The 45,291-nt window shown below is 70.1% G+C and carries 40 protein-coding genes and 2 pseudogenes; 19 read left to right on the forward strand and 23 right to left on the reverse strand.

Annotated elements, in window-relative coordinates; translation table 11 throughout:
- Positions 1-120 precede the first annotated feature (120 nt).
- The 4 genes from ABD346_RS30505 to ABD346_RS30520 all read left to right on the forward strand — a co-directional run bounded on the left by ABD346_RS30505 (position 121) and on the right by ABD346_RS30520 (position 4,532).
- On the forward strand, positions 121-414 hold the full coding sequence (locus ABD346_RS30505; RefSeq protein WP_344379269.1) for a hypothetical protein: 294 nt from the start codon (positions 121-123) through the stop codon (positions 412-414).
- A 148-nt stretch (positions 415-562) separates the two neighbouring features.
- The gene (locus tag ABD346_RS30510; protein ID WP_344379271.1) at positions 563-1,747 is read left to right on the forward strand and encodes a thiolase family protein; all 1,185 of its coding nucleotides are present in this window, start codon (positions 563-565) and stop codon (positions 1,745-1,747) included.
- A 203-nt stretch (positions 1,748-1,950) separates the two neighbouring features.
- Positions 1,951-3,387, forward strand: a complete 1,437-nt coding sequence (locus ABD346_RS30515; RefSeq protein WP_344379272.1) for a benzaldehyde dehydrogenase — start codon at positions 1,951-1,953, stop codon at positions 3,385-3,387.
- A gap of 245 nt (positions 3,388-3,632) precedes the next feature.
- On the forward strand, positions 3,633-4,532 hold the full coding sequence (locus ABD346_RS30520) for an AEC family transporter (RefSeq protein WP_344379273.1): 900 nt from the start codon (positions 3,633-3,635) through the stop codon (positions 4,530-4,532).
- 4 nt (positions 4,533-4,536) lie between these two features.
- Here the strand turns inward: ABD346_RS30520 and ABD346_RS30525 are convergent, their stop codons facing one another.
- The 10 genes from ABD346_RS30525 to trxA form a co-directional block, all read right to left on the reverse strand.
- Positions 4,537-5,460, reverse strand: coding sequence for an endo alpha-1,4 polygalactosaminidase (locus ABD346_RS30525; RefSeq protein ID WP_344379274.1), 924 nt, complete (start codon positions 5,458-5,460; stop codon positions 4,537-4,539).
- Positions 5,457-6,119, reverse strand: a complete 663-nt coding sequence (locus ABD346_RS30530; protein WP_344379320.1) for a spherulation-specific family 4 protein — start codon at positions 6,117-6,119, stop codon at positions 5,457-5,459. Before ABD346_RS30530 ends, ABD346_RS30525 begins: the two co-directional genes overlap by 4 nt.
- Positions 6,116-7,024 carry an NAD-dependent epimerase/dehydratase family protein gene (locus ABD346_RS30535; RefSeq protein WP_344379275.1) on the reverse strand — a complete coding sequence of 303 codons (909 nt, stop codon included), beginning with the start codon at positions 7,022-7,024 and terminating at the stop codon, positions 6,116-6,118. Before ABD346_RS30535 ends, ABD346_RS30530 begins: the two co-directional genes overlap by 4 nt.
- 7 nt (positions 7,025-7,031) lie before the next feature.
- Complete coding sequence (locus ABD346_RS30540) at positions 7,032-7,745, reverse strand: nucleotidyltransferase family protein (protein WP_344379277.1); 714 nt, start codon at positions 7,743-7,745, stop codon at positions 7,032-7,034.
- A 31-nt stretch (positions 7,746-7,776) separates the two neighbouring features.
- Positions 7,777-8,778: an SDR family NAD(P)-dependent oxidoreductase gene (locus ABD346_RS30545; RefSeq protein WP_344379278.1), complete on the reverse strand. Its 1,002-nt coding sequence runs from the start codon at positions 8,776-8,778 to the stop codon at positions 7,777-7,779.
- Positions 8,779-8,878: 100 nt separating this feature from the next.
- Positions 8,879-10,267, reverse strand: a complete 1,389-nt coding sequence (locus ABD346_RS30550; RefSeq protein WP_344379279.1) for a hypothetical protein — start codon at positions 10,265-10,267, stop codon at positions 8,879-8,881.
- Positions 10,264-11,802: a GT4 family glycosyltransferase PelF gene (pelF, locus tag ABD346_RS30555; RefSeq protein WP_344379280.1), complete on the reverse strand. Its 1,539-nt coding sequence runs from the start codon at positions 11,800-11,802 to the stop codon at positions 10,264-10,266. Before pelF ends, ABD346_RS30550 begins: the two co-directional genes overlap by 4 nt.
- A gap of 100 nt (positions 11,803-11,902) precedes the next feature.
- Complete coding sequence (locus ABD346_RS30560; protein WP_344379281.1) at positions 11,903-14,080, reverse strand: hypothetical protein; 2,178 nt, start codon at positions 14,078-14,080, stop codon at positions 11,903-11,905.
- Positions 14,081-14,579: 499 nt separating this feature from the next.
- Positions 14,580-15,110 (reverse strand): hypothetical protein, encoded by a 531-nt coding sequence (locus ABD346_RS30565; protein WP_344379282.1) that lies wholly within the window; start codon positions 15,108-15,110, stop codon positions 14,580-14,582.
- Between the two features lie 291 nt (positions 15,111-15,401).
- A complete protein-coding gene (gene trxA, locus ABD346_RS30570) occupies positions 15,402-15,767 on the reverse strand; it encodes a thioredoxin (protein ID WP_053725340.1) in 366 nt (121 codons plus the stop codon).
- Between the two features lie 125 nt (positions 15,768-15,892).
- On the opposite strand from trxA, the gene ABD346_RS30575 reads away from it, so the two are divergent.
- Positions 15,893-17,332 (forward strand): dihydrolipoyl dehydrogenase family protein, encoded by a 1,440-nt coding sequence (locus tag ABD346_RS30575; RefSeq protein WP_344379283.1) that lies wholly within the window; start codon positions 15,893-15,895, stop codon positions 17,330-17,332.
- Between the two features lie 8 nt (positions 17,333-17,340).
- Here the strand turns inward: ABD346_RS30575 and ABD346_RS30580 are convergent, their stop codons facing one another.
- The 3 genes from ABD346_RS30580 to ABD346_RS30590 form a co-directional block, all read right to left on the reverse strand.
- On the reverse strand, positions 17,341-18,351 hold the full coding sequence (locus tag ABD346_RS30580; protein WP_344379284.1) for an SDR family NAD(P)-dependent oxidoreductase: 1,011 nt from the start codon (positions 18,349-18,351) through the stop codon (positions 17,341-17,343).
- 65 nt (positions 18,352-18,416) lie between these two features.
- The gene (locus ABD346_RS30585) at positions 18,417-19,088 is read right to left on the reverse strand and encodes a hypothetical protein (RefSeq protein ID WP_344379285.1); all 672 of its coding nucleotides are present in this window, start codon (positions 19,086-19,088) and stop codon (positions 18,417-18,419) included.
- Between the two features lie 118 nt (positions 19,089-19,206).
- Positions 19,207-20,424, reverse strand: coding sequence for an MFS transporter (locus ABD346_RS30590; RefSeq protein WP_344379286.1), 1,218 nt, complete (start codon positions 20,422-20,424; stop codon positions 19,207-19,209).
- Between the two features lie 60 nt (positions 20,425-20,484).
- Here ABD346_RS30590 and ABD346_RS30595 point away from each other — a divergent pair, with 60 nt between their 5' ends.
- From ABD346_RS30595 to ABD346_RS30610, 4 genes are all read left to right on the forward strand, one after another.
- The gene (locus tag ABD346_RS30595) at positions 20,485-21,459 is read left to right on the forward strand and encodes an ArsR/SmtB family transcription factor (RefSeq protein ID WP_344379287.1); all 975 of its coding nucleotides are present in this window, start codon (positions 20,485-20,487) and stop codon (positions 21,457-21,459) included.
- A 31-nt stretch (positions 21,460-21,490) separates the two neighbouring features.
- Positions 21,491-21,964, forward strand: a complete 474-nt coding sequence (locus ABD346_RS30600) for a GNAT family N-acetyltransferase (protein WP_344379288.1) — start codon at positions 21,491-21,493, stop codon at positions 21,962-21,964.
- A gap of 290 nt (positions 21,965-22,254) precedes the next feature.
- Complete coding sequence (locus ABD346_RS30605; protein ID WP_344379289.1) at positions 22,255-23,493, forward strand: phosphodiester glycosidase family protein; 1,239 nt, start codon at positions 22,255-22,257, stop codon at positions 23,491-23,493.
- A 225-nt stretch (positions 23,494-23,718) separates the two neighbouring features.
- Entirely contained in the window at positions 23,719-24,276 is a 558-nt protein-coding gene (locus tag ABD346_RS30610; RefSeq protein WP_381227236.1) for an MgtC/SapB family protein, read from the forward strand.
- Here ABD346_RS30610 and ABD346_RS30615 read toward each other — a convergent pair.
- Together ABD346_RS30615 and ABD346_RS30620 are read right to left on the reverse strand one after the other, a co-directional pair.
- On the reverse strand, positions 24,239-25,285 hold the full coding sequence (locus tag ABD346_RS30615) for a M4 family metallopeptidase (RefSeq protein ID WP_344379290.1): 1,047 nt from the start codon (positions 25,283-25,285) through the stop codon (positions 24,239-24,241). The genes ABD346_RS30610 and ABD346_RS30615 overlap by 38 nt on opposite strands.
- Before the next feature lie 141 nt (positions 25,286-25,426).
- Entirely contained in the window at positions 25,427-26,254 is an 828-nt protein-coding gene (locus ABD346_RS30620) for a COG4705 family protein (RefSeq protein WP_344379291.1), read from the reverse strand.
- 344 nt (positions 26,255-26,598) lie between these two features.
- Between ABD346_RS30620 and efeU the strand changes: the two genes are divergently transcribed.
- The 5 genes and pseudogenes from efeU (at position 26,599) to ABD346_RS30650 (ending at position 35,336) form a co-directional block, all read left to right on the forward strand.
- On the forward strand, positions 26,599-28,725 hold the full coding sequence (efeU, locus tag ABD346_RS30625; protein WP_344379293.1) for an iron uptake transporter permease EfeU: 2,127 nt from the start codon (positions 26,599-26,601) through the stop codon (positions 28,723-28,725).
- 44 nt (positions 28,726-28,769) lie between these two features.
- Complete coding sequence (efeB, locus tag ABD346_RS30630; protein WP_344379295.1) at positions 28,770-30,041, forward strand: iron uptake transporter deferrochelatase/peroxidase subunit; 1,272 nt, start codon at positions 28,770-28,772, stop codon at positions 30,039-30,041.
- Positions 30,042-32,332: 2,291 nt separating this feature from the next.
- Positions 32,333-33,134: pseudogene (locus ABD346_RS38675) on the forward strand (helix-turn-helix domain-containing protein); the annotation flags it as partial.
- Between the two features lie 433 nt (positions 33,135-33,567).
- The gene (locus ABD346_RS30645) at positions 33,568-34,323 is read left to right on the forward strand and encodes a hypothetical protein (RefSeq protein ID WP_344379298.1); all 756 of its coding nucleotides are present in this window, start codon (positions 33,568-33,570) and stop codon (positions 34,321-34,323) included.
- Positions 34,324-34,589: 266 nt separating this feature from the next.
- Positions 34,590-35,336 (forward strand): phosphotransferase family protein, encoded by a 747-nt coding sequence (locus tag ABD346_RS30650; protein WP_344379299.1) that lies wholly within the window; start codon positions 34,590-34,592, stop codon positions 35,334-35,336.
- Between the two features lie 81 nt (positions 35,337-35,417).
- Here the strand turns inward: ABD346_RS30650 and ABD346_RS30655 are convergent.
- A protein-coding gene (locus ABD346_RS30655; protein WP_344379322.1) for an IS5 family transposase occupies positions 35,418-36,211 on the reverse strand; the annotation gives its coding sequence in 2 pieces (ribosomal slippage) (positions 35,418-36,136 and positions 36,136-36,211; 795 coding nt in all).
- A gap of 263 nt (positions 36,212-36,474) precedes the next feature.
- Positions 36,475-37,053, reverse strand: a complete 579-nt coding sequence (locus ABD346_RS30660) for a hypothetical protein (protein WP_344379300.1) — start codon at positions 37,051-37,053, stop codon at positions 36,475-36,477.
- 256 nt (positions 37,054-37,309) lie between these two features.
- Between ABD346_RS30660 and ABD346_RS30665 the strand changes: the two genes are divergently transcribed.
- The gene (locus ABD346_RS30665; RefSeq protein ID WP_344379301.1) at positions 37,310-38,326 is read left to right on the forward strand and encodes an LAETG motif-containing sortase-dependent surface protein; all 1,017 of its coding nucleotides are present in this window, start codon (positions 37,310-37,312) and stop codon (positions 38,324-38,326) included.
- A 410-nt stretch (positions 38,327-38,736) separates the two neighbouring features.
- Here the strand turns inward: ABD346_RS30665 and ABD346_RS30670 are convergent, their stop codons facing one another.
- Both ABD346_RS30670 and ABD346_RS30675 read right to left on the reverse strand, forming a co-directional pair.
- Positions 38,737-39,240, reverse strand: coding sequence for a hypothetical protein (locus ABD346_RS30670; RefSeq protein WP_344379302.1), 504 nt, complete (start codon positions 39,238-39,240; stop codon positions 38,737-38,739).
- Between the two features lie 104 nt (positions 39,241-39,344).
- Positions 39,345-39,503, reverse strand: a pseudogene (locus ABD346_RS30675) (IS5 family transposase); the annotation flags it as partial.
- 410 nt (positions 39,504-39,913) lie between these two features.
- Here ABD346_RS30675 and ABD346_RS30680 point away from each other — a divergent pair.
- Both ABD346_RS30680 and ABD346_RS30685 read left to right on the forward strand, forming a co-directional pair.
- Complete coding sequence (locus ABD346_RS30680) at positions 39,914-41,425, forward strand: RICIN domain-containing protein (RefSeq protein WP_344379303.1); 1,512 nt, start codon at positions 39,914-39,916, stop codon at positions 41,423-41,425.
- A 508-nt stretch (positions 41,426-41,933) separates the two neighbouring features.
- Positions 41,934-42,206, forward strand: coding sequence for a hypothetical protein (locus ABD346_RS30685; protein WP_344379304.1), 273 nt, complete (start codon positions 41,934-41,936; stop codon positions 42,204-42,206).
- Between the two features lie 207 nt (positions 42,207-42,413).
- Here the strand turns inward: ABD346_RS30685 and ABD346_RS30690 are convergent, their stop codons facing one another.
- From ABD346_RS30690 to ABD346_RS30705, 4 genes are all read right to left on the reverse strand, one after another.
- Positions 42,414-43,085, reverse strand: coding sequence for a hypothetical protein (locus ABD346_RS30690; protein ID WP_344379305.1), 672 nt, complete (start codon positions 43,083-43,085; stop codon positions 42,414-42,416).
- A gap of 111 nt (positions 43,086-43,196) precedes the next feature.
- A complete protein-coding gene (locus ABD346_RS30695) occupies positions 43,197-43,772 on the reverse strand; it encodes a transposase (protein WP_344379307.1) in 576 nt (191 codons plus the stop codon).
- Positions 43,773-43,811: 39 nt separating this feature from the next.
- Positions 43,812-44,030: a hypothetical protein gene (locus ABD346_RS30700; RefSeq protein WP_344379308.1), complete on the reverse strand. Its 219-nt coding sequence runs from the start codon at positions 44,028-44,030 to the stop codon at positions 43,812-43,814.
- A gap of 102 nt (positions 44,031-44,132) precedes the next feature.
- Positions 44,133-44,570 (reverse strand): VOC family protein, encoded by a 438-nt coding sequence (locus tag ABD346_RS30705; protein WP_344379310.1) that lies wholly within the window; start codon positions 44,568-44,570, stop codon positions 44,133-44,135.
- A gap of 195 nt (positions 44,571-44,765) precedes the next feature.
- Here ABD346_RS30705 and ABD346_RS30710 point away from each other — a divergent pair, with 195 nt between their 5' ends.
- Positions 44,766-45,074, forward strand: coding sequence for a transposase (locus tag ABD346_RS30710; RefSeq protein ID WP_344379312.1), 309 nt, complete (start codon positions 44,766-44,768; stop codon positions 45,072-45,074).
- Positions 45,071-45,291 (forward strand): IS3 family transposase (locus ABD346_RS30715; RefSeq protein WP_344379314.1); only part of this gene is annotated, 221 nt, incomplete at its 3' end. The genes ABD346_RS30710 and ABD346_RS30715, both read left to right, overlap by 4 nt.

The raw sequence follows: 45,291 nt of genomic DNA on the forward strand, positions 1-45,291 counted from the left end.
TGTGGCTGGTTCGTGACGACTTGGCGGTATCTATGTGACTTGATCGTGTCGGGTGGGACTTGTGAGGAGTGTGGGGCGGGACGGCGTGCGGTCCGGCCGTCAGGTGTTTAGCGTCGGAGCATGAGCAACCAACCGCGGCCCCCGAGCCGGCACCCCCAGCGTTTCGAGATCCTGCTCGTTCCTGAGCACGTCGAGGACCGGGGCGGTGCCTCGGTGGCGGACACCGCTGTGCGGTCCGCCGTCGTCGAGGCCACCGGTGAGTGGGGGGTATCGGGCTATCCGCGCTATGCCGGGCACGGCATCGAGGCCGAGATCGACTCGGCCGGCCGCGCGGTCGAGGCGGTGCTCGTCGACGGGTCCGAACTCGACATCGGTCTCGGCGTGGTGGTCAGGGAGGTCCCGCCCCGGCCGTGACGTGTGATCGCGTTGTGGCCTGGGCCCGTTGACAGCGGACGGCGGCGGGCAGAGACTCGGGCGCAGCCATTCATGAACATCACTTCACTGGGCGAACGGGCGATCGTGGCGGCCCCGAACCGGTGAAGAGATCCGTGGGAGAGACCCGATGAGCATCCGCGACGTGTACATCGTCGACGCCGTCCGCACCCCGATCGGCAAGTTCGGGGGTGCGCTCGCCGCGGTGCGGCCCGACGACCTCGCCGCACACGTGGTCCGGTCGCTCGTGGACCGTACCCCGGAGCTCGACCCGGCCCGCATCGACGACGTGTACTTCGGCGATGCCAACGGCGCGGGGGAGGACAACCGCGATGTGGCCCGCATGGCCGTGCTGCTCGCCGGGCTTCCCGTCTCGGTCCCCGGTGTCACCGTCAACCGCCTCTGCGGCTCCGGCCTCGAAGCCGTGATCCAGGCGGCCCGCGCCATCGCCGTCGGCGACGCCTCGATCGCCGTCGCGGGCGGCGTCGAGTCGATGTCCCGCGCCCCCTGGGTCGTGCAGAAGCCCGAGCGGGCCTTCCCCGCCGGCCACCAGCAGATGTACTCGACCACCCTCGGCTGGCGCATGACCAACCCGAAGATGCCCGCCGAGTGGACGGTCGCCCTCGGCGAGGGCGCCGAACTCGTCGCCGACCGGCACGGCATCACCCGCGAACAGCAGGACGCCTTCGCCCTCGACAGCCACCGCAAGGCCGCCGAGGCATGGGCCAAGGGCCTCTACGACGGCGAGGTCGTCCCGTACGGCGGGGTCGATCTGCTCCGCGACGAGTGCATCCGGGAGTCCTCCACCATGGAGGCGCTCGCCCGGCTCAAGCCCGCCTTCCGCGCGGACGGTTCGGTGACCGCGGGCAACGCATCGCCGCTCAACGACGGCGCCGCCGCCCTGCTCCTCGTCGACGAGGAGGGGCTGCGCGCCACCGGCCGCGAGCCGCTCGCCCGCATCCGCAGCTCCGCCGTCACCGGCATCGAGCCCCAGCTCTTCGGACTCGGCCCGGTGGAAGCCGTCCGCAAGGCGCTCGCCAAGGCGGGCAAGGACTTCGGCGACCTCACCACGTTCGAGCTGAACGAGGCGTTCGCCGCGCAGTCGCTCGGCTGCCTCGCCGAGTGGCCCGGACTCGACCCCGCCGTGGTCAACCCGCGCGGCGGCGCCATCGCCATCGGCCACCCGCTCGGCGCGTCGGGTGCCCGGCTCGCCGGAGCCGTCGCCCACCAGCTGGCCGCCGCCGGCTCGGGCACGGGCCTCGCGGCCCTCTGCATCGGCGTGGGCCAGGGGCTTGCGCTGGTGCTGGAACGCTAACAGCCGGGCTGCGTAAGGGAGTTGAGAATCCAGGAGTGGACTGCCCCGGGTTTCGTTGAGCGGTAAATCATCTTACGATGGCCGTTCGCACACCCCGACTGCCTTGTCCTGCAAGGGTGTCTGCACTGCCTTGATCTCAACCGGCCCGGCTCGTAAGCCGCTACGCGACTCCCCTCGGGCGACACACTGACTGGAGAGGCCTCATGACCCTGCTCGACCCCAAGACGTGGCAGCCCAGAACGCTCGCCGGGGGTGAGTACGAGGTCGTCGAGCCCGCCACGGGAGAGTCGCTCGGCGCCGTCACCCTCGCCGCCGGGGAGGACGTCGATGCGGCCTCCGAGGCCGCCGTCGCCGCGCAGGCCGCCTGGGCACGCGCCCCGCATGTCGAACGTGCGGCGGTCCTGCGCCGGGCGGGCGACCTGTTCGCGCACCACGCCGACGAGCTGCGGGAGTGGCTGGTCCGCGAGTCCGGATCGGTGTCCGGCAAGGCGGACTTCGAGCTGCACGTCGCCGCGCAGGAGTGCTACGAAGCCGCCGCCCTCGCTTCCCGGCCGCTCGGTGAGGTGCTGCCGAGCGAGCAGCCCCGGCTCTCCTACACCCGCCGGGTCCCGGTCGGCGTGACCGGTGTGATCGCCCCGTTCAACGCGCCCCTCATCCTCTCCATCCGCTCGGTGGCCCCCGCACTCGCGCTCGGCAACGCCGTCCTGCTGAAGCCCGACCCGCGTACCGCCGTGTGCGGCGGGCTCGCGCTCGGGGCCGTGTTCGCCGAGGCCGGGCTTCCCGAGGGGCTGCTGCACATCCTGCCCGGCGGCGCCGAGACCGGGCAGGCGCTGGTCGCCGACCCGCGCATCCCCGTCATCTCGTTCACCGGATCGACCGCCGCCGGACGCCGGGTCGGCGAGGCGGCCGGCCGTCAACTCAAGCGCGCCCACCTGGAGTTGGGCGGGAACTCCGCACTCGTCGTGCTGGCCGACGCCGACATCGAGGGCGCGATCGCGCAGGCCACCTGGGGGTCCTTCTTCCACCAGGGCCAGATCTGCATGACCACCGGCCGCCACCTCGTGCACGCCTCGCTGTACGAGGAGTACATCGAGCGGCTCGCCGCCAAGGCCGACGCGCTGGCCGTCGGCGACCCGTACCGCGAGCAGGTCCACCTGGGGCCGGTCATCGACCGGTCCCAACTCGGCAAGATCCACGGCCTGGTGGAGTCCAGCACGGCTCGTGGTGCGCGGCTCGCGGCGGGCGGCACCCACCGGGACCTCTTCTACCGCCCCACCGTGCTCGCCGACGTCGACGACCACACCCCCGCCTATGCCGAGGAGGTCTTCGGACCGGTCGCCCCGGTCCGCTCCTTCGCCACCCTGGACGAGGCCGCGGCCCTGGCGGCGGCGGGCCCGTACGGTCTCTCGCTCGGCATCGTCACGCGGGACACCGCGCTCGGCCTCGAACTCGCCGACCGCATTCCGACCGGGATCGCCCACGTCAATGACCAGACGGTCAACGATGAGGCGGTCGCGCCCTTCGGGGGGATCGCGGCGTCCGGGACGGGGGCGCGGTTCGGGGGTTCGGCGAACCTGGATGCGTTTACGCAGTTGCGGTGGACCACTGTTCGCCGCGAACCGGCGGGGCATCCCTTTTAAGCACCCTGCGGTGGGTGCGGCTGTCCGCGGAAGGTGAGGTTCTTCGGCTGCGGGCTGCCTGTGGCTCGTCGCGCGGTTCCCCGCGCCCCTTCGGGGCATGGAGCCACGGCGGCATCCGGACCGCTCGGGGGCCCGACGCGACACGCCCCGATCGAAGCCTGCCGTTCGCACAGCGAGCCCCCAACCGCCGGCACCGGACACCGGTCCGGCATTCTTGGGCGGTGCACTCGGTTCTCTCCGGCTTTTTGCCCATCTGGACCATCACCGCGTTCGGCTGGGGCGCCGGGCGGTTCAACCTGCTCGGTGACCAGGCCCAGCAGGTCCTCGGCCGCTTCGCGTTCACCTTCGCCATGCCCTCGCTGCTGTTCCTCACCATGGCGAAGTCACGGCCCGGCGAGCTGGCGCAGCCCGGCGTCGCGGTGTTCGCCCTCAGCCTGGTCGCCGTGTTCGCGGCGGGGCTGATCGCGAGCAGGCGGCTCTTCCGGCGCAAGAAGGCCGAGCAGGCGATCGGCGCGATGGCCGCGTCCTATGTGAACTCGGCGAACCTCGGCATCCCGGTCGCCGTGCACGTCCTGCACGACACGTCGTTCATCGTGGCGGCGGCCCTGTTCCAGATGCTGTTCATCACTCCGCTGATCCTGGTGCTGATAGAGCTCGACGTACGCCGTGACGCGGGCCGCCGCTGGCTGCGGATGCTCCAACTGCCCATACGCAATCCGGTAGTCGGGGCATCGGCCGCAGGCGTGGCCGTCGCCGCCCTCGGGCTGCGTCTGCCCGACGAGGTCGCCTCGCCGCTCACCATCCTCGGCGGCGGCGCCGTCCCCGCGGCCCTGTTCGCGCTCGGCATGTCGCTCACCGCACGGGCCGCGGCCGACCCGGGGGAGCGGGCCGAGCGCAGCGTGCTCGTCGCCCTCAAGATCGCCGTACAGCCGCTGCTCGCCTACGCGTTGGGCAGGTGGGCCTTCGGGCTCGGCGGGCACGAGCTGTTCGCGGTGGTGCTCTGCGCCGGACTGCCCACGGCGCAGAACGCCTTCATCTTCGCCTCCGAGTACCGGTTGGACACCGCGCTGCCCCGGGACACCGTGCTGCTCTCGACGCTCCTGTCGATGGCGTCCCTCTCTCTGATCGCGGTCCTCCTCGGCTGACCGCTCAGCAGGGCTGGCGCCACACGTCCAGCTTGAGGTTCTTGCGCATCGAGGAGAGCCCGAGCTTGTCGGACTCGGCACAGAAGTCCTTGGTGGGCAGCTCGTACTCGACGTGGAAGACCGCCTTGTCCGCCTTCACGAACGGCGTGAGCAGTGCGCACTCGTCGTACTGCGCACACTGCTCGTTGACCGCGAAGTCGAAGGCGGGCACCAGTTCCGGGATCTGCTGGAGATCGTTCTTGAGACCCACCGCAAGGCCCCGCGCGTGCGCGATGCCGGAGAGCATGCGGTTGTACGCGAGCTGGTCGGCGGCCTTGAGAGGAAAGCCCGTCTTGTTGAGGTAGCCGTCCATGAGATCCGGCTCGACCGCGTCGAAGCCCTTCTCCTTGCACATGTCGAAGCGGCGCTCCATCAGCGGACGCAGCACGTCGATCTGCCGGATGTCGAGCCAGCGCTCGCCCTCCCAGCCGTTGTTCTCGCCCTGTACGGCGGCCGGGAAGTCCCCCTTGTCGGGCCGGAAGTTCTCCCAGGCGCCCGCGTTGATGTAGCAGATCGCCTTACGGCCTTCACTGTGCAGCTTGGCGACGTCGGCCGCGGTGTTCTCGAAGCCGTCGATGTCGTACACCGGGACGTCGGGGCCGTCCTGCACCCGGCCGTTGAGCTGCCACTGCCAGGCGGTACCGGGCTTGGGCTGCCATGGCTTCGCCGGCGCCGAACCGCTGGGGGAGGGCGACGGAGAGGCGGGCCGGCTGGGCTTGGGAGTCGTGGAGGGCGCGTGGGAAGGGGAGGGCGTGGCCGTCGGCCGCGGGGTGTCCGGGCCGTCCGCGTCGTCGTCCGAGGGGCCGGACGAACAGGCGGTGGCGAGCAGCAGAAGGGTGACGCCGGTGCAGAGCAGCGCCATCGGATTGCGGGCCAGGGTGCGGTTCATGGCGTCTTTCCGGGAAGCACGGGCGGCAGAGCCGCCCACGGATTGGGTAGCTGGCGCTCGACCACGCAGCACACGCCCGCCCCGCGGTCGCCGGCCGTCCGCAGGGCGAGCGCGAGAAGCGCCCCGGGCACGCCGTACACCAGGTGGCACAGGCGTTCCGGCGGCTGGCGGTCGGCCCAGCCGGGCCGGGTGAAGGCGGACACATAGGTGTTCCAGTGTCCTTCGAAGGTGACCAGGAGATCGGCGATCCGCAGATAGCCGGGCGCGGGATGCACGCCCGGGTTGAGCACCACGGTGGCCGCGCCCGCCCGCCGGGCTGCCCGGGCGGCCTGCCGCACGAACGGCAGGCCGGTCCGGTCGGCGGGCGCGCGGTCGAGGAAGCAGCCGTCGGCCCCGTACCAGTCGCGGTGCCGCTCGACGTCCCGCACCACGTCGGCCGGCGGCCGGGCGCCGTAGTCCAGGTCGACATAGCCGAGCACCCGGACGCCGGCCGAGCGCAACGCCTCGACCGGCTCGGCGAACGCCGGGTCCGGGGCGGCGCCCGGCCCGTCCGCCGCGTTGAGCACCACTCCGTAGAGACCGTCCGCCGCCTCGGCGAGCCGCTGCCAGGCGGCCGGGTCCTCGGTGGGGTGCACATAGAGGGGAACGAGCAGCATCAGTGCACCGGTTCCCGGTCCGGCTCGGCGCGCACGGCCGCCCACAGCGCGGACACCGAATCGGCGAGGGCATACCGGGGCGACCAGCCGAGGGTGGTCCGGGCCGCACTCGGGTCGGAGCACTGCCAGGGCACGTCCGCCGAGCGCGCCGAGCCCTCGGCGTTCTCCTCGATGTGGCCCTTGAACCCCGCGGCGCGGGCCAGTTCGTACACCAACTCCCTTACGGGGACGGCCTGTCCGCGCGCGACGTTGAGGACCGGGGGCAGCGGTCCGCCGTCGATGGCCGCCAGGACCGCGGCGTGGGCGACATCCCGTGCGTCCACGAAGTCGCGGTGCGCGGAGAGGTCGCCGAGCCGCACCGCGGAGCGGGGTCCGAGGTCGCGCAGCTGCCGGGCGAGGCGGCCCGGCAGCCCGGCGGCGGGCGCGCCGGGACCGACCGGGTTGGTGATCCGCAGGACCACCGCGTCGAGCCCGGAGGAGGTGACGGCCAGGGTGCCCGCCAGCTTGGTGGCTCCGTACAGGGTGGTCGGGCGGGCGGCGGACTGCTCGGTGACGCGCTCGCCGATCCCGCTCGGCCCGTACTCGGCGGCCGAGCCGAAGTGGACGAGCCGGGCGGTCGGGGCGGCCTCGCGCAGCGCCGCGCACAGCACGGCGGGGCCCCGCACGTTGACTTCGGCCAGCGCCATGGACTGCGGGCCGACCGCCCCCGCGCAGTTGATGACGGCGTCGGGGGCGTACGAGAAGAGCCGCTCGGCGAGCGGGCCGGGGCCGACGGTGGCGAGGTCCACGGAGAGGTCGGCCGTCGGGCCCCGGCCCGCGCCGAAGAACCGCACGCCGGGCAGGGCGCGCAGCTCCCGGGCGACATGGCCGCCCAGGTAGCCGCTGTGGCCCAGTACGAGAATGCGCATGGGCGGGTCAGGCCCCCTTCAGCAGGAGGGAACGGTGGGTGGTGAACTCGGCGTTCGCCCGGTCGTAGTCGTCGGGGCGCCCGATGTCCAGCCAGTACCCGTCGAACGCGTAGGCGTGCGGCGGGGTTTCGGCCTTCAGGAGGTCGAGCACCAGCTCGTCGAAGCCGAGCGGCAGACCAGAGGTGTATCCGGCCAGCGTGCTGAGGGACAGGCCGTACACGCCCATCGAGACCCGGTAGTCCATGCTGGGCTTCTCGGTGAAGCCCACCACTTTGGTGTCGTCGGTGGTCAGCACCCCGAAGTCGATGTGCACCTTGCGGGCGTACGTGGCGATCGTCAGCGGGGCGCCGCTGGTGCGGTGCCGGGTGAGCACGTCCGCGTAGTCGAGGTCGGTCAGGATGTCCCCGTTCATGACGAGGAAGGACTCCGGCAGCCGGTCCCGCATGGTGAGCAGCGGGCCGATGGTGCCGAGCGGGCTCTCCTCGGTGCTGTAGTCGATGTTCAGACCCCAGCGTTCACCGTCGCCCACATAGGCGCGGATGATCTGGCCCAGGTGGCCGATGGCGATGGTGCAGCCGGTGAAGCCGGCGGCCGCGAGCTGGCGCAGCACGATCTCCAGGATCGCGTGCTGATCGCCGATCGGAACCAGCGGCTTGGGCAGCGCCGTGGTGTACGGCCGCAGCCGGACGCCCTTGCCTCCGGCGAGTATCACTGCGTGCATGGGAGCCTCCCTGAGAATGGGACTGGCGGGGTCAGATGTTGTAGATGCCGGTCTTGTAGCGGGCGAGGTTGCCCGGGTCGCGGAAGAACTCCGCGGTCCGCTCCAGGCCCGACTCCAGGCCGAACCCCGGCTGCCAGCCGGTGGCTTCGGTGAGCCGGCTCGCGTCCGCGACCAGACGCATCACTTCGGAGTTGGCGGGCCGGATGCGCTGCCCGTCCTCCCGTACGTCGAGTTCGGCGCCCATCACCTTGCCGATGAGCCGCACCAGGTCGCCCACCGAGATCTCGGTGCCGGTCCCGGCGTTGAAGGTGCGCCCCACGACGCGCTCGGCGGGGGCGGTGCCCACGGCGAGGAAGGCCCGCGCGGTGTCGGCGGCGAACGTGAAGTCCCGGGTCGGCCGCAGATCGCCCAGCGTGATGGTGCGCGAGCCCGCCGCGACCTGGCCGATGACCGTGGGGATCACGGCTCGCATCGACTGGCGCGGCCCGTAGGTGTTGAAGGGCCGCAGCGTCACCACGGGCGTGCCGAAGCTCGCGTAGTAGCTGTCCGCGAGCCGGTCCCCGCCGGCCTTCGAAGCGGCGTAGGGGGACTGGGTGTTGATGGGGTGGTCCTCGGTGATGGGCACGGTCTGCGCGGTGCCGTACGTCTCGCTGGTCGAGGTGTGCACCAGGCGCGGGATCTCCAGGGCGCGGACCGCTTCGAGCACGTTGAGCGTGCCGGTGACGTTGGTGTCCACGTAGCTGTGCGGGGCCTGGTAGGAGTACGGGATCGCGATCAGCGCCGCCAGGTGGTAGACGGCCTCGGCACCTTCGGCCAGACCCCGCACGGAGCCGGGGTCGCGGACGTCGCCCAGGACGATCTCGACCTGGTCCAGGACGTCGGCGGACAGGGTCTCCAGCCAGCCGTACGACGAGAAGGAGTTGTACTGGGCCATCGCGCGGACGCGGTGCCCGGAGGCGACGAGGGCCTCGGTGAGGTGGGAGCCGATGAAGCCTTCGGCTCCGGTGACGGCGACAAGCGGTGCGGAAGTCAACTGCCGCTCCTTTCAACGCTGTTCAGAACATTGGGTGATCATTCGAGTGCGGTGCGTGAGGCTGGTGCCCCGCCCTGTGCCGGGTGGGGCGCGGTACGGGTCAGGCGTGCGCGGTCGGCCGCCCGAGCAGGTGCAGGGTGGTGCCGGCCAGGGTGAGGGCGGCGGCCGCGCAGCAGAGCAGTTCGGTGAGCGGGCCCGGCGGTGGTGCGAGCAGCCCGGCCGAGGCGACCCCGGCCGCGGCCGCCAGGCTGACGGCGGCAGGCGGCCAGGCGATGCCGAACGCCTGGAGCAGCAGCGCCGTCCACAGCAGTGCCGCGAGCGCGAGCAGGGGCGCGGGCTCGGCCCCGGTGAGCAGGGCCGCGGGAAACAGCGGGAGCAGATAGACGAGGAGGCAGCCGCCGAGGACGGCGGCCGAGCGCCGGCGGAACGCGGCCGGGGTGGCCGTCGCCCGCAGCGCCGCGACCGACAGGCCCCGGTAGCGGTAGAGGAGCCATTCGGCGGGGCCCATGCTGAGCGTCAGCGCGATCACCGCGAGCGGATGGCGCTGCCCGGCGAACGCCACGAGCACACCGGCGGCCAGGCCGAACAGCCCGTACGGCAGTGAGGCCACGAGCCGGGGCGCCGCCGAAGAGGTCGCGGCGGGTTCCTTCAGCGCCTCCCGCAGGCAGTGGCCGACGGCCGCGACCACCAGGATCAGGGTGAGCGCGCACAGCCCCACCCGCATCAGCGAGCCCGGCTCCCGGAACGGCAGGACCGCGGCCCCCGCGATGATCGGGGTGAGCGCGCCGAGCAGGAGCCGCTCGCGCGCCAGGACCAGGAGGATCCCGGCCGCCGCGAGATAGCAGGACTGTCCGGCCACGAAGAACGCCGCTTTGCTCGGCCCCACGATCGCGAAGCCCGTGGCACAGGCCGGCAGTGCGCCGAGCGGTGCGCCCGCCATCAGTGTGCGGGCCGCCTCGGCCCGGCCCGAGGCCATCCGCAGATAGGCGCGGTGCCCGAGCCCCTGCCCCCACGCCCACGACACGAGTCCCGCCACGACCAGGGCGAGCACCGCCCGGTCGCTCTGCCACAGCCGGGCGGTCAGCGGGTAGGCGAGCCCGGGCAGTGCGAACAGGGCGCCGCGCAGCGCGCAGCGGACCGGGTCGGGCTTCCAGGGATCGGCGGCCGCGGGCGGCTCCGGGAAGCTGCGCGGCACCCGCCGGTACAGGTCCTCGGCGAGCGCGAACAGATTGCGGTGACCGTACTCGTCAGCGATCTGCTGGGCCGTCAGGCCCTCGGACTCCAAGAGCGCCGCGACCTCGTAGGCGTGCACCGCGGGCCCTATCTGTTCGGCGAGTTCGGCGGCGAGCCGGTCCACTGCCGTGTCCTTGGCCGTCCGCGCGGGCGCCCGGCCCGGCAGGCGCAGCGTCATCGTGGACTCGGTGGCGAGCCGGAGCGTCAGGGTGTCGTCGCGGCCGTCGGGCGGCTCCAGACGGATGGGCCCGCTCATCCCGCCACCCGGCTCAGCTCGGCGGGGACCAGGCGCAGGGCCATCGTGGTGTCCGCGCTGTCTTCTCTTCGCCGCACCGGCGCAACTGCCCCGCCGCGTACGGAGAGTTCGAGATAGATGGCCCGGAAGGTGTCGACGGTCTGCCGCAGCGTGAACTGCTCGACGACGCGCAGCCGGGCCGCTTCTCCCATGGCCGCCCGGCGCACCGGGTCGCCGAGGAGTTCCAGGGCGGCCGCGGCCATCGCGTCCGGGTCGCGCGGTGGCACCACGAGCCCGGTCTCGCCGACCGCCTCGCGCACCCCGCCCACATCCGTGGAGACGGTGGCCCGGCCGCAGCTCATCGCCTCGATCAACGTGAAGGGGAAGCCCTCGCTGATGCTGGACAGCATGACCACGTTGCCCGCGGCGTAGGCGTCCCTGATGTCGTCGACGCGGCCCTCGAAGGTGACCGCGCCGCCCTGGTCGAGCGAGTCGGCAAGAGCCTCGCACCGCTCCCGGTACGCCTCGCCGCCCCGGGGCGTGCCGCCGAACAGGCGCAGCGTGGCCTCGGGGAGTTCGCTGCGCACCTTCGCGAAGGCGCGGATCAGCGTCTCCAGATCCTTGATGGGGTCAACTCGCCCTGCCCAGCTGAGAGTTGGGGTAGCGGGCTCGGGTCCGGCGGGCGGGAACGCCGCCGGGTCGACCCCGTTGTAGACCGTGCGTATGAGCTGGGGATCGGCCCCGCCCTGCTCCTCCCACAGCCGGTTGTACTGGTTGCCCGGCGTGATCAGGGCGGCCCGCCGGTACGTCTCCTCGGCGAGCAGCCGGAAGAACCCGAGCAGCACCGCCTTGACGGGCCAGCGGTACGGGGCGGTCCGGTAGCCCAGATAGCGCTCGCGCAGATAGACCCCGTGCTCGGTCAACAGCAGCGGTACGCCGTGGAGTTCGGCTCCCACCAGGCCCGGCAGGACGGCCACTCCGCCGCTGACCGCGTGCGAGACGCCCTGGCTCGGCGGGGTCGCGGCGAGCGGCCGCAGCGCGTGTTCCAGGAGCCCGGTCGCGGTGACCGCGTCGTGCAGGGTGGGCCGGGCCTCGCGCACGGCGAGCCCCGGCCGGTTCCACACCTCGGTCATGACCCGGATCGCCCGGTCGCCGCGCAGGGCGGGGCTGAGCCTGCCGTCCCGGGCGGCCCGGGCCATCTCGTACAGCGCCGGGCCGAACCCGCTCTCCGCCGCGGGATCCAGCAATGCGGTGAGGAAGCGTTCGTACGCCGTCATCAGGCGCCGTTCCTGGCGGCCGCGCGGGGCCGAACCGGCGGGGGCGGGGCCCCACATGGGGACCGAGACGGCCTCGGAGGCGTGCGGCGGGAGGTCCCACACGGTGGGCTCGCGGCCGGTGCCGGTCACCGCGATGATGTCGAAGTCGATGTCGGGCATTCCGGTGACGAGTTGGTCGCACCAGACGCTCACCCCGCCGTGGCTGTGCGGATAGGTGCCCTCGGTGAGCAGGGTGACCCGCGCCGCGCCGGAGCGCGGCGCGCGGTGTGGTACGTGCATGCATGCGCTCCGCGGCTGAAGAGAGCGGTGGGTGGTGAAGGCGGCCCGGCGGCCCGCCGCCGCGGCGGCGGCGGGCGTCCGGAACCTCGGCGGACCGGTGTCAGCGCCGCTCGGCGCTGTACGGAACCGGCTTGCTGACACCGGTGGGGACCGGCGTGCGCGGTGCGCTCTGCGGCGTCGCGCGCTCGGCGGACGGCGCGGGGCGGGACTGCGGTGCCAGGGCTCTGGCGGGGGCCGGCGCGAGGGCCAGCGAGACGCTGCTCTGCCCGGTCTGCGGCGACACCCAGCCGGACACGCTCCCGGCGTAGGCCTGGCCGAACGCCGAACTGCCGCTGCCCAGAACCTGGTTGGTGCCGTTGAGCATCGTCGCGGTGACGGCCACGCCCGCCGGGGCCTGCACGGTCACGCTGTCGCCGATCCGGTAGCCGGTGACCTGACCGGCCTTCACGGCGGTGTTCCAGGCGCCCCGGTTGCGCAGCTCGGCGCCGATGTCCTTCATCCGCAGGTTCACCAGCGGGGCACTGGCCGCGTACAGCGTCTTGTACTGGTCGAGCACCCCGTCGAGGACGGGATAGCCGATGCGGTCCTCGGCGAGGTTGGACTGGTGGATGAAGTGCGGCCGCGGGTCGTTGCCGAGGACGTGGCCGAGCGCGACCTGGGTTTCCAGGGGAACGATGTGGCCCGTGTACCCGGTGGTCGTGCTGAGCGGCGCGGGAAGGCAGGTGGTGTTGGGCAGGTCGTCGCAGAGGCCGCTGCCGCCCTGGGCGCGGCTGGTGTAGATCCAGTTGTACTCGTCGACCTGCTCGGAGACATGGCCCGCGTTGTAGAAGATGTTGATCGGGTAGCGGGCGACGGTGAGCGCGGAGCCCACCTGGCGCTGCTCGGGGTCGCGCGACATGTCGGCGCCGAGCCAGTCGATCTTGTTGGCGGCGAGCGCGGGAGCCAGGTACGGGTTGTCCTGCGGCTGCTGCGGCAGGAGCTTCATCCCGGAGTGCTCCCCGGTGATCAACTCATCGGATTCGACGGGCAGTCCGAAGCCCTGCGCCCACTGCTGGTTGTCGGATATCTCCTTGGATATCTCGGTCTGGCTCACATACTTCGTCGAGCCGTCCGGGTTGGTCGCGCACTTCCACGGGACGACCGACACGTTCTGCTCGCAGCCGAGGAAGGCGTGGTCGTAGGTGTGGTTGATCCAGCGGAAGTCGCCCTTGTTCAGGGCCAGCTGGTCGGCGAGCTCGTCGGCCCCGTCGTGGTTCTCGCGGTACTCGACGCTGCCGCCGCCGTTGTAGGCGAGGTCGAGCGTGAAGCCCCGGGACTTCTCCCAGGCGACCGCGTTCTTCACATCGTCCGGGGTCATCCGGATCGAGTCCTCGACGCCCTGCCCGGGCGGGCAGTCGACGTCGCCCGGCGTGCAGTTGAGGTTGGGGTCCCAGCGGTCGTCACCGGCGAACACGTCGTCCACGTGGACCGCGAAGTAGTTCCGCGAGGCGCCGAGCCGCACGTTCTGCGTCATCCAGTCGACGATGCCCCGGGAGAGCAGCTTGAACTGCTCCTGGTACTGGTTGTACGCGAAGGTGACGACCAGCTCCCGTCGCCCGTCGTGGCGGTACTCGCCGACGAGGGTGCCGTTGCCCGCCTTGCCGGGGATCGGAGCCTCGACGTAGCTCGTGAAGTCCGCGCCCGCGGCCGGCTGTGCGAGGAAGGCGTAACTCTCGCTCACCGAGGGGGAGTTGTCCTCGAAGGGCACGCTCCCGTTGAGGTAGCCGAACGGGCCGGTGCTGCGGCCGGCCGCCGTCACCTGGGCCTTGAAGCCGTCCGCCGAGCCGCTGTAGCCGCTGGAGGCGGCGGGCTGCAGACCCACCTGCGGACGCGCGTAGGTGTAGGCGTCGACCTGCGGGATCGCATACGACTTCTCGTAGACGGCGAGCGCGGCCATCTCGGCCGAGCCGGTCGGGAAGGGGTTGTCGTTGGGCAGCACCACGGCCTGGTACTTGGCCCGGGGTGTGCCGTTCACGGTGTCGGCGAGGAACGCCGCGTCGATCACGGGGCGGCCGGACTGCTCCAGGTCGACCACGGTGTACGGAGTGCCCTCGCCGTCCAGTTCCGCGGTGATGGCCTCGGTGGCGGGGCCGCCGTCCGAGACGACGAGGACCTTCAGGTCGATGCGCGGCGCGGGCGTCGCCGAGTACGCCGGCGCCGCCGGTAAGCCCGTGGCGAGCAGCACTCCGCCGACGGCCAGGCCGGTGAGGTGTCTGCTGCGGTGTGTGTTCCGCTTCACGCGGTGAAGTCCCCTCCCCTGGAGGTCCGTTCGGCTCCCCTGCCTGCGCGGACCCCTTGCACGACGGAACGGGCACGCCCTGATGCGAAGGGCCCGCCGTTCCGCTCTGACGCGTCACATAGTGCGGCCCTTCGAGGAGTTTTCGAGTGGCTACTGTGAAACATGACGAAAAACCGTGGCCGCTGTGGTGGGGCGCAGACCGGTGCACAGAAAAATGTGCGGGTTTCAGGACGGTCTCGGCGTGGTGTGCCGGGGCGGGAAAATCGGAGCGGCCCGGCGGAGTAACCGCTTTCGGGGCGGGGGGCGCACGACGGCGCGAACCGCCAATGGTCCAGACAACACGGCTTTCCGGGACGTATCCGGTTTTCGGCCACGCGAGCGAAACATTCACTCGAATGCGGGCCGTGGATGTTTGATTCCGGACACACGAAACCGGCCGACCCGGGGGGAGGGGCCGACCGGCATCCGTGGGCCGCGGACAGGCGCGGCCGAGGGTTGGTCAGTGAGCGCCGGACGGGGCGGGGGTGGCGCAGTTGACCCGCATGGTCGGGGAGTTGAAGACGCCGTCCTTGTGGCTCTGGCTGTCGTTGTACTCGTAGTAGACGTACGAGTAGAACGCGATGTTGCCGTTGCAGCCGGAGTTCGCTGCCACCTGCACCGGAATGGTGACCGTGCGGCTGGTGCCCGGCGCGACCGGGACGGAGTAGTTCACGCCGATCGAGGTGGTGCCGGTCCCGGTGCAGGTCACGCCCTCACCGGTACACGAGGCGAGCGAGTACTTGAGGTCCGGGCGCTGGGTGGTCGCCCAGGTCGGCTGGACCGACTGGTAGACGAACCACACATCGGTGGTCTGGTTGTTCGTGAAGGTCATCTTCAGATTGACCGTGCCGCCGGGGGTGGCCGCCGTCTGGTCGGCGCTGAAGCTGACATCGGCGGTGTCGGCGCTCGCGGACTGGCTCATGCCGAAGAGGGCGAGGGAGGAGGCAAGGACCGTGGCGAGGCCGAAACGCCTCAGGTGTGTGATTCGCATGAGGACGGAGAGTAGGAGGAAGCACACGGAACGTCCGCTGGATCACCACATTGTGGAGCACTTCCTGGCTCGAACCCTGTGGGTGTGAACTGGCCGTGCATTGGCGCCGGTCGGCATCTTGACCGCACCTCATGTACAGCGTGCGGAGGTGCGACCGGTGGGCCCGCACAGGTGGCTGACCGGTAACCGACGCTCCCCGCCGTGCCCAGCAATGGCGCATTCCGCCCCGGACAACGCCGCGGCCCCCTCCCGTGGGCGGGGAGGGGGCCGTGATGAGAGGGAGAACCGGGGCTACTTCTGCTGCGCCGCCTCGACCGACTTGCGGACCTCGTCCATGTCCAGGCCGCGCGCCTGGCCGATGACATCCTCCAGGGCCGCCTCGGGAAGGGCGCCGGGCTGCGCGAAGACCGCCACGTTGTCGCGGACGATCATCAGCGTCGGGATCGACCGGATGTCGAAGGCCTGCGCCAGCTCCTGCTGGGCCTCCGTGTCCACCTTTGCGAAGACCAGGTCGTCGTGGCGCTCGGACGCGGCCTCGTACACCGGGGCGAACTGACGGCACGGGCCGCACCAGGAGGCCCAGAAGTCGATCAGCACGAATCCGTTCTCGGACACGACCGAGTCGAAGTTCTCTTTGGTCAGCTCGACAGTCGCCATCATTCACACCTCTTCCCGGCCCCGGGGGTGGGACCGCCTCGCACAACCGCGTGCGCCGCCGCGGTATTCCGTCCTTGGCGTGTGCCCCTGTGGCCACGGAGTACACCGCCCACCAGACTGTGCCTATGACGGAAGCCGAGGAATACGACGTGGTGGTGCTGGGCGCGGGACCGGTCGGCGAGAACGTCGCCGACCGGGTGCGGGCGGCCGGTCTGAGCTGCGCGGTGGTGGAGAGCGAGCTGGTCGGCGGCGAGTGCTCGTACTGGGCCTGCATGCCCAGCAAGGCGCTGCTCCGCCCGGTCGTCGCCCGCGCGGAGGCACGCAGGGTGCCGGGACTGCGCCAGTCCGTGCAGGGCCCGCTGGACGCCCGGGCGGTCCTGGACCACCGCGACGCGTACACCTCCCACTGGAAGGACGACGGCCAGGTCGCCTGGCTCGACGGCATCGGCGCCCACCTCTACCGCGGCCACGGCCGCCTGTACGGCACCCGCAAGGTCAGCGTCACCAGCCCCGAGGGCGAGCACCACGTCCTGACCGCCCGGCACGCCGTCGCCGTGTGCACCGGCAGCCGGGCCCAGCTCCCGGACCTCGCGGGCCTGGCCGACGTGAACCCCTGGACCAGCCGCGAGGCCACCAGTGCCCAGGAGGTGCCGGGCCGGCTCGTGGTGGTCGGTGGGGGAGTGGTGGCCGCCGAGATGGCGACCGCCTGGCAGGCGCTCGGCGCCCAGGTCACCGTGCTGGTGCGGGGCGAGGGCCTGCTGCCGAGGATGGAGCCCTTCGCCGGTGAGCTGGTCGCCGACGCGCTGCGCGAGGCGGGCGCCGAGCTGCGCACCCACACCTCGGTCACGGACGTCGTACGCAATGTGGCGACCGGCGCGGTGACCGTGTCGGTGCGCGGCCCCGAGGGCGACGAACGCCTGGAGGCCGACGAGATCCTCTTCGCCACCGGCCGCGCGCCCCGCACCGACGACATCGGCCTGGAGACCATCGGCCTCGACCCCGGCTCCTGGCTGCCCGTCGACGACTCCTGCCGCGTCGAGGGCAGCGACTGGCTGTACGGGGTCGGCGACGTGAACCACCGTGCGCTCCTCACCCACCAGGGCAAGTACCAGGCCAGGATCGCCGGGGCGGCCATCGCGGCCCGCGCCGCAGGCACCCCGGTCCTGGAGAGCGACCGCTGGGGCGCCCACAACGCGACCGCCGACCACACGGCCGTCCCCCAGGTCGTCTTCACCGACCCCGAAGCCGCCTCGGCCGGGCTCACCCTGGCCGAGGCGGAGGCCGCGGGACGCCGGGTGCGCTCGGTCGACTACGACATGAGCGGTGTCGCGGGCGCCGGCCTCTACGGCGACGGCTACACGGGCAGGGCCCGCATGATCGTCGACGAGGACCGGGGCGTCCTGCTCGGCGTCACCTTCGTCGGCCCCGGTGTCGGCGAGCTGATCCACTCGGCGACCGTCGCCATCGCGGGCGAGGTCCCCGTGGAGCGGCTGTGGCACGCGGTCCCGTCGTACCCGACGATCAGCGAGGTGTGGCTGCGCCTCCTGGAGACGTACCGGGGATGAAGCGCGGCTCAGGCCGCGAACGCGTCGACGCCGGTGAGCTCGGCCGACAGCGCCCACAGCCGGGCGGCCTGCTCGCGGTCGGTCGCGTGCGGGCTCACCCCGCTGGTGAGCGCGTCGCGGTCGAGCTCGCCGTCGGCGGCGCCGACCGCGCCCGCCGCCGCGGGTTCCGCGATGTCGCAGTCCTCGCAGTAGACGCCGCCCAGACCCGCGAGCTGCGGGGAGGTCGCCGCCCACACCTGGGTGGCGGCGCCCTGCTCCGGCGTCTTGAAGTCGAACGACCAGTTGCCCTGCGCGTCGACCCAGCCCGCCGCGATGCGCTCCTCGGGCGAGACATGGCGCACCAGCGGGGTGTGGATCTCGCCGGGATGCAAGGAGAACGCCCGTACGCCCGCGCCCCGGCCCAGCGCGTCGAGGTGCACGGCCAGCAGCACATTGCCGGTCTTCGCCTGCCCGTACGCCTGCCACTTGTCGTAGCCGAGCGCGAAGTGCGGGTCCTCCCAGCGGATGGCAGAGAGCTGGTGACCCCGCGACGAGACCGCCACGACCCGGGCGCCGCCGCCCGCCGTGAGCGCCGGCCACACCCGGTTGACCAGCGCGTAGTGCCCGAGGTGGTTGGTCGCGAACTGGGCCTCCCAGTCCGGTCCGACCCGGGTCTCCGGACAGGCCATGACCCCGGCGCTGTTGATCAGGACGTCGATGGAGCGGCCGGAGGCCAGGAACCGGTCGGCGAAGGCGCGCACGCTGTCGAGGTCGGCGAGGTCCAGCGTGTCGACCTCGACGCCGGGAATCCCGGCCACGGCCGCCTCGGCGACGTCGAGCCGGCGGGAGGGGACCACGACGCGGGCCCCCGCCCCGGCGAGTGCGCGGGTCGTCTCCAGGCCGATCCCCGAGTAGCCGCCCGTGACGACCGCGAGCTTCCCGGTGAGATCGGTCCCGGCCAGTACGTCCGCGGTGGTGCTCCGGGCGCCGAAACCTGATCCGATCTTGTGCTGAGGGGTGTGCTGTTCAGAGTTCGTCATGGTGACGAACCTAGGAGTTGAAGTGCGCTCTCAGTCAACTCGCCTCCCCTGTCGGTCGGTTGGTCTCAGCGGCCCTCCAAGTCGCTCTCCGGTTCCGGTGTCTCCTCGGGCTCGGGCTTGCCGGCTCGCGCATCGGGGTCGGCCGCGACGGGCTGCCACACGCGCGGCCAACGGCGCTGGACGAGAGCGGCGATCAGGCCCGCGACGATGCCGGTGATCATGGGTTCGCCGTGCCCGTCGCCGAGCAGCAGCAGGACCGCGCCGTCGACGACGATCGCGGCGGCCAGCAGGTAGTGGCGCCTGCCGGGGCGGATGAGCAGAGCGAGCCCGGCGATGCTGGTGGCGAGCCGGAAGGTGAGCCCCGAGTTGCCGCCGCCGGGAGGCCCGTGGACCAGGAACGTGTCGACGCTGAAGACGAGCATGAGCGCGGGGACGAACGCGAGCAGCAAGCGGGTGCCCCAGACGCGCTCGGCGGCGAAGCCGATGAGGGCCAGGACGAAGAGGTTGAACGCGGTTCCGCCTACCCCGCCGTCCTGCACCATGAACGAGGTGTAGACCCGCCACCACTGGCCGTGTTCGATGATCAAGCCGGAGTCGCGGTGCAGGGTGTCGTAGATCTGGGGGAACGCGAACTGGAGCAGGGAGGGGATCGCCACGAGCAGCCAGAGCCCGATCGCCACCTTCGGCGGCTTGCGCAGGCTGAACGTCCGCTGCGGCAGCCCGTCCATGACCTTCATGACCAGAACGATCATTAAGACGTACAGAGCAGGCGAAAGAAAATGGTCGGTCATGACCCTTATCTACCCCGTGTCCCCCCTGTCCTGCCGACACCACGCGGTATCGGCCACGCCTCCCCTACGCCTCGGACACCATCTGCGGTGCGGGACACCCGCCCTCAACAGGTCGGCGGGGCCCGCGAATTCGGCCTGAACCCGCCGCGAGGACGAGCGTGACGGTGATCGACGCGACGGCCATCACCGCCATGGCGGTCCCGGGCGATGTGCGCTGGGCGACCGTGCCCGCGAGGGCCGCGCCGATGCCCTGGAAGGTGAGCATGCCGCAGGAGTGCAGCCCGAGGGCCTGGCCCGTCATGCCCTCCGGGACCAGTGCCACGAGCCGCTCCTGCTGGAGCAGGCTCGCCGCGTATCCGACGGAGGAGAGCGTCACGGCCGCGACGACGAGCGGCAGGGGAGGGTGCGGGGCGAGTGCCAGGTAGGGAACGGCGAGCAGCAGCAGAAGCGGCATGGGCAATCGACGCCGCCAACTCGCCTTCAGGAAGCGGCCGGTGACGGTGTCTCCGGCCAGCATGCCGACGGCCGCCGAGGCGAAGAGCAGGCCCGCGTGATCGGGTGCGTACGGCACGAACAGGGACTCGCAGCCGACGATCAGACCGTTCGGCACCCACAGGCCGACATAGAGGCGGCGCCGCGAACTCGACGACCACAGCAGGGAGTTGACTCTCCAGGTCTCGGCGATCGACGGGCGCCCCGAGACCCGCGGCGGGCGGCGGGCGAGCCGCAGGCGGGCCACGGCCGCGGCGCTCGCGTACAGGATCGCGCCCGCGAGCAGGGTGCCGCGCGGGGAGAGCGCGGTCACCAGGACGCCGCCGACGGCGAACCCGCAGATCTGCATGGCGCCGGTGCTCATGTTGAGCACCGAGCGGCCGAGGAGATAGCGCTCCCTCGGCAGGATCTCGTCGAGCAGCCCGTAACGCACCCCGCCGCCGACCGAGGCGACCAGGCCCTGGCAGAGCAGGACCGCGAAGACGGCACCGATGGGCAGGCCCGGGACGGCGAGCAGGGTGGTGCCGGCGGCGAAGGCCAGCGCGATCGCCGTCGTCGCGGCACGCGGCGGCAGCCGGTCGGCCGCCGACATCAGCAGGCTCGCGCCGATCACCTGGGTGAACGAGGCGCCGAACATGCTGAGCGCGGAGAGCAGCGGCGAGGCGGTCGCCGCGTAGACGAGGGTGGCGAGCGCCAGCCCGCTCACCGTCGACGCGGCGACCTGGACGGAGGAGACGAGGAAGAAGGGAGTGAACTCCGGCGTGCGCAGGAGTTCCCGATAGGAAGGCATGACGGGGAGTCTTGGGGGCCGCGCGGCGAGGGCGTTACTGTTTCGCGGGGAGGCGAAACCATGGGGTGGTGGCAGGTCGGCGCGGACACGCTCGCGGGCAGCCGGTTCGTGGTCTCGCCCCTTGCCGAGACCACCGCGACGCTCTTCGCGCTGCTCGCCCCGACCGCCCACCATCCGGGCGAGCGGGCCTGGCTCGATGCCCAACTGCCTGTCTTCCGTGCTCGGTTGGCTGCCGATCCGGTGACCGCACAGCTCGTGCGCGCCGTGCGCAGCGCCCGCTGGACCGCGGACTACCTCGTGCCCACGCCGACCGGCGACGGCGAGCGGTCCTTCGAGGAGGAACTGGCGGAGATCCGTGCCACTCCCGCGCAAACCGTGCACGCCGACCTGGCCGAAACGATCGGCGGCCCGCTCCCTGCCGTGCTGCGCCGCGCCGATCTGGCGGACCGCACGGCGGACCTCCTCGACTGGCTGTGGACGCGGATCGTGCTCCCGGACTGGCCGCGCCGCCGCCGCGTCATGGAAGCCGACATCATCGCGCGCACCGGGCAGTTGAGCCGGGGCGGCTGGGCCGCGGTGCTCGACGACATGCGGCCCGGGATGCGCTGGCTCGGCGGGAGCCGGCTCCAGATCAATGTGCACGACCGTCCGCCCCAGGACATCTCGGCGGCCCAGCTCCTGTTCCTGCCGGTCACCCCGCGCCCGTGCTGGGTCACCTGGGACGACCGGGGGCACTACGCCGTCGTGTACTCGTGCACGGGCGCGCTCGCCGAATCGGGCCGGGCGGCGGCGCCCCGGGCCCTGGGTGCGCTGCTCGGACCGGCCCGCGCGGGGGTGCTCGTGCTGCTCGACACCCCGAAGAGCACGAGCCACCTGGTGGCGCTGACGGGCCAGGGCCTCGGCTCGGTGGGCCGCCACCTCAAGATCCTGCTCGATGCGGGCCTGGTGGGGCGGCGCCGCACGGGCCGGTCGGTGCTCTACTACCGGACCCCGGCCGGGGACGTCCTGGTCGCGGCGCCGGGGGGCGGGGGATGAGGCCTCGCCTGCCGTGAGTAATACTCTCCCTATGAACGCACGTGTTACGGATGGGGACCGCGGGGTGAGCGTCCGGCGGGCGACCGCGCGCGACGCCAAGCGGCTGACCCACCTGGTGCGTACCTCCAGCGCCTACGAGGGCCCGTATGCGCCGATGATCGCCGGGTACCGGGTGGGACAGGACTACATCGAGACCCACGAGGTGTACGTCGCCGTCGGCCGGGACGGCCGGGTGCTCGGCTTCTACGCGCTGATCCTGAACCCGCCCGAACTGGACCTGATGTTCGTCGCGGACAGCGCCCAGGGCCTCGGCGTCGGCCGCCTCCTCATGGCCCACATGAAGCACGAGGCGCGCGCGGCCGGGCTCGGCAGCGTGCGGATCGTCTCGCATCCGCCCGCCGAGGGGTTCTACCTCAGTGTGGGAGCGAGGCGGACCGGCACCGTGGCGGCCCGTCCGCCCGCCGTGATGTGGGACCGCCCGGAGCTCGAACTCACCACGGGCTAAAGGAAGTTGTCGGCCGCGTCGCGCACGAGGCCGACGGCGCGTCTCCGGCTGCGCTGTCCGGCGACCGGCCTCCGTCCGCACCGGATGAAACGCCATCACCTCACTCGGCGTAGTGCGAGTCGACGGTGGCCGGAGGGTAATCCGGTCGCCTGACACCGGTCGATATGTCGGAAAAGCAGGCTTAAGTTGTGATTCGGCATGGCAGACCGCTCACGGCTGCCGCCCGTGGAGGGGCGATACCTCCGCGCGATGGGGCCGCGAGGCCCCGAGCAGGCCGAGATGAGGGCGACATGGCGCACAGCGCGGGACGGCCGAACGACGGCGGTGTTCAGGGTGAGGGGAACGGACCGGACGCGGCGGCTCCCCCCGGCGCGGCATCGGCCGGCCGACGGCGCCAGGGTTCACGGAGGCCGCATCAGCCCAAACGGCGCAGGCTCGCCACCCGCGGGGCACTCGCGGCCGGCCTGCTGTGCGTCGGCGCCGTCGGCTACTCGGTGGGGGAGGCGCTGACCTACCCCGGTGACGACAGTACGGAGGCCCGCCTGGCCGGCTGGGCCCGCGAGCACAAACTGGGCGCGGTCGTCGACAAGCTGGAGAACCTGCAGTACGAACTCGACCCGCCCCATGTCGGCGGCTCCCTGCCGAGCGAGGCGCTGGCCCGCATGAAGGCGACGGCGCCCGCCATGCCGGTCCGGCACCACGAAGTGCCGCTGCGTGCCTCGATGCCGTCGCGGGTCACCCCGGCGCTGCCGGGCGAGGGCGTGTGGCGGGTGCTGAGCACCGCGCACGGCGAACCCGTGGTGCAGGGCACCTACGTGCGGCCCGACAGCGACCACACCTCCTACCAGGCGGCCATCGCCTGGATCAGCGGCAAGAAGGCACGCTTCGAACTGCACCCCGGGGTGCGCGAGCCCGGCGGCAGCTTCTCCGTGCCGCCCAACGTCCCCAAGGGGAAGCGCACCGGTCTCCTCGCCACCTGGAACGGCGGCTTCAAGGTCACCGACGGCGGCTCGCGCGGCGGCTTCTACCTCGACGGCGAGACGGCGGGCGAGCTGCGGGACGGCGCGGCGGCGGAGGTCTTCTACAAGGACGGTTCGATCGGGATCGGCAAGTGGGGCCGCGACATGCGGATGACGCGCGACGTGGTCGGCGTGCGCCAGTGTCTGGAGCTCATGGTGGACAACGGAAGGGTCGTGCCGGACATCGACGTCGACTCCAAGTGGGGCGCCACCGACCAGAGCCGGATGTTCGTGCCGCGCTCCGGGGTCGGGGTGACCGCGCAGGGCGACGTCATCATGGTCGTCGGCCAGGCCCTCACCGCCCGGACGCTCGCCGAACTCATGCAGCAGGCGGGCGCGGTGCGCGCGATGCCGCTCGACATGAACCGCGCCTGGCCCTCCTTCATGAGCTACGACCCCACGAGTGACCCGGCCAACCCGAAGCCCACCAACATCCTCGACTTCGAGAACCCGCCGGAGCGCTACTACAACCAGGCGACCAGGGACTTCGTCGCCGTCTACGCGAAGTGACGAGCCGCTATTTGCGCAGATGTGCAAATAGGCGTACGGTCGTCCGGTAGCCAGGAGGAGCCAGGCAAGGGGGTGAGGACATGGAGCGAAGTCGCAGCAGTGCGGACCGGCATCGGCCGCGCGAACCCCTGTCCCCACACCCCTCCGGCCCGCGGTAGCGCCTTCCTCTGTGCGTCGCGGGGCCGGTGCGTCCGGCCGGAGCCCGGCCGGGTGAGAGGAGCTCCCATGTCCACCCTCACCACCTTCGACTTCGCCCTGCGGCTCGCCGTCGGCGTCGGCTGCGGCGCCCTGATAGGCGTCGAGCGGCAGTGGCGCGCCCGCACCGCGGGGCTGCGCACCAACGCCCTCGTGGCCGCCGGAGCCACCCTGTTCGTCCTCTACAGCGAGGCGGTCGGCGACGAGAGCAGCCCCACCCGGGTCGCCTCCTACGTCGTCTCCGGCATCGGATTCCTCGGCGGCGGCGTCATCCTGCGCGACGGCGCCTCTGTACACGGCCTCAACACCGCCGCCACGCTGTGGTGTTCGGCCGCACTCGGGGTGCTCGCCGCCTCGGGCCGGCTCGACCTCGCGCTGCTCGGCACCGCCGCCGTCCTCGCCGTCCACCTGCTGCTGCGACCGGCCGGGCGGCTGATCGACCGCGCGCCCGCGCCCCGGCACGACCCCGAAACCTCCGAGATCGAGGACGTGCGGGACGAGGTGCGCGCGACGGTTCCGTGCGACCGGCCGGTCGTCGACAGGGCGTCCGTCAGGTTGCCGGCACGCCGACCTGGGACCAGGCCTTGAGCACCGCCTGGATCTCGTCGCCGTCGCCGAACAGGCTGCGCGCGGAGGCGGCGGTCAGCCGCGCGAAGTCGGCGAACTGGGCGTTCGCGTCGAGTTCGCCGCCCGCGAGCGTGGCGTACCAGATCTTCCCCGCCCGCTCCCAGGCATTGCCGCCGAGCGCCGTGGCCAGCAGGTAGAAGGCGTGGTTGGGGATGCCCGAGTTGATGTGCACCCCGCCGTTGTCGCGGCTCGTGCGCACGTAGTCGTCCATGGTGGCCGGCTGCGGGTCCTTGCCGAGCTGCGGGTCGTCGTACGCCGTGCCCGGGGCCTTCATCGAGCGCAGGGCCTCGCCCTGGATGCGGGGGCCGAGCAGTCCGGCGCCGATCAGCCAGTCCGCCCGGTCGGCGCTCTGGCTCAGGGCGTACTGTTTGATGAGCGAGCCGAACACGTCGGAGACGGATTCGTTGAGCGCGCCCGACTGGCCGAAGTAGTCCAGGTTCGCGGTGTACTGCGTGACGCCGTGGGTCAGTTCGTGGCCGATGACGTCGACGGGCAGCGTGAAGTCGAGGAAGAGCTCCCCGTCGCCGTCGCCGAACACCATCTGCTCGCCGTTCCAGAAGGCGTTGTCGTAGTTGTCGCCGTAGTGCACGCTCGCGATCAGCGGCAGCCCGGAGTCGTCGATGGAGTGGCGCCCGTACGCCTTCAGATACAACTCGAACGTGGCACCGAGGCCTGCGTGCGCCCGGTTGACGGTGGCGTCGGCCGAGGGCTGATCGCTCTCGGAACGCACCTTCGTGCCGGGCAGCGCCTCCTGGTGCCCCGCGTCGTAGATGGTGCGCTCGGGCTTGTCGGACGGCGTGCCGGTGGGGGCGGCGGCGCCGCGAACGGTGGTGATCCGGCGCTGGGTACGCAGCTGGGCGTCGTGCTCCAGGGTGCGGCGCGCGGGCTCGTGCACGGTGGGGTCATCGACCTGGGCGAGCCGGTCGAGGATGTGGGGAGGTACGACGTGGCAGATGGCGGGTTTGTTCATGGGCAGCAATGTGGCACGGAGTGATTGAACTGTCACCCGGCGCAGTCGAGTTGGCCGGAATGTGCCGTCCGGCAGGCGCCCCTGGTTTATGGGGTGGGACCGTGTTAAAGGCCTCGCTGGACGCGCACTTCCCGGCGCCCTTCAGCGCGTTGACGCGTTCCGCGCGGCGTTTTTGTGGGTTGCCGCCACATAGGCGACCAGGGCCACGATCGGAACGATGAGGGCCAGAGTCACCGGGCCGGTGCCCCAGCCCAGACCCGCTCGGGTGGTGGGAACACCCATCCAGTCGGCGAAGGACGCGCCGAGGGGCCTGGTCAGGACGTACGCCCACCAGAACGCGGCCACCGCGTTCAGGCCGAGGTAGCGGCCGGACAGCGCGGGCACGGCGATCAGGGCGGTGAAGAGGAATCCCGACGCGAGGTATCCGAGCTTCAGCGTGCCCGCCGTGAGGTCGCCGACCGCGGTGCCCAGGGCGAAGGTGGCGAGCACGGTGGCCCAGTAGAAGAGCTCGCGGCGGCGGGTGCGGATGCTGTGGATGGAGAGCGTCCGCTCGCTGACGAACCAGGCGATCAGAACCGCGGCGAGCGCCAGGGTGAAGGCCACGGCGGACACCGTGTACGGGATGCCGGCCACGACGTGCACGACGTCGGCGGCCATTGTGCCGAACACGCTGACCATGACGATCGCCGACCAGTACGTCCAGGGCCGGTATCGGTCACTCCGGAACTGTGCGACAAGTGCGACCACCAGGCCCGTGAGTCCGAGGGCCCCGGCGGGAATGGGCCCCAGCGTGCGGCCCAGGTAGTCCGAGGCGGTCTCGCCCATGCCGGTGGTCAGCACCTTGACGATCCAGAAGAGGGCCGTGACCGCGGGGACCTTGCTCAAGCCGGAACCGGTCGGGGGTATGGCCCGGTGAGGGCGTTCCTCCGCTACGGGCCTTGTCGTCGCCTCGCTGCTCGGCTGCCCCATGGTCGTCCCTGCCCTCCCGGCGCGGCTCGCGCCCAGCCTCAACCGCACCTGAATTGGGCATGGTTGGGCCAATGAGTCCGACCCGGCGGTGATCGCCGCCAGGTGAATGTCTACGGGACTGTAGACGATCGACCTGTGAGCCTGCGGGGAGGGGTGGTCCACCGCTTGCGGGTGCGTGTAGGGCGGCGCGGACGCGCGGAGTCCGGATCGGTCGGCCACCTGGCCCCTCTCGTGCTTGGGGACCCCTTGACTACACCCATGTAGACGACTCGCAGGATCTTTGATTAAGGTATGCCTTCGCTAACTGAGGCGAGGCACGCCTTTGCAGGGCTGGGGAGAACGGCATGTGGGACGACGCGTTTCCAAGCTTCTTGATCGGTTTGAGGGAGGGGCTTGAGGCAGGGCTGATCGTCTCGATCCTGGTCGCCACGCTCGTGCGCGCCGGGGCCAAGTCCCGCCTGCCGCAGGTGTGGACGGGGGTGCTGGCTGCGGTCGCCCTGGCGATGAGCTTCGGCGCGGTCCTCACGTTCAGCGCCGCCAGCATGTCCGGGACCGCCCAGGAGGCGTTCGGCGGCACGCTCAGCGTGATCGCCGTCGCGTTCGTCACGGCGATGGTGTTCTGGATGCGGCGTTCCGCGCGCAGCCTCTCCGGCGAGATCAAGGAGAAGGTCACCGGGGCGCTCGCCATGGGTGCGGGCATGCTCGTCGTCACCTCGTTCCTCGCGGTGGGCCGCGAGGGCCTGGAGACCGCCCTGTTCCTGTGGACCACGGCCCGCGCGGCCGGCGAGTCCGCGGGGCCGATGATCGGCGCGGGCATTGGCATCTTCATCGCCGCCGGGCTCTGCTGGGGCTTGTACCGCCGGGTCCTGAAGATCAACCTCACCAGGTTCTTCACCGCCACCGGCGCCGTCCTCATCGTCATCGCCGCCGGAGTGCTCGGCTACGGCCTGCGCGACCTCCAGGAAGGCGGGGTGCTGCCCGGCAAGACCGCGTACGCCGTGGACCTGAGCCAGAGCATCGACCCGGGCGCCTGGTACAGCACCCTCGTCCAGGGCGTGTTCAACCTGACGCCGACGATGACGTGGCTCCAGGTCGTCGCCTACGCGGGCTACCTCGGTGTGGTGATGACGCTCTTCGTCCGGGGCGTGCGGACGACCGCGGTGAAGCCCGCCGGGCCCGCGGAGCCTGCCAAGCCCGCGGAGCCGGTCGAGTCCGCTGAACCGGCCGCTGAAGGCGAGCCCGCCGGGCAGCCGGTGAAGCCGGCCGCCGACGGGAAGCCCGCGGAGGAGACGCGGCCCGGGGCCCCCGCGCGGCGCCGCCCCGCCTGGGTCGTCCCGGCTGCTGTCGTCGCCGTCCCCGCCGTCGTCGCGGGTGCGGTCGTGGCCTTCGGCGGGTCCAAGCCCGTCGGCGCGCAGACCGTCGCCGTGTCCGAGAAGGAGTGCGGCAAGGGGTTCACCGCGCCGAAGCCCGGCCGCCAGACCTTCCAGATGCACAACACCGGCGACAAGGCCTCCGAGGTCTACCTCATCGACCCGGCGAGCAACGCGGTGTACGGCGAGATCGAGGGCCTGGCCCCCGGTACCACCCGCGACCTGGTCGCCACCGTCGCGGGCGGCTCCTACGCCTGGCGCTGCGTGCCCACTGGCGGCAAGGCCGTGACCTCCGCGTCCGTACGTGTCAGCGGCGGCGCCGCGGGCAAGGCGGTCGTGCCGGTCTCCGAGGCCGACCTGGCCGCGCCCCTCACCGCGTACAAGCAGTACGTGAACCAGGGCCTGACCACCCTGGCCGCCCAGACGAAGCAGCTCAGTGACGACATAGCGGGCGGCAACCTCGACGCCGCACGCACCGACTGGCTCACCGCGCACCGTACGTACGCCTCGCTCGGCGCCGCCTACGGCACCTTCCAGGACTTCGACAAGAAGATCAACGGGCGCACCGCAGGACTCCCGGACGGCGTGACCGACAAGGACTTCACGGGCTTCCACCGGGTCGAGTACGGCCTGTGGCACGGCCAGTCGGCGAGCGACCTCGCCGCGCCCGCCGCCCGCCTCGCCGAGGATGTGACAGGTCTTCAAAAGGCTTTTCCCACCCAGGACTTCGACCCGGCCGACCTGCCGCTGCGCACCCACGAGATCCTGGAGAACACCCTCCAGTTCGAGCTGACCGGCGACGCCGACCAGGGCAGCGGGACCACGCTCGCCACCGCCGACGCCAACCTCGCCGGAACGCGCGAACTCCTCGGCGTGCTGCGCCCGTTGCTCGCCTCCCGCGACGCACAGCTGCTCCCCAGGGTCGACGCCGACATCGACCGCGTACAGAAACTGCTCGACTCGGCCCACCACGACCCGAGCTGGACGCCCGTCGACAAGCTGGACGCCACCAGCCGCGCCCGGCTGAACGGCGCGACCGGCCAGCTCCTTGAGGACCTGGCCCCGGTGCCGGACCTCCTGGAGATCCGGAAGTCCGCCTGATGCCCGCCGAACGACCTGCCGCACGCCCCGAAGGGAACCCCGACATGCCCGCCGAAACCCCTGCCCCGCAAGGCGGCTGCCCCGCCGGACGGCGCTCGTTCGTCAAGACGGCCCTGGGCGCGGGCGCGGCCGGTGCGGTCCTGGCCGGCGGGGGATTCGCGCTGAGCCAGGCCGGTTCCGGCCAGGCGCACGCGGCCGGCACCGCCGATGCGGGGAAGGTGCCCTTCCACGGCGCCCACCAGGCCGGCATCCTCACCCCGCAGCCCGCGGCCGCCACCTTTGTGTCCCTCGACGTCATCGCGGACAGCCGCAAGGACCTCGCCGACCTGCTGCGCACCATTACCGAGCGGGCCCGCTTCCTGACCACGGGCGGCGCCCCCGCCGACCTCGGCGTCGGCGCCCCGCCGTCCGACAACGGCATCCTCGGCCCGGAGGTCCCCGCCGACGAACTGACCGTCACGGTCGGCGTGGGCGCCTCGCTCTTCGACGACCGGTACGGACTCGCCAAGGCCAAGCCGGTCCGCCTCACGCCCATGCGGACCTTCCCCAACGACAACCTGAAGCCCGCCGAATGCCACGGCGACCTCTCGCTCCAGATCTGCGGCGCCCGCCAGGACGTGGTCCTGCACGCACTGCGCGACATCGCCCGGCACACCCGCGGCGCCATGCAGATCAAGTGGCGCATCGACGGCTTCCAGAACGCGCCGCGCCCCACCGGCGCCCAGCGCAACCTGCTCGGCTTCAAGGACGGCATCGTCAACCCGGACGTGAAGTCCGCGCGCGAGACCGACCGCCTGATCTGGGTCGGCGACACGCTGGGCGAGCCGTCCTGGGCGGTCGGCGGCAGCTACCAGGTCATCCGCGTCATCCGCATGCTCGTCGAGTTCTGGGACCGGGTCTCGCTCACCGAGCAGGAGAAGATGTTCGGCCGCCGCAAGGACACCGGCGCCCCGCTGGACGGAGCGGTCGAGACCGACAGCCCCAACTACGCCAAGGACCCGCAGGGCAACGCGATTCCGATGGACGCGCACATCCGCCTCGCCAACCCCAGGACCCCGCAGACCGACAACACCCGCATCCTGCGCCGGGGTTACAACTACGACCGGGGCATCGACAACGTCGGCAACCTCGACATGGGCCTCGTGTTCTGCAGCTACCAGCAGGACGTCAAGCGGCAGTTCGAGGCGACCCAGGAGCGACTCATCGACGAGCCACTGGTCGACTACATCTCCCCGACCGGCGGCGGCTACTTCTTCGCGCTGCCGGGCGTGAAGGACGCCTCGGACTGGCTGGGCCGGGGGCTGCTCGGGGCCTGAGGCGGCCCTTCCGCCGCAGGCAGCGGTACCCGCGCCGGGCTGACCTGCCGAAACACGAAGAGCTGCGGGCCATCGGCGGGACCTGGCAGGGTTGTGCCCGGATCCTGGGGTTCCGTGCCCCGCGAGGGAATAGGTTGACCGCATGAGCAATCTCGATCGCCAGCCCGCGCTCTCCGTCTGCGGCGGACGTTGTTTGTAGCTCTCGGGTGCCAGTGCTCTGACCAGGTGATATGTGAGGATTGGCCTCCCGGACTGGTATCCGGGAGGCCATTTTCGTGAGCCGGGGGACAAGCGGGGGACGGTAGGGATTGGGGGGTTCTCGGCCCTGGGTGTAGGGCGAGCTGGCCTGCCGATTTGTGGGCGGTTGGAGGGCGGGTGTGACTTCCTGTCGTTTGATCGTCTCGCTTTTGGTGGGTAGTGAGGGCCAATTTGTCCCGCTCAAGAGGGGGCGTCTCTGTCATTGAGATCGACAGAGACGAAAACATGACCACCGCTTCCTGTTCGCGAGCCGGAAGAATCACCGAATCACGGGGGAGCCCGGACTCCCCTGTGGGGTGGACGCCTGCGTGAGTGCCTGAGTCGTGTCGGACGGGTTGTGCGGTTTTTTCGTAGGGCAGAGCCTGGAGGGCCGTTCAGGTCGACGGGGCTCCTTCGATGGTCCTTTGTCACGTTCTTGGGCGAGGAGCGTCATGTGCTGGGCGGCGGTGTCCCAGGTGCATTCGCAGCAGAGGCGGTTGTAGCCGTGGTTGCCAAGCCGAGTGCGAGGAATCCGGATTCCATCCCCCAATCGACACGAGGGCTCTGACCTGCAAGGGTGTGTAATAGCGGCACTGGGCCCAGTCCTTGTAGGTGTTCTGCTATGTCTTCATCGGATTGGTCATGGGTGGCCCGGTTCGGTTACCTGACACTTTTGCAAGGCAGGATGTCGGCGGTTTGAAACCGTCCACGCCCACCGTGCCTGACCAGGTATGAAGCAGTTGAAAGTCCCCTGCTGGCCCGGTCCGGAGGGGACTTTCATGCCGCCGGGGGACGGCGTGAATCTCGGCATTCAGGGGGGCGCTTGCCGGGGACACAACCTCAAGGTGACCGGCATTTCAGGCTCGCCAGGGTCACCAAGCCCTGGGGTAGGGGACGGCGGCGGAGCTGGGCGATTTCCAAAGGTGCTGGTGATCGTCCCCGCGCGTGAAGCGATGAGTACCGCTCAGGGTTCACGGATCGCCAAGAAGGCGATGCCGGTGACCGTCTCTGCGACAGGAATCGAGATCCGGCTATCACTGAGAAGGGTGGTATGTCTGCTAGCGCGGTCGCAGAGTGGAGATGGAAGCGGACAATGGGACGACGCCGACACGACACTCTGGCGGCGTACTCGCTTCCAGCTGAAGTGTCCGAGGAGCAGACATGCGGCGGCAGAAGATCAAGTCAGTCGTTTTCATCGGCGCCGTTGCGGCTCTGGTTGCAGCTGTCGGGCCAGCCGCCGCTAAGGGGCAACTTGGGGGGTCCAATACCGTTGTAGTTGATTGCTCAGGGCACTCTCAGGTCCGGCCCGGCAGCTATTTGATCGCCTGCGGTGACGGCAACAATGGCCTCGTCTCCCTGCGCTGGACACAGTGGGGACCGGCATCGGCCGTAGCCCAGGGCTTGGACAGGGTGAACGATTGCGTCCCCTACTGTGCCGTTGGCCACTTCCACTCGTACCCCGTGACAGTCCGTCTCGATACTGCCCGCCCCAGGCCAGGTCAGCAAGGCCAGTCGCACTACACCGTTCTGCACTTGCGCTACACGGCCGATACCCCGCCCCGAACGCCTCGCGACACGACGTACTCGATCTTGAGTGTGTGAGACCAGTTGATGCGGAGTCGGGCGGACGCGGTGACTGGTAGATCCGTTTTCATGGTCAATCTGGTGATTGGCGCAGCGTTGTTTTTGGGTCAATCTCTGGTCACTTTTGAGTAGAGATTGATGAGCTCTTGCCTAGAGATGTCCGTGTTTGCGGTGTGGTCTTGGTGGAGGAGCAGGGCGCTGCCGGCGTGGGTGGCGCCGAGGGGGGCTTCAGGGCTGAGGACGCTGGGGCGGCCGAGGATGATGAAGGTCTCGCCGCTGCTGAGCTGCTTGGCGGGGTCTTCGCGGACCGTTGCGGCCCGGTGCGCCAGTTGTCGGCCGGAGGTGGAGCTCGCGTGGGCTTGCCCGAGGCGTTCGCCCTGTCGGGGTGCGCGTTACTGATCTCGGCGTGTCAGGGTGATGTTTGTTGAACGTCCTGATGGTGGTGGGGTGTTGGCGGTAGACGGTGGTGTGTGGGATATGCAGATGTGGGCGGGTTGACGCCGGTGGCTCGGCAGCGCCGGGAGGCGGTACGGGTGCAAGCGGCGGAGTTGTTCGCTCAGCGGGTTAAGCCGCCCGAGGTCGCCCAGCGGCTGCGGGTGAGTGTGAAGTCGGCGTACCAGTGGCAGCAGTTGTGGCGTCAGGGTGGATCCGCGGCGCTCGTTTCGCGGGGGCCGACGCCGGTTGTCCGCGCGCTGTCTGGATAAGCTCGCCGGCTATCTCGCGCAGGGTCCGGGCGCGCACGGTGGGGTGGAGGACCAGGTGTGGACGGCGGCGCGGGTGGCGACGTTGATCGGGAGGAAGTTCCATGTCTCCTGCAACCTTTCGGGCGCCACCAGACTGATGCGCTGGCTCGGTTTCACGCCGCCGATACCCGCCCGCAGATTGGCCGAGCGCGACGGGCAGACGGTCGTGGTGTGGCGGTAGACGCCCTGGGTGGAGGTAAAAGAGCCCGGGCGGCCTGCGGGGGATGGGTCTGCTTCGAGGGCGAGGCAGGCTTCACTCGCCGGCCGCCCAAAGGACGCACCTGGGGCCGGCGTGGTGTCACTCGGGTCGTGACGGTCACCGGCCGCCGATCGGGTCGTCTGTCGGTGGCCGGGCTGATCGCCATGAGGCTCGGGTCCCACACCCGCCGATGTCACCGCCTGCCCCTGGGGGCGAGGGCCAGCGCCGCAGCATGAGTCAGCGCGACTGGCTGACGGTGTTCCTGCTGCCCGCGTGCTCACCCGACTGGAACCCAGTGAGTGGGTGTGGGCGCGCATCAAATGCAGTCTCGACACACCAACATCGCTCTAACGAGCCGAGATCAGTAACGCGGTGGAGTGCGGGCGTTGGGTGGCCGTTAGTAATACGTTGGCGGCGTGTGAAACCGTCCCCACGCAGGGGGTGTTGCTCGCTGGGGTCCCGTGCGGTCGGCGGACGGGCAACGGCATCCCGGACCCTGACCATGCCTCCACTCGCCTGAAGGGCTCGCATGCACGCCAACGAGCAAACCCCCACTGCCAACGGCAAGGGGCAGCAGCCCCGCCTCGCACCCGCCAGGGCACAGGCTCCGGGCCGCGGTGTGCCCGCGGGGCTTCTTGCTCTCCAAGCCGTGGCGGGCAACGCGGCCGTCGTGCAGATGCTCCGTCAGGCGGGCCATCGTTGGACACCGGAGCAGAGGGGGGAACTCCGGTCGGAGTCCCCGCAGATACGGCAGCTTCAGCGCATGCCGGATGCCGCTCTGCAACGGGTCCCCGACGAGGAGCCAGCCGAGCTCGTCGAAGCCCTGGCCCCTGCCGATCAGAGGGAAGCCGCGATGCCTCCCACGGCCAACGGGGCCACGGTGCCGGGCGAGCCCCAGTACCTTCTTCAGATCCAGGTCAGTAAATCCAGCAGGACCCATCGAGCCGAATTCTCCGCGGGGAGTTTCGGACACGCCTGGGTCGCGCTGTACAAAAAGGAGCCGGGCCGCAAGGCACACTGCACTACGTACGGGTTCTTCCCGGCAGAGAGCATGAACGCGGCCGGCGCTCTCAGAACCGTGCCGGGTGTCGTGAAAACGGACTACGACCAGCCGTCCAACGCGACCGCCAAGCTGGATCCCATCGGTCTCACTGAAGGGCAGGCTCAGAAGGTCAGGGCGTACGCGCGGGTCAACCGGGACTACAACTTGGCGACTTACAACTGCACCAGCTTTGCCCGCGGCCTGTACAAGGCCGCCACCGGGCTCGATGCCCCGGGCATGCGACTGCCGCTCCTGGAGAACCCGAACCTGCTCCAGGACTCCATCAAACAGTTCAACCAGGATCAGAAGGTCGCCCGGAAGGGGCCGCTCATCAAGGCGGCGGACGACAGTGACAGCGAGACGGAGTCGGAGCCGGACGAGATCTGGGAGAACCACCGAAAGGCCCCCGTGCCGGCCGACGCCCCCGCAGCCGCCCCCGCCCCCCTACCCCAGGGCCCGCGTTTCGAGCTGGAGTGAGAGTGTCCGCCCCTGAGAGCCCTCGGGGGAGATGTGCCCGAACAGACCCGGAGCGGCCGTGCGCGCTGGTACGCCGACTTCACACTCACCAGCAGCCGCTGGGTGACCTCGGGCGGCTTGGGACTCCTAACAAAAGTGGTGGGCTTGACCTGGTCAGAGGTCGGTGTCGTGCACGAGGCCGCTGGGTAGCGGGACTTGGTCAGCCGGGTCATCGCATGCGATAAACCTGGCGACGTCGGCGATCATCCCCGGGATACTGGTCGCCCATGGATGAGGTCAAAGTCGTCGTCGCCCATTCCGAGCGCGCGACCCTGCGCGTCGGCGACGTGTTCTTGAAAGTGGACGCCGATCAGGCGCGCATCGACGTCGAGGTCGAGGCGATGTCCCTCGCGCCGGTCCCGACCCCGGAGGTCCTGTGGCGCAAGCCGCCCGTGCTCGCGATCGCCGCACTCCCGGGGACAACGCTTGGGCGCCTCGGCGGGCCGTCGACCGGGTCGCCGGCGGCGTGGGCCGCGGCGGGCGCCGCCATCCGGAAGCTGCACGACGCGCCCCTGCCGCCCCGGCCGGGCAGGGCCGGCCGGAGCATCGTCGCGCTGGCGGCGGAACTCGACGACGAGTGCGAGTTGCTCGTGACGAACGGCCTCCTGCCCGCCGACCTGGTCACCCGCAACCGCCAGGTCGCCGAGGCCGCGCTCCGGCCCTGGACTCCGGCATTCACACACGGCGACCTGCAGATCGCGCACCTCTTCGTCGACGGCGACGAGGTCACCGGCATCATCGACTGGTCCGAGGCGGGCCAGGGCGATGCCCTGTACGACCTCGCCACCTTCACACTCGGACACGAGGAGCACCTCGACCACGTCATCGCCGGCTATGGCACCGACATCGACCTCGAAGTGATCCACGCGTGGTGGTCGTTGCGAAGCCTGCTGGCAGTTCGCTGGCTGACCGAGCACGGCTTCGACCCCTTCGCGCCGGGCTGTGAGGTCGACGTGCTGAGATCCCGGATGTGAGGCTGCCCGGGCACGACTGCCACGAATGCGTTCTGACGCATCGAGCAGGCCATCCCCTGGGGCGATCGCCCACCCTCACTCTCAACAAAGTGCGGTGCGCAGTCCTCGCCAGCAGATGACGGCGCAGCCAAGGGTGACGAACGCGTGGTGGATGTCGTCGCGGATCTCCCAGAGGGTGCGCAGGCGGCGGAACCAGTGCACCAGCGCGATCGCTCCTTCCACGACCCAGCGGTACACGCCCAGGCCGGAGCCGTGCCCGGTGCCGGGCCGGGCGAGGTGCGGGGTGATCTGGCACCGGTGGACCTTGTCCCGGTAGACCTCGTGGTCATAGCCGCGGTCGGCGTACAGGTGCTTCGGGCGGCGCAGCGGCTGGCCGCGCTTGCCGCGGATCGGGGGGACGGCCTGGATCAGCGGGATCAGTTGGGTGACGTCGTTGCGGTTGCCGCCGGTGGTGATTGCCGCGAGCGGGATGCCGTGCGCTTCGACGATCAAGTGGTGCTTGCTGCCGGCCTTGCCCCGGTCCACCCGGGACGGACCGCTGGCCGACCCGCCCTTCATCGCGTGGATGTGGCTGGAGTCGACAGCTGCGCGGGCAAAGTCCAGCAGGTCTGCGACTCGCAGCTCGCAGAGCATCAGCTCGTGCAACTGCTGCCAGACCCCGGCCTCGTTCCAGTCCCGCAGCCGTCGCCAGCAGGTCATCCCCGAGCCGAAGTCCAGCTCCTGGGGCAGAAACTCCCAGCGGATCCCGGTGTACAGCACGAACAGGATCCCGCACAGCACCCTGCGACTCTCCAGACCTTACGACCCGGACGCCGCGGATTACGTGGGACGACCGGCAGCAGCGGCTCGATCCGCGCCCACAACTCGTCGTCGATCTCCCACGGCCCGGCAGCGGTCTTCCTCGTCTCGACTGACTCGCACCCCCTTCGGCCAGCATCAACGAGAACTGACACACCGTCATTCCCGGAGGCCCAGAAGCCTCTTTTTGTTAGGAGTCGTTAACCTGCTGAGCGAACAACTCCGCCGCTTGCACCCGTACCGCCTCCCGGCGCTGCCGAGCCACCGGCGTCAACCCGATCACATCTGCATATCCCACACACCACCGTCTACCGCCAACACCCCACCACCATCAGGACGTTCAACAAATATCACCCTGACACGCCGAGATCAGTAACGCGTGGGCTGGTCGCTGAGCTGCCTGTTGGCGGGCGCAGTTGTCGGCCACATGTAGGCCATCGGGGGCGAGGGTGATAGCCAGAGCAAGGAGTGGGCCCGTGACCATGGCGGACTGCTCGGACTGCTTTGTGCGGCCTGCGGCGGTGTCGGCGGGTAGTTCGGAGGCGTCGACGCGCTGGGCGCGGAGGTAGTTGATCTTGTCGGCTGTCTGGCAGCAGACCGGTTCGAGGTGGCGCTGATGATGCTGCCGGGCTGCTGCTTCCTGATGCTGCTCGCGTTCCTGCAACTTGCGGCAGTTTCCGCAGAGTTGCACGTGCCGCAGGTCGGCCGGCTCGGCCACCACCTCGGCCATGCCGTCGAACTCGACACCCTTCCACCCTTCGGTGACGTACAGCGTCACCTCAGGTCCCTCGTCCTGCGTCTGAGTGATCCGGTACGCCTCCACAGCAGACGCCACATCATGACCGTTGATCTCGATCACAGCCGGTTCATCCGGACGGGCAGAGATCCGGACACGGCGAGGCTCCAGGTACGTGCTCATGATCCCGACCCTAGGTGTGCGAAGCAGTCAGGCGACCGGAGCGTGCGCTGACAGGCCGGGCCCCAGGCAGCCGCATTTCCGGCCAGCCACGTGCGGACATACCGTGATGTGACTCACAGCTTGGACTCTTACAACCAATACAGCTCACAGATGGTCATACCTCAGGCCAACCGCCACAGCCCCGCCGCTGTCGGCACTCGCACCACCTGAAAGAGACACCATGAACCCTCGCCGCGTATGGGCGACTGCCGCAGTCATGACGGCAATCGGGACCGCCACGCTGGGGGCCACGCCGCTGGCTTACGCGACGACAGGGGACAGCACCACCGCTGCAAGCGAAGCATCCAGCACCGCACCCCACTCCGCGCCGTCTTCCAGCACCGCCACCCCCAAGGCAGACAACGACACGACGTCGACACCCGGAGCCTCAAGCGCGCCGAAGACCGTCACACCGTCCCCCTCCGGATCTGCCACCGACCCGAAAAACGCGAAGAAGGCGATCGGCCAGCCCTCCCACACGCCCACCACTGGCGTCTCCAAGCTGCCGACCCCCGGGATCGGAGAATGCAAGCAGTACCCCGCCGACGAAGACTCGGTACGGACCTCGCTGCGCGGCCTGCCCAACAGGATCGTCGCCGGATCCGGCTGGCACGAGTTCACCTACCGCGCACTCAACATCTCCGACCGGACCCTGGAGCGTATCAACCTCGACATGGAGCTCGGCACCGTCGACCACCGGGTGAGCGACATCAGCGAACTCCTGCTGACCGTTGAATGGTTCGACACGGCAAACGGCCAGTGGAGGACCACCACCGAGCGGGGCAAGGACCTGTGGGGCTACTTCGCCGGCGCGAAGAACATCAAGGCGGGCGAGTACGTGGACGCCCGGATGCGGATCAAGGTAGACACCAAAGCCCCCGCCGCGGCTGGCTTCTTCTTCACCTTCGGCTACTCCATGGGCGAAGGCGACGGCCGCTGCAGCTCCGGTGAGCTCTACCAGTGGAACTTCACCATCGACACCGCGGGCACCAAACCCACGAAGAACCAGGACGACGCCAAGGGCACGCCGGTCAAGCCGGGCACCCCCGGTGCACCGCAGAACCACCCGGTCCCACAGGGCGACCGTACCGAACTCCCGGTAAGCGGCCGCCTCGCTGAGACCGGCTCGTCGTCCACCACCCCCGTCATCGCGGCCATCGGCGCCGCCGCCGTGGCCGCCGGTGGCGGCGCCCTCTTCATCGCGCGCCGCCGCAAGGCCCGAACCACCGCATAACCCAGCGCCAAAGAGCACGAGCTTGGCTGCCGTAGCGTCGGCAGGGTTCATCCATCCGAGCTGCTGGCTGCTCTCGGACCCCGCTCTGCCCCGCCCTCTCGGCGGGGCAGAGTTGTCTCATGTGCCCCGTGCCGACTGGAGGATCTTCGTGGGCGCTTGGCTATTCGGGATTGCGGGCAGGCTGCGGCACATGGGGGCGACCGGCAGAGGTGTTAGCGGAGCGGGAGTCGTACGGGGTGGTGTGCCGAGTGCGGCCCGGTACCGGCCGTCAAAGCATCTGAGGATCACCGGTTTCAAGTGGACTACTACAAACGGACAGCCTGGCCGCAGCTGCCCCTGATCCCCCGCTTCGCCTTCGGCGACGAACACATTGGCTGAGAGCAACCCTGAAGCGGCAGCCGCATCATCGGTCAGTTCTGGTCAGCGACCCTATGGCCGACCTGTTCAAGGAACCCTTGGACAGACACTGCGGCAACCTCGAAATCGTCGAACCAGGATGCCGTGATCGACCTCCAGACCCGGCCACTGCCGGCCACCGCGAACAGATGGCCACCACCATCACTGGCGAACACGATGGCCGACGGATCATCACCGACCTGGACAGAGCCGTATGCGCGGAAGTGGTCGGCTACCGTCGACGCCGAGTGAATGAAGTATCCGTGCTCGACATCCGGCAAGGAGGCCTCGCCAATCACCCAGTAAAGGGTCGTGAGGTCCGAGGGAATCGGCGTCAGGTCCACAAGCGCGTCCGTCGCCTTGCTGCTCGCATCGGTGGCGAGGATGACGGCGTTCTCACCGGGTGGGAACCCATGCGTCTGCAGAAACGATGACATCAAGGTCTCAAGCGCAGCAGAAGTCTGCTCGCACCAACCTCGCACCCATTCCGAGTCGAGCCGCTCACCAGACACGTTCATCCTCCCCGCCACACCACCAGCTCACGATCCGAGCCTTGGAGAGGCTATCGAAGGCGTCACAGACACGTCCGCGACGCATCGCCACAGCTCATACGGTCAGCTCGACGGTCGGTAAAGATGATCTGGCGCAGGTCGTGCTCGGGCGGCCGACCGATGTCCAGGGCGTCCCGGCGGCACTGGCTCCGCCAGGCAGTGAGGACCGGTTCGAACAGTTCCCAGCGTTCGTCGGACAGGTCGCTGGGATATCTGTTGTGCGGGGTCATGCTTCCGATCTACCGCGCGGCGCTGACGCGACCAGAGAGGCAGAGGACCGTGGGCGGGGGCATGTTGGGAGGAGACGGGAGTTGCTGCAATGAAACGGCTCTCTGCTGCCACAGCGTCGCCTCTCGACTCGACCACCCCTCCCGCCCCGTGGGGTGAGGCGGCGGTAGTTGATGAGGCTGGTGGCGATAGCTGTGAAGGCGAGGAAGTGGTCAGCTTTTGGGAGCGCGGCGGTGTCCATCCGGAAGGTGCGGGAGACGGGCCGTGCCCTAGATCACGAGGGCAGTTTCGCCGGGAATCTGCCATTCCGGAGTGCGCCGTTCTACGCTCGCCGAGGCGCCAGGACCTCCACAGAAACAGCACAGACCCGACACAGAAAGCGATCATGAAAAGAACCGCGAAACTCTTAACCGTGCCGGCCCTCGCCCTGGCCCTGTTCACGCCCGCCCTCGCAACCCTCGCCGCTCCGGCCAGCGCCGCGACGACCGACGCCTACACCTTCAGCAACCCGGACGGCACCCTCAACGCGACCGGCACCGGCGACGGAAACCAGATCTCCGTCACCCCCGACGGCACCAACTACACGAACTGGCGCCTGATCAAGCTCAGCGACCCCGGCACGTTCAACATCGCCAGCACCTCCTCCGGGAAGTGCATCTACGCCTCCCAGCCCGCCGTACAGCAGTCCTGCGGCAAGGACGGCGAGCAGTGGCACTTCCGCCCCGTCGACGGCAAGCCCAACACCTTCGGCATCGTCCGCCGCGACGACTCCAGCGGCACCGAGTACTGCATGGACAACCGCGGTGGCCTCCACCTGTGGGGCATCCTCGCCCAGCCCAACGCCTGCAACGGCAGCGCGAGCCAGGAATGGACGATCCCCGCAGCGAAGGCGGCCGAAGCCAGGAGCCTCGCCCTCGACTACTACAGCGACCTGTGCTCCAAGAAGACCTCCACCTGTTCATGGACCGAGAAGTCCGAAGGGCAGCCCGAAACCCTGCCCCGCCAGCCTGCCTCGTCGGTCTGGTACAACGACACCGCTTCGTCCATGAAGCAGGTCTTCACCACCATTTACCACTCCGGATGGTCGCAGGCGTTCTCCGCGGGCCTGTCGACTTCCGTAGGGGTGTCCGTCCCGCTCCAGGCCATGATCTCCAGCCAGCTGACCGCGACGACGGTGTACACCTCCGACGAGACGACGATCAACGGCATCGCCGTGGACGTCCCGTCGAAGAACTACGCGTGGGTCGACTTCGCGGCCGTCGGCAAGAAGGTCACCGGCACCTGGACGTTCGACACGGACAACCAGCCGTGGACCACGGACGCGACGGTCACCGTCCCCGTCATCAACTCGGCCGCCGGATCCACGATGTACATCGCCCACACCAGCACCGACCCGTCCGGCAGCAGCGGCAGTACGACCAGCCCTGATGTGAAGCCGCAGACCTTCGCCACGACCACGACGAAGACCTTCAGCCTTCCCGCGGGAAGCCAGGTGACGTCGTCCAACGGCACCGTCACCGCGACGGACACCGACGGCACTGTTGCCACCATCCTCCCCACCACGCTGACGGACACCAACGGTACGACCCACAAGGTCGGCCTGACCGTCTCCGGCAACACGGTGACCCAGACCGTCGAAGGCGTCACCGGCGACACGATCACCGGCACCGTGAGCCCGCCGGTCTTCTCGGTGAAAGCAGCCGCCGCCGCACCGGCCGCCGCGAAGAAGACCATGATGAAGACGGCCGCCATGATGTGGCCCGCCGCGTCCAGCGACAAGAGGGGCCGCATGAACTGCATCGGAGACAAGATGGGCGAGGGAGCCACCTTCGGCCTCCTCGGTGCCGCCCTGGGCCAGCCCGAAGCCGTCCTGGGCGGAGTCTTCGGCGGCCTCATCATCGGCCTCGCCCAATGCACCAGGTGACCTGACCCACTGCTGAACGAAGCGTCCCCCTGCCTGTAACCGGGCGAGGGGACGCTGCGTTTCCGGGGGGAAAGGAAAAGGCCCCGCCGGCAACGGTCCTTCCTGTCCTCCACGCGCTGGTGCTGCCGTACAGCGTGTGCGGACGGGCGGAACCCGCCCGTCCGCACGGTGTCCTGGGGCACCGGCTGCGGGGGCGGCTCGCCCTTCGGGCTCCGGCGCGCGAGAGCCCTGCTCACCGCATCGGCCCCGACCGCGCCAAAACCATCAACGGTGACAACTCCCTTGATCTGTAGGACGTCGGTCGCTTCAGAGAGCCAGGGCCGGGAACTCCGTCCAGGCACGGACCAGTGAGTGTCAATGGCCACGTCGTGATGCCCAGGTGGGCGGCCCTTGGACTGGCCCAAGGTCATGCGAGTAGGGGGGCACCTGCAGGGCGGCGTAGGGGTGTCGGGGCCACTGAGTAGACTCGCTGAATCGGCGGTGACAGGCCGGGGCGACAGGGGGATGGATGGCAGTGGCACGGGCGGGGGTCCGGCGCCTGATGGCGCGGTACTGGGGAGAGTTCTGCCGGCAGTTGGAGGGCTCGCGCACGCTGTTGTTCTTCTGCATGCTCACCGCCGGCGGCCTCGGCATCGGGGTCAGCGGACTGCTGCACTGGTGGCGGATCGCGATGAGCCTGGGCGCGCTCGCTGTCGGGATGTTCGGACTCCTGGGCGTCGTCGGCTGGTTCGTACGGCTCGGGGAACTCGAACGGGAACGCGCGGCACGGCGGCGTCGCTGAACGGGCTGCCGGGAGCGGGCGGCCGTTGGCCCCGGCCGGTATCGATGGGCCGGAGCGCAACCCGGCCCTTGCCGGAAACCTCATCCGTCCTTGCGGGAGCTAGTGTGCGAGGTGCACGGATTGTCGACGGCGGTCGCTCGATTCAGGCAACCTGGCGCGGCTGTCGATCGTCGCGGCATGGCGACCGGCCATGCTGCTGCGACTGGCTTACTTGGGCGTTACGCACGCGTTCGTCGTGCCGCGCCTGCTGCCGGTGAGCGATCGGGACACGGCCGCAGAGATACTCGCCTTGCGCCACCAGATCACGTTGCTGGAACGTCTCCTTGGCAAGGAGAAAGGTAACTGGATAGGTCTGTGGCCATCGCAGAAATCGCGGCGCGGTACATCCATGCGGAAGAAGAAGTCGGAGTCAGGGGCGAGCGCCTGCACATCAATCGGCCCGTTTCGAACACCGGCAGTAGACCTCGACTTTCGACGTTCTGGCGGGTCTGCGTGGTCATGCGGCTGCGGTGACGGGGCTGGCTGCGGCCCAGGCGTGCTGGACGGCGCGGATTTCCTGATCGGTGGGCCGGCCTGGGCGGTTGGGCAGAAATCGGCGGCGGTGACCGTGCGGCGGAGCTTGGCGGCCATGTCCGCCACGGACGGGGCGGTCTTGGTGGTGTACGAGGGGGCACCGGCACGATGCTCGGCGGCGTCGCTGGGGTGGTGGCCGTGCAGCGCGTACCAGACGACGGTGATCGTGTAGCAGTACAGGCCGAACGGGACGGTGCGCTCGATGGCGTGGCGGGTGCGGTTTCGGGCCTGGCCGGTGCCGAGCAGGTCGCGGGCTTCGGCGAAGGTGACCTCGATGGACCAGCGCCACGCGTAGCGTGTGATCAACTGCGGTGCGGGGGTGGTGAGGTCGGTGGTGATCAGTGCCAGGTCGTAGCCGGTGTCCGTGTCGGCCTCGCGCAGCAGGATGATCCGGATGGTCTGGGTGTGGAAGGAGCCCTACCACAGGCAGGTGATCTCGGCCAGGCGCACGGTCTCGGTGCGCTGATAGCGCGTGACCGGCGAGGACGTGAAATCGGCGGTGGCGGCCAGGTCCTTCGGCGTGCCCAGGCGGGCCCCCTTGAGCGCGGGGCGGCCGCGCTTGCCGGTGCGTGGCGGGGCCAGGTCGTAGAGCACCGCGGACGTGGGAGGCCGGGTGGTGAACGTGCAGGTGGCGGGCAGGTTCCGGAGGGCTTTGCCGTGGTAGGCGGCGTCCGCGACGACGTGGATGCGCCGGCCGGCGTGGCAGGCGGCCAGGAGGCGGATCATGGACGCGGCGATGTCGACCTTGGACTGCTCCTGCTTCGGGCACCACAGCCGGGCCATCACCGGCAGGCATACTGGCCGGGCCAGGAAGGGCAGTTCAACGACCAGGCCGATGACGACGAAGCAGGTCCCGTGACCGATGGGCTTCGGTCCCTTGGCCGCGCCGTCGTGCTGCCAGGCCGCGCCGAACACCTTCTTCCCGCGCCGCTTGAACAGCGTGTCGTCCACCGCCACGGTCAACACGGCCCCGTCGGGCAGCAGGCCACGCACGACCAGGTGCGAGAGCGAGATGCCCAGGATATCCGGGTTCTACGAGGCACGGGAGAAGAAGGCATGGGCCCGGTCATGGGACCACGCGCGCGTCAACCCCGCGCCGGCGAGCATCCCGGTCACCGTGCACCGCCCGGTCTGCGCGATCAGTCCCGTGACCAGCGCGGCGAAGGTACGGAACGTCGGCGCGGTGAAGCTGCCCCGCACCAACTTCAGCACGGCCAGCAGCGAAGCGGGTACGGTCGAGTCCGGAAGCATCGGCGGGTCCCTCCCCGGAGGCGACACGTCCACGGGCCTCGGAGTGCTCTGTTATGCAGGGTTCACCGCGCGGATTGACGTCTCGTCGGCGGGGGCCGGATGTCAGCCAATCCGCTCCGACAGCTCGACGATGATCCCTTCCGGGCCGCGGACGTAGCAGAGCCGGTAGTTGTCCTTGTAGCGCTCCAGCTCGCCGACGAGCTCTTCACCGCGGCTCCGCAGGCTGGCCACGACGGTGTCAATATCTTCAACGGCGAATGCGACATGGCGCATGCCCGGTGTGTTCGCCGACGGGTTCCGGTTGCCTCCCGAGCCTGTCGGTGTGTGGTACTTCGTCAGCTCAAGTCGTCCGTGGCCGTCCGGGGTCTGCACGACCACGAAGTCTGCCCTGACACCTTCGAGGCCCACGACGCGGTCCACCCAGTGGCCCTCGACTGCCCCCTCACGTTGTACCTCCAGCCCGAGCTCGACGAAGAACGCCGTTGCGGCAGCGAGGTCGTCGACGACGATGCCTACGTGGTCCATCCGTTGGATTGTCATGCGCTCGATCGTAGGGCTCTACCCGCGAGTCACTGAAGCTTCCCAACTCGCCAACATTTGCAGACGCTTTGACCATCCACGGCCCGGCCTGCGACCTCATCGGAAGTCTGCGAAAACGGCGAAAGTGGAGGTTGGGCTTGATCCGCTTTGACGGACATACGAGATCAGGGGTTCTGCCCCGGGAGGATGTCCATCATGGAGAGCATGGGGAAGAAGAAGCCACGCCCTCGCCGTTCGTTCACGCCGGAGTTCAAGGCCGAGATCGTCGAGCTGTGCCGGCGCGGTGACCGCTCGGTCGGCCAGGTCGCCAAGGACTTCGACCTGACCGAGACCGCGGTGCGGCTGTGGATCAGCCAGGCCGAGACCGACGCGGGCGAGCGGGACGGCCTGACCAGCAGTGAACGTGAGGAACTGGCCGCGCTGCGGCGGGAGAACCGCCGACTGCGGGAGGACGTGGAGATCCTCAGGCGGGCCACGGCTTTCTTCGCGAAGGAGACCCGGTGACGGTGCACCCGTTCATCGAGGCGGAGAAACGAGACGGTCACAACGTCAAGCGCACGTGTGAACTGCTGCAGGTCTCCCGAGCCGCCTTCTACGCCCGCCGCACGGGCAAGCCGGGGCCGCGGGCGGTCCGCGACGCCGAGCTGACCAAGAAGATCGCCGAGGTTCATGACCACTCCCGCGGGACCTACGGAGCCCCGCGCATCCACGCCGTCCTGCA

The organism is Streptomyces mauvecolor, from assembly GCF_039532965.1.
Taxonomy (GTDB): Bacteria; Actinomycetota; Actinomycetes; order Streptomycetales; family Streptomycetaceae; genus Streptomyces; species Streptomyces violascens.

Coding starts and splice junctions, on each gene's coding strand:
- ABD346_RS30505 (WP_344379269.1), top strand. CDS start 121: ATGAGCAACCAACCGCGGCCCCCGAGCCGGCACCCCCAGCGTTTCGAG.
- ABD346_RS30510 (WP_344379271.1), top strand. CDS start 563: ATGAGCATCCGCGACGTGTACATCGTCGACGCCGTCCGCACCCCGATC.
- ABD346_RS30515 (WP_344379272.1), top strand. CDS start 1,951: ATGACCCTGCTCGACCCCAAGACGTGGCAGCCCAGAACGCTCGCCGGG.
- ABD346_RS30525 (WP_344379274.1), bottom strand. CDS start 5,460: ATGAACCGCACCCTGGCCCGCAATCCGATGGCGCTGCTCTGCACCGGC.
- ABD346_RS30535 (WP_344379275.1), bottom strand. CDS start 7,024: ATGCGCATTCTCGTACTGGGCCACAGCGGCTACCTGGGCGGCCATGTC.
- ABD346_RS30540 (WP_344379277.1), bottom strand. CDS start 7,745: ATGCACGCAGTGATACTCGCCGGAGGCAAGGGCGTCCGGCTGCGGCCG.
- ABD346_RS30550 (WP_344379279.1), bottom strand. CDS start 10,267: ATGAGCGGGCCCATCCGTCTGGAGCCGCCCGACGGCCGCGACGACACC.
- pelF (WP_344379280.1), bottom strand. CDS start 11,802: ATGCACGTACCACACCGCGCGCCGCGCTCCGGCGCGGCGCGGGTCACC.
- ABD346_RS30565 (WP_344379282.1), bottom strand. CDS start 15,110: ATGCGAATCACACACCTGAGGCGTTTCGGCCTCGCCACGGTCCTTGCC.
- trxA (WP_053725340.1), bottom strand. CDS start 15,767: ATGGCGACTGTCGAGCTGACCAAAGAGAACTTCGACTCGGTCGTGTCC.
- ABD346_RS30575 (WP_344379283.1), top strand. CDS start 15,893: ATGACGGAAGCCGAGGAATACGACGTGGTGGTGCTGGGCGCGGGACCG.
- ABD346_RS30580 (WP_344379284.1), bottom strand. CDS start 18,351: ATGACGAACTCTGAACAGCACACCCCTCAGCACAAGATCGGATCAGGT.
- ABD346_RS30585 (WP_344379285.1), bottom strand. CDS start 19,088: ATGAAGGTCATGGACGGGCTGCCGCAGCGGACGTTCAGCCTGCGCAAG.
- ABD346_RS30590 (WP_344379286.1), bottom strand. CDS start 20,424: ATGCCTTCCTATCGGGAACTCCTGCGCACGCCGGAGTTCACTCCCTTC.
- ABD346_RS30595 (WP_344379287.1), top strand. CDS start 20,485: ATGGGGTGGTGGCAGGTCGGCGCGGACACGCTCGCGGGCAGCCGGTTC.
- ABD346_RS30600 (WP_344379288.1), top strand. CDS start 21,491: ATGAACGCACGTGTTACGGATGGGGACCGCGGGGTGAGCGTCCGGCGG.
- ABD346_RS30605 (WP_344379289.1), top strand. CDS start 22,255: ATGGCGCACAGCGCGGGACGGCCGAACGACGGCGGTGTTCAGGGTGAG.
- ABD346_RS30610 (WP_381227236.1), top strand. CDS start 23,719: ATGTCCACCCTCACCACCTTCGACTTCGCCCTGCGGCTCGCCGTCGGC.
- ABD346_RS30615 (WP_344379290.1), bottom strand. CDS start 25,285: ATGAACAAACCCGCCATCTGCCACGTCGTACCTCCCCACATCCTCGAC.
- ABD346_RS30620 (WP_344379291.1), bottom strand. CDS start 26,254: ATGGGGCAGCCGAGCAGCGAGGCGACGACAAGGCCCGTAGCGGAGGAA.
- efeU (WP_344379293.1), top strand. CDS start 26,599: ATGTGGGACGACGCGTTTCCAAGCTTCTTGATCGGTTTGAGGGAGGGG.
- efeB (WP_344379295.1), top strand. CDS start 28,770: ATGCCCGCCGAAACCCCTGCCCCGCAAGGCGGCTGCCCCGCCGGACGG.
- ABD346_RS30645 (WP_344379298.1), top strand. CDS start 33,568: ATGCCGGATGCCGCTCTGCAACGGGTCCCCGACGAGGAGCCAGCCGAG.
- ABD346_RS30650 (WP_344379299.1), top strand. CDS start 34,590: ATGGATGAGGTCAAAGTCGTCGTCGCCCATTCCGAGCGCGCGACCCTG.
- ABD346_RS30660 (WP_344379300.1), bottom strand. CDS start 37,053: ATGAGCACGTACCTGGAGCCTCGCCGTGTCCGGATCTCTGCCCGTCCG.
- ABD346_RS30665 (WP_344379301.1), top strand. CDS start 37,310: ATGACGGCAATCGGGACCGCCACGCTGGGGGCCACGCCGCTGGCTTAC.
- ABD346_RS30670 (WP_344379302.1), bottom strand. CDS start 39,240: ATGAACGTGTCTGGTGAGCGGCTCGACTCGGAATGGGTGCGAGGTTGG.
- ABD346_RS30685 (WP_344379304.1), top strand. CDS start 41,934: ATGGCAGTGGCACGGGCGGGGGTCCGGCGCCTGATGGCGCGGTACTGG.
- ABD346_RS30700 (WP_344379308.1), bottom strand. CDS start 44,030: ATGCTTCCGGACTCGACCGTACCCGCTTCGCTGCTGGCCGTGCTGAAG.
- ABD346_RS30705 (WP_344379310.1), bottom strand. CDS start 44,570: ATGACAATCCAACGGATGGACCACGTAGGCATCGTCGTCGACGACCTC.
- ABD346_RS30710 (WP_344379312.1), top strand. CDS start 44,766: ATGGAGAGCATGGGGAAGAAGAAGCCACGCCCTCGCCGTTCGTTCACG.